Origin of the sequence: Yersinia sp. 2545 StPb PI (assembly GCF_052217125.1) — a bacterium.
GTDB lineage: Bacteria > Pseudomonadota > Gammaproteobacteria > Enterobacterales > Enterobacteriaceae > Yersinia > Yersinia enterocolitica_E.
The window spans coordinates 3,914,752-3,972,422 of record NZ_JAZGPY010000001.1 but is presented as its reverse complement, the minus strand read 5'-3'; the positions used below and the strand labels follow the sequence as shown (position 1 = coordinate 3,972,422).

The window sequence follows — 57,671 nt, the reverse complement described above, 5'->3', positions numbered from 1 at the left end:
CGTGGGTGCGTGAGCAAGTGCCTGCTCGGGTGGTGGCTTTAACCGGCTCATCCGGTAAAACCTCGGTAAAAGAAATGGTTGCCGCCATTTTGCGTCAATGCGGAAATGTGCTGTATACCGCCGGTAACTTCAATAACGATATTGGGGTGCCACTGACTTTACTGCGTTTGACGCCTGAACATGATTTTGCCGTGATTGAGTTGGGTGCTAATCATGTGGGCGAAATCGCCTACACCACGGATTTAAGCCGCCCTGAAAGTGCTTTGGTTAATAATTTAGCGGCCGCTCATCTGGAAGGTTTTGGTTCACTGGCAGGGGTGGCGAAGGCCAAAGGTGAAATTTTTGCCGGGTTGCCTGCTAACGGGACGGCAATTATTAATGCTGACAGCAATGACTGGCCGCATTGGCAGGAAATGCTGCACAACAAGCGCGTTTGGTATTTTTCACCTCGCGGCGCAGAAGATATCGATTTCTATGCCAGTGATGTGCGTATTACACCACAGGCGACACATTTTACCCTGCATTCGCCATTTGGCACTATAGCCATCGAATTACCACTGCCGGGGCGGCACAATATTGCTAACGCCTTGGCTGCAACGGCGTTAGCAATGTCGGTTGGCGCTGATTTAGCTGCCGTCCGCCAAGGGCTGGCACAATTACAAGCTGTACCGGGCCGTTTATTCCCGATTCAATTATCGGCAGGTAAATTGCTGCTCGATGACTCCTACAACGCCAACGTCGGTTCTATGACTGCCGCGGCCCAAGTGTTGGCAGATATGCCCGGCTACCGTGTGTTGGTGGTGGGGGATATGGCCGAATTGGGTGATACCGCCGTGGATTGTCATCGCCAGGTGGGTGAGGCTGCCAGACAGGCGGGTGTTGATAAAGTGCTGAGTGTTGGCTCATTGAGTCAGACGCTGAGTGATGCGAGCGGTAACGGCGAACATTTTCAGGATAAGAACACATTGGCAGCCCGTGTGAGTGAATTGCTGCTCGAACATCCGGTTATCACCGTTTTAATTAAAGGTTCACGTAGCGCCGCCATGGAAAATGTCGTGCGTGCGTTACAGGAGAATGCATCATGTTAGTTTGGTTGGCTGAATACTTAGTAAAATTTTACTCGGGCTTTAACGTCTTTTCCTATTTGACGTTCCGAGCCATTGTCAGTCTGTTGACGGCACTGTTTATTTCTTTGTGGATGGGGCCGCACCTGATTGCTTATTTGCAGAAATTGCAGATTGGTCAGGTAGTCCGTAACGATGGGCCAGAGTCACATTTCAGTAAACGCGGCACGCCAACCATGGGCGGCCTGATGATTTTGTTCTCTATCACCATTTCGGTGCTGATGTGGGCTTACCCTTCCAATCCATATGTCTGGTGTGTGCTATTCATTCTTGTGGGTTATGGCATCGTCGGTTTTATCGATGATTACCGCAAAGTGGTGCGTAAGAACACCAAAGGTTTGATCGCCCGCTGGAAGTATTTCTGGCAGTCAGTGATTGCACTGGCGGCAGCATTCGCCATGTACAGCATCGGTAAAGACACTGCGGCTACCGAGCTGGTGGTGCCATTTTTCAAAGACGTCATGCCGCAACTGGGTTTGATGTATATCTTGCTGGCTTACTTTGTGATTGTCGGTACCAGTAACGCGGTGAACCTGACTGACGGATTGGATGGTTTAGCTATCATGCCGACCGTGTTTGTCGCCGGTGGTTTTGCCTTGGTTGCCTGGGCGACCGGTAACGTGAACTTCGCCGCATACCTGCACATTCCTTATCTGCGCCATGCCGGTGAACTGGTGATTGTCTGTACCGCGATTGTCGGTGCCGGGTTGGGCTTCTTATGGTTTAACACCTATCCGGCACAGGTCTTTATGGGGGATGTCGGCTCGTTGGCCTTGGGCGGTGCGTTAGGCACCATCGCGGTGTTACTGCGCCAAGAGTTCTTATTGGTGATTATGGGCGGGGTATTCGTGGTTGAAACGCTGTCGGTGATCCTACAGGTAGGTTCCTTTAAGTTGCGTGGGCAGCGTATTTTCCGCATGGCCCCGATTCATCATCACTACGAACTTAAAGGCTGGCCAGAACCACGGGTTATCGTGCGTTTCTGGATTATCTCGCTGATGCTGGTGCTGATTGGCCTAGCGACGCTGAAGGTGCGGTAATTATGGCTGATTATCAGGGTAAAAAAGTAGTCATTATCGGGCTGGGGCTAACCGGCCTTTCCTGCGTTGATTTCTTTATGGCGCGCGGGGTTACGCCGCGTGTGATGGATACCCGTATTAATCCGCCAGGCCTGGATAAATTGCCTGAAAGCGTTGAGCGCCATGTCGGTGACCTTCATCAGCAGTGGTTATTAGATGCAGATTTGATTGTGGCCAGCCCAGGTATTGCGCTGGCACATCCTGCCTTGAGTGATGCCGCTGAGGCAGGGGTCGAGATTGTCGGCGATATCGAGCTGTTCTGCCGTGAGAATCAGGCGCCAGTAGTAGCGATTACCGGCTCTAACGGTAAAAGTACCGTGACCACGCTGGTGGGCGAGATGGCTAAAGCGGCGGGCTGGCAGGTTGGCGTCGGTGGCAATATCGGTGTTCCGGCTCTTACGTTATTGAAACAAGAAAACCAACTGGTAGTACTAGAGCTGTCGAGCTTCCAGTTGGAAACTACCTCAAGCTTGCATGCCAGTGCGGCCACCATCTTGAACGTAACAGAAGATCATACTGACCGTTATCCGTTCGGTTTGCAGCAATATCGCGCAGCTAAACTGCGAGTTTATGAAAACGCTAAAGTCTGTGTGGTGAATGCCGATGACGCGCTTACCATGCCGGTGCGTGGCGCTGATAGCCGCTGTATTAGCTTTGGTGTGGATGTGGGTGACTACCATCTGAATAAGCAGCAGGGAGAAATCTGGCTGCGGGTTCGGGGTGAAAAAGTCTTGAATACCCGCGAAATGAAATTGACCGGTCGCCATAACTATACCAATGCGTTGGCAGCACTGGCGCTGGCTGATGCTGTGGGGATTCCCCGCTCGTCAAGTTTGAAAGCATTGACCACCTTTACCGGTTTATCACACCGCTTCCAACTGGTGTTTGAGCACAATGGCGTGCGTTGGATTAATGACTCTAAAGCCACCAATGTTGGCAGTACGGAAGCAGCGTTGGATGGCTTGCAGGTTGACGGTACCTTGCATTTATTGTTGGGCGGCGACGGTAAATCCGCTGATTTCTCTGGGTTGACGCGTTTTCTACAAGGCGACCATATCAAAATTTACTGCTTTGGCCGTGATGGTGAGCAACTGGCTGAATTGCGCCCTGAGGTCTCTCAGCTTACCGAGACGATGGAACAGGCCATGGTACTGCTGGCGCAGAGACTGGCTCCGGGGGATATGGTGTTGCTGTCTCCTGCTTGCGCCAGTTTGGACCAATTCCGCAGTTTTGAACAACGTGGTGATGAGTTTGCTCGCCTGGCAGAGGAGTTGGGCTGATGCGCATGCCGGGGCTGGGGCTGTTTAATACCGTAAAACATTTTGTGATGGGATCGCGCGAAAGCGACACCACCAGCATGGTGCTTTACGACAGAACCTTGCTGTGGCTGACATTCGGTTTGGCGATTATCGGTTTTGTGATGGTGACATCGGCATCAATGCCGATTGGTCAGCGTCTGGCTAGTGATCCCTTCTTATTTGCCAAACGTGATGCTCTCTATCTGGCACTGGCATTGGGTTTGTCGCTAGTGACATTACGTATCCCGATGGAGGTTTGGCAGCGCTATAGCAATATTATGTTGCTGATTTCGATAGTAATGTTGCTGGTAGTGTTGGTGGTGGGTAGCTCGGTAAACGGGGCATCACGCTGGATTTCATTGGGGCCGCTGCGTATTCAGCCAGCGGAATTATCCAAGCTGTCACTGTTTTGTTATCTGGCCAGCTATCTGGTGCGTAAGGTTGAAGAGGTTCGCAGTAATTTCTGGGGCTTCTGTAAACCGATGGGGGTCATGGTTATTCTGGCGGTGTTACTGCTGGCACAGCCTGATCTAGGCACGGTGGTGGTGCTGTTTATTACCACGCTGGCGATGCTGTTTCTGGCTGGCGCGAAAATGTGGCAGTTTTTGGCGATTATTGGCTCTGGTGTGTTTGCGGTTTGTCTGCTGATTGTTGCTGAACCCTACCGTATGCGCCGTGTGACATCCTTCTGGAATCCATGGGCGGATCCGTTCGGTAGTGGTTATCAGTTAACCCAGTCGCTGATGGCTTTTGGCCGTGGTGAATTCTGGGGGCAAGGCTTAGGTAACTCAGTGCAGAAACTGGAGTATTTACCGGAAGCGCATACCGACTTTATTTTCTCGATTTTAGGCGAGGAACTGGGGTATTTCGGTGTGGTTCTGGCACTGTTAATGGTATTCTTCGTCGCTTTTCGTGCTATGTCCATCGGCCGTCGCGCGTTGGAGATAGATCAGCGATTTTCTGGCTTTTTGGCTTGCTCAATCGGCGTCTGGTTCAGTTTTCAGGCACTGGTTAACGTTGGGGCTGCTGCCGGAATGTTGCCGACTAAAGGGTTGACCTTACCACTGATCAGTTACGGTGGTTCGAGCTTGATTATTATGTCAACGGCAATTGTGCTGTTGCTACGCATTGATTTTGAAACACGCCTGGCAAAAGCCCAGGCGTTTGTAAGGAGTGCCCGATGAGTGGCAAGACCAAGCGTTTAATGGTGATGGCTGGTGGCACCGGGGGGCATGTCTTCCCCGGATTGGCCGTGGCACATCATCTGATGGCGCAAGGCTGGCAGGTGCGTTGGCTCGGCACCGCAGACCGAATGGAAGCGTCATTGGTACCCCAAAATGGCATTGAGATTGATTTCATCCAGATTTCTGGTCTACGCGGCAAGGGGCTAATGGCGCAACTGATGGCACCAGTGCGGATTTATCGTGCGGTGCGTCAGGCCAAGAAAATCATGCGTGACTACCAGCCGGACGTGGTGCTAGGCATGGGCGGTTATGTTTCCGGTCCCGGTGGTTTGGCGGCATGGCTGTGCGGTATTCCAGTGGTGTTGCATGAGCAAAATGGCATTGCCGGTTTGACTAATCGCTGGCTAGCCAGAATTGCCAAAAAGGTGTTACAGGCCTTCCCCGGCGCATTCCCAAATGCTGATGTGGTGGGTAATCCGGTTCGTACCGATGTTCTTGCGCTGCCATTGCCGGCGCAACGTTTGGTCGGCCGTGAAGGCCCGGTTCGTGTGTTGGTTATCGGTGGTAGCCAAGGCGCGCGGGTGCTAAATCAGACAATGCCGCAGGTTGCCGCACAGTTGGGTGAGAAAGTCACGCTGTGGCATCAGGTAGGTAAAGGCGCATTGCCAGAGGTATTACAGGCATACCAGCAAGTCGGGCAGGGCGATGATAAGCATAAAATTACTGAGTTTATCGACGATATGGCAGCCGCTTATAGTTGGGCCGATGTGGTGGTGTGCCGTTCAGGTGCGCTGACGGTCAGTGAAATTGCCGCCGCAGGTTTACCGGCGATTTTTGTGCCGTTTCAGCATAAAGACCGGCAGCAATATTGGAATGCACTGCCGCTGGAAAAGGCCGGTGCGGCCAAGATTATCGAGCAGCCGCAATTTAGCGCCGAGGCGGTCAGCAGCTTATTGGAACAGTGGGATCGAGCAACCTTACTGACTATGGCTGAACAGGCAAGGTCCGTGGCTATCCCGGACGCTACTGAGCGCGTAGCTGCTGAAGTGGTCGCGGCCAGTAAGTAATAGTAAAAATAGATAATGAACAGCAGGTAGTTAGGTTAATGCGGGCTGTGAATATGCAACAGACAAAAAAGTGAAGAGAAACGTGAATACACAACAACTGGCGAAACTCCGAACTATCGTGCCCGAGATGCGTCGCGTCCGGCACATTCACTTTGTTGGCATCGGTGGTGCCGGCATGGGTGGTATCGCTGAAGTGTTGGCTAACGAAGGTTATCAGATTAGCGGTTCAGATTTGGCACCTAACCCGGTCACTCAGCATTTGGCCTCTTTGGGCGCACAAATCTATTTCCATCACCGTCCTGAAAACGTTCTGGACGCCAGTGTGGTCGTGGTTTCAACTGCAATCTCTGCGGATAATCCAGAGATAGTTGCGGCTCGCGAGGCGCGTATTCCGGTGATCCGCCGCGCAGAAATGCTGGCAGAGTTGATGCGTTTCCGTCATGGCATTGCGGTTGCAGGCACTCACGGCAAAACCACCACCACGGCGATGGTTTCCAGTATCTATGCTGAAGCCGGTCTGGATCCAACCTTTGTTAACGGCGGGTTGGTGAAAGCGGCAGGGACCCATGCTCGTCTTGGGTCCAGCCGTTACCTGATAGCAGAAGCCGATGAAAGTGATGCGTCATTTTTGCATCTGCAACCGATGGTGGCGATTGTCACCAATATCGAAGCCGACCATATGGATACTTATCAGGGTGACTTTGAGAACTTAAAACAGACGTTTATTAACTTTTTGCATAACTTGCCATTCTATGGCCGTGCGGTGATGTGTATTGACGATCCCGTGGTGCGCGAGTTGCTACCGCGAGTAGGCCGCCACATTACCACCTACGGTTTCAGTGATGATGCCGATGTGCAGATCGCCAGCTACCGGCAGGAAGGCCCACAGGGGCACTTCACGCTCAAACGCTTGGATAAGCCATTGATGACGGTTACCTTGAATGCACCGGGTCGTCATAATGCGCTGAATGCAGCGGCGGCGGTGGCTGTGGCGACAGAAGAAGGTATTGAAGACGAAGATATTCTGCGCGCGTTGGCAGGGTTCCAGGGGACTGGTCGCCGCTTTGATTTCCTCGGCAACTTCCCGCTGGCACCGGTCAATGGCAAAGAAGGCAGTGCGATGCTGGTTGATGACTACGGCCATCATCCAACTGAAGTGGATGCCACTATTAAAGCTGCGCGCGCGGGTTGGCCGGATAAGCGCATCGTGATGGTTTTCCAGCCGCACCGTTATACCCGTACCCGTGACCTGTACGACGACTTCGCCAATGTGTTATCGCAGGTTGATGTGCTACTGATGTTGGATGTGTACGCTGCCGGTGAACCGCCGATCCCTGGGGCTGATAGCCGCTCGTTGTGCCGCACCATCCGTAATCGTGGCAAGTTAGACCCAATTTTGGTTTCAGACAGTGAAACCGTGCCTGAAATTTTGGCGCAAGTGCTGAACGGCGATGACCTGATTCTGATTCAGGGCGCAGGTAACATTGGTAAAATTGCCCGTAAATTGGCTGAGCTTAAATTGCAGCCACAGATAAAAGATGAGGAACATCATGGCTGAGAAAGTCGCGGTACTGCTGGGTGGTACCTCCGCTGAACGTGAAGTGTCATTGCTATCAGGTCAGGCGGTATTAGCGGGCTTGAGAGAAGCAGGTATCGATGCCCATGGTATTGATACCCGAGACTTCCCAGTGACTCAGCTTAAAGAACAGGGCTTCGATAAGGTCTTTATCGCTTTACATGGCCGTGGTGGTGAAGATGGCACCTTGCAAGGGGTACTGGAATTCCTGCAACTGCCTTATACCGGCAGTGGCGTGATGGCGTCAGCCCTGACGATGGACAAATTACGCACCAAATTGGTGTGGCAGGCTTCAGGTCTGCCGATTTCGCCTTATGTCGCGTTGAATCATCAACAGTTTGAAACACTTTCGTCAGAGGAATTAGCGGCGGGTGTCGCTAAGCTTGGCCTGCCATTAATTGTTAAGCCAAGCCACGAAGGCTCCAGTGTTGGCATGAGTAAGGTTGATCACGTCGATCAATTGCAGAGTGCCTTGGTTGAAGCTTTCCGTCACGACAGTGATGTGCTGATAGAGCAATGGTTGAGTGGCCCGGAATACACCGTCGCGATCCTCGGTGATGATGTTTTACCATCAATCCGTATTCAGGCCCCCGGCGTGTTCTATGATTATGAAGCCAAGTATCTGTCTGACGAAACACAATATTTTTGCCCAAGCGGTTTGAGCAATGAGTTGGAGCAACAATTGGCGACGCTGGCATTGCAGGCTTATCAGGCGCTGGGTTGCAGCGGTTGGGGCCGGGTAGATGTCATGCAAGACAGTGACGGCAGTTTTTACCTGCTTGAAGTGAACACTTCACCGGGTATGACTAGCCACAGTTTAGTGCCGATGGCAGCCCGCCAGTCAGGGTTGAGTTTCTCCCAACTGGTCGCTCGAATTTTGATGTTGGCTGACTGATATGTCGCAAGCTGCCCTGAATGCGCGTGAACGTGCGGCTGAAAACAGCGTGGCCCGACGCAGTAACGGAGGCCAACTAGCAGGTCTGATTTTCCTGCTAATGGTTCTGGGTACCATGCTCTGGGGTGGGTGGGTCGTAGTGGGGTGGATGAAAGATGCCAGCCGACTGCCACTGTCAAAACTGGTGGTGACCGGTGAGCGCCATTACACCACCAATGATGATATTCGCCAGGCAATTCTGGCATTAGGCGCACCGGGTACCTTTATGACGCAGGATGTGAACATCATCCAGCAGCAGATTGAAAGGTTGCCTTGGATTCAGCAGGCCAGTGTGCGTAAACAGTGGCCGGATGAGCTGAAAATCCATCTGGTGGAGTATGTGCCTTTTGCTCGCTGGAATGATTTGCATATGGTTGATGAGCAAGGGCGGTCATTTAGTGTGCCGTCCGAGCGGGTCGGCACACAGAAATTGCCATTACTGTATGGTCCGGAAGGCAGTGAACAGGATGTCCTGGAAGGCTACCGGGCAATAAATAAGGTGTTAGCGGCCAATAAATATCAGCTAAAGATGGTGGCGATGAGCGCCAGGCATTCTTGGCAGTTGGCCTTAGATAATGATGTTCGGCTGGAGCTGGGACGGGATGACCGGATGGGGCGTTTGCAACGTTTCATCGAGTTATATCCGATGTTGCAACAGCAGCCAGATAAACGAGTCAGTTATGTTGATTTGCGATATGAGACAGGGGCTGCAATAGGTTGGGCTCCGGTATTTATCGGCAGTCAGGGTGGTGAGCCACCAATAAATGGCCAGCAGAACAGTAATCCGCAACAGAATCAGGCACAGGCAAAACAACAATGATCAAGTCGACGGACAGAAAACTGGTAGTAGGTCTTGAGATCGGCACGGCAAAGGTCTCCGCATTGGTAGGGGAAGTTCTGCCCGATGGCATGGTCAATATTATTGGGGTCGGCAGTTGCCCATCCCGTGGCATGGATAAGGGTGGAGTTAATGATCTTGAATCGGTAGTGAAATGCGTGCAGCGCGCTATCGATCAGGCGGAGTTAATGGCGGATTGCCAAATTTCATCTGTTTATTTGGCTTTATCGGGTAAACATATCAGTTGTCAGAATGAAATAGGGATGGTTCCTATTTCAGAAGAAGAAGTAACTCAGGAAGATGTAGAGAACGTAGTGCATACCGCGAAGTCGGTGCGTGTGCGTGATGAGCATCGTATCCTGCACGTTATTCCACAGGAATATGCCATCGATTATCAGGAAGGCATCAAAAACCCTGTTGGTCTGTCTGGCGTGCGGATGCAGGCTAAAGTGCACCTGATTACCTGCCATAACGATATGGCGAAGAATATTGTTAAAGCGGTGGAGCGTTGTGGTCTGAAAGTGGACCAACTGATTTTCGCCGGTTTGGCAGCAAGTTATGCAGTATTGACTGAAGATGAGCGTGAGCTGGGGGTCTGTGTCGTTGATATCGGCGGTGGCACCATGGATATGGCGGTTTATACCGGTGGCGCGTTACGGCACACCAAAGTTATCCCTTACGCCGGGAATGTGGTCACCAGCGACATAGCTTATGCTTTTGGTACGCCGCCTACAGATGCGGAAGCGATTAAAGTTCGGCACGGCTGTGCGCTCGGGTCGATAGTCAGCAAGGACGAAAGTGTAGAAGTGCCAAGTGTTGGCGGACGCCCTCCCCGTAGTCTGCAAAGACAGACACTCGCTGAGGTTATAGAACCACGCTACACCGAGTTGCTGAATTTAGTTAATGACGAGATTTTACAATTGCAGGAGCAGTTGCGTCAGCAAGGCGTGAAGCATCATCTGGCAGCCGGTATCGTGCTGACTGGCGGTGCTGCACAAATTGATGGGCTGGCTGAATGCGCACAACGGGTGTTCCATGCCCAGGTTCGTATCGGTCAACCGCTCAATATCACCGGGCTGACGGATTATGCACAGGAACCTTATTACTCCACTGCTGTTGGGTTATTGCATTACGGTAAAGAATCTCATCTCAGTGGTGAGTCAGAAGTAGAAAAACGTGCCTCAGTGGGCAATTGGTTTAAACGTATCAATAGCTGGCTGAGAAAAGAGTTTTAATGTTTCAACAAAGAGATCATGCTGAACATATTTTTTGATCTCGAAGCGACAGGCACAAAACGGAGAGAAACTATGTTTGAACCTATGGAACTAACCAATGACGCGGTGATTAAAGTCATCGGCGTCGGTGGTGGCGGTGGTAATGCCGTCGAACACATGGTGCGCGAGCGCATCGAAGGTGTTGAATTCTTCGCCGTTAATACAGACGCTCAGGCGCTACGTAAGACGGCTGTTGGCCAAACCATCCAAATTGGTAGCGGTATTACCAAAGGGTTGGGTGCTGGCGCGAACCCAGAAGTGGGTCGTAATTCAGCCGAAGAAGACCGTGAAGCTCTGCGTGCAGCTCTTGAAGGCGCGGACATGGTCTTTATCGCCGCAGGTATGGGTGGTGGTACCGGTACTGGTGCTGCTCCTGTTGTTGCCGAAGTGGCAAAAGAACTGGGTATTCTGACAGTCGCCGTGGTTACCAAGCCTTTCAACTTCGAAGGCAAGAAACGCATGGCATTTGCTGAGCAGGGTATTGCTGAGTTGTCCAAGCATGTGGACTCACTGATCACTATCCCGAATGACAAATTATTGAAAGTTCTGGGGCGTGGCATCTCTTTACTGGATGCATTCGGTGCAGCGAACGACGTATTAAAAGGTGCTGTTCAGGGGATCGCCGAATTGATTACCCGCCCAGGCCTGATGAACGTTGACTTTGCCGACGTGCGCACAGTGATGTCCGAAATGGGTTATGCCATGATGGGCTCCGGTGTGGCTTGTGGTGAAGATCGTGCAGAAGAAGCAGCAGAAATGGCTATCTCCAGCCCGTTGTTGGAAGATATCGACCTGTCTGGTGCTCGTGGTGTGTTGGTTAACATCACTGCTGGTTTCGATTTACGTTTGGATGAGTTCGAAACTGTGGGTAATACTATCCGTGCATTCGCGTCCGACAATGCCACCGTTGTTATCGGTACATCGTTAGACCCGGAAATGAACGACGAACTGCGCGTAACTGTTGTTGCGACCGGTATCGGCATGGATAAACGCCCAGAAATTACGCTGGTTACCAACAAGCAGACTCAGCCTGTGATGGACCATCGTTACCAGCAGCATGGCATGTCACCTTTACCTCAGGAAGTTAAACCTGCGGCTAAAGTGGTCAATGACCCGACTGCTCAAACCAATAAAGAGCCCGATTATTTGGATATCCCGGCATTTTTGCGTAAGCAAGCCGATTAATTTTCGAATATTTGGAATCTCCGCTCTTTGTGCTAAACTGTCCCACCGATCTTGTTATAAGCTTGGTCGGTAGGATGGATAACATTGCGAGATAAAACGATGATCAAACAAAGGACTTTAAAACGTATTGTTCAGGCGACTGGCGTCGGTTTGCACACCGGTAAGAAAGTCACGCTGACAATGCGACCCGCGCCGGCTAATACCGGGGTCATCTATCGTCGCACTGACTTGAATCCACCGGTTGATTTTCCGGCAGATGCAAAATCCGTGCGTGATACCATGCTCTGTACTTGCCTGGTCAATGAGCATGACGTGCGTATTTCTACTGTTGAGCATCTCAACGCTGCTTTGGCAGGGTTAGGGATTGATAACATTATTATTGAAGTTAACGCTCCCGAAGTGCCGATTATGGACGGTAGTGCCAGTCCATTCGTGTACTTGCTGCTGGATGCCGGTATCGAAGAGTTAAACTCTGCGAAGAAATTCCTGCGTCTGAAAGAGACTGTGCGGGTTGAAGACGGTGATAAATGGGCTGAATTGTCTCCATTCAATGGATTCCGTTTAGATTTTACCATTGATTTTAATCACCCGGCGATTGACTCAAGTACTCAGCGTTACCGTCTGGATTTCTCGGCCGATTCATTCGTCCGTCAAATTAGTCGTGCGCGTACTTTTGGTTTCATGCGTGATATCGAATATTTACAGTCCCGTGGTTTGTGCCTGGGCGGTAGTTTCGATTGTGCCATTGTGGTAGATGATTACCGCGTGCTTAATGAAGATGGCTTACGCTTTGAAGATGAGTTTGTTCGTCACAAAATGCTGGACGCGATTGGCGACCTGTTTATGTGTGGCCACAATATTATTGGCGCATTTACTGCGTTCAAATCGGGTCACGCCTTAAATAACAAGTTGTTGCAGGCTGTTTTAGCTAAGCAAGAAGCTTGGGAATTTGTGACGTTCCAAGACGAAGCCGAAATGCCACTGGCATTTAAAGCTCCGTCTACAGTATTAGCTTACTAAGTACTTTTGTACCCAAACTCATTGGCATTACAGCCAGCTAACATCGCTGTAAGTTCAAGTGTGAAGGGAAAAGCTACTTATCACTTTTGGTTGCGTTGGCACTCTCTCCGGCCAACGCAGCCAATCGTTCCAATATTATCCTAAGTTTTTCAGGGCTACGGCTCGCTAATCCTCTTAATTCCTTAGCACTTTCCAGACTTAAATGACGTAATGGCGGCGATTTTTCAGGATCTTGCGCCGATTTTGCCACATCTTGCGTAATGTTATGGCCCTTGGCCATTAACGACGGATTAATCCTGATGTCGATTGAAGACAATGATGGTAGAATTTGTGCTCGTAGTGCAGAGAGCAGAGCGGGTTGTTCATAACGTAAGCGCATTAACCAGCTAGCGTTCGCAGTCTCTAGCACTAAAACACTCTGTCGATAGTTAGCGACACGGCACCACGGCTGCATTTGTGAAGGGAGCAATCCTTTTACCGCACGGTTAAGTTTTAACAGTGCAGTAGCGCGTTGTTGTACGTTATGTAGCGGTCCGTTTTCTGCTGCAATGGCATCATCGAACAGAACATCTAATAATTGTGGGCGGTTTTCACGCATTGACAAGGCTCCGGCGGATTTTAAACTTGTGATCGGTATTCTAAATCGTTGGCGACAATTTGGTAGACGTTATTTCTGGCCGCATCTCTTGTTAGGGATGGTAGCGGCGAGTCTTGGCGTGCCATCAAACCTGTCTGGCGTTCCAGATCAAACTGCAATACCGAATACATCATCAAGCCAAAGCCGTCAGAATTACGGTGTGACAAACTTTAACAGTTTGGCATTGTTGCATGATATGCATCGCCGTCCTTCATTCAGCGTAGACTACTGGCAACAGCATGCACTGCGCACGGTTATTCGTCACCTCTCATTTGCGTTGGCACCTCAGGTCGCTTATGCGCGGGTGCAAGAAGTTACAGCAGTCGAGCAAGCTCAGCCATCACAAATTCAGCAGCTTGCACTGTTGGATACCCTCAATGCGCTGTTGACACATGAGTTTAAGCCACCGGCTATCATTCGTTACACCGAGCAAGTTAAGCGGCCTGTTCTTTCGTTACACAAACCTGGACTCTGGCTTGCACAAGTGCAAGGCATCCGTGCCGGGCCTCCTATCCTATACCTTAAATAATTCGAGTTGCAGGAAGGCGGCAAGCGAGAGACAAATAGGTCCGGAACCGATTTGAACAGCATTTATGCTAGCCCGTAGGGTGAACCTCATTAATCTCGATGAGCTTACATAAGTAAGTGATTCGGGTGATTGAATGTAGCCAACGCACATGCAGCTTGAAGTATGACGGGTATAAGCTAATTATTCTCTTGGTTTACCTCAATTTTATACAACCTTTGGCCGCCGGTTTGGTGGTCTTGTAAGAGATATTAAGAATCATGCTAATCAAATTATTAACCAAAGTCTTTGGCAGCCGTAACGATCGTACTCTGCGCCGTATGCGCAAAGTGGTTGATCAAATCAGCCGTATGGAACCAGAAATTGAAAAACTGACCGATGCTGAGTTGCGTGCCAAAACAGATGAATTCCGCGAGCGTCTGGCAAAAGGCGCGGTGCTGGAAACCTTGATCCCTGAAGCTTTTGCGGTTGTTCGTGAATCAAGTAAACGAGTGTTTGGTATGCGTCACTTCGACGTGCAGTTGCTCGGCGGTATGGTATTGAATGAGCGTTGCATCGCAGAAATGCGTACCGGTGAAGGTAAAACGCTGACTGCAACGCTGCCAGCTTACCTGAATGCGTTGAGTGGCCGTGGTGTTCACGTGGTTACCGTCAATGACTATTTGGCTCAACGTGACGCCGAAAATAACCGCCCATTGTTCGAGTTCCTCGGTCTAAGCGTCGGTATCAACTTGCCGAATATGACAGCACCAGCCAAGCGTGCCGCTTATGCTGCTGACATCACTTATGGTACTAACAACGAATACGGTTTTGACTATCTGCGCGATAACATGGCTTTCAGCCCGGAAGAGCGTGTGCAGCGTAAATTGCACTATGCGCTGGTGGATGAGGTTGACTCCATCTTGATCGATGAGGCCCGTACCCCGCTGATTATCTCTGGTCCGGCGGAAGACAGTTCCGAGATGTATATTCGGGTTAACAAACTTATTCCAAAACTGATTCGTCAGGAAAAAGAAGACTCGGACACCTTCCAGGGTGAAGGCCACTTCTCGGTCGATGAAAAATCACGTCAGGTTCACTTAACTGAACGTGGCCTGATTCTGATTGAACAAATGTTAGTGGAAGCGGGCATCATGGAAGAAGGCGAGTCGCTGTACTCTCCAACCAACATTATGCTGATGCACCACGTCACGGCCGCGCTGCGCGCCCATGTGCTGTTTGCCCGTGATGTTGACTACATTGTGAAAGATGGTGAAGTTATCATCGTCGACGAACACACTGGCCGTACTATGCAAGGGCGCCGTTGGTCAGATGGCTTGCATCAGGCTGTTGAAGCAAAAGAAGGTGTGGAAATCCAGAACGAAAACCAAACACTGGCTTCCATTACCTTCCAGAACTATTTCCGTCTTTATGAAAAACTGGCCGGGATGACCGGTACGGCGGATACCGAAGCGTTTGAATTTAGCTCAATCTACAAGCTCGATACCATTGTTGTACCCACTAACCGCCCAATGATTCGTAAGGATTTAGCTGATTTGGTCTATATGACTGAACAGGAAAAAATTGGTGCGATTATCGAAGATATCCGTGAGCGTACTGCGAACGGTCAGCCAGTATTGGTTGGTACTATCTCGATTGAGAAATCTGAAGTGGTATCTGCCGAATTGACCAAAGCGGGCATTGAGCACAAAGTTCTGAACGCCAAGTTCCATGCCATGGAAGCAGAGATAGTCTCTCAGGCGGGTCAACCAGGCGCGGTAACTATCGCTACCAACATGGCTGGTCGTGGTACCGATATCGTGTTGGGGGGGAGCTGGCAGAGTGAGATTGCTTTGCTGGAAGATCCGACCGAAGATCAAATTGCCGCCATTAAGGCCGCCTGGCAGATTCGCCATGATGCCGTGCTGGCATCTGGTGGTTTACACATTATTGGTACCGAGCGTCATGAGTCACGCCGTATTGATAACCAGTTACGTGGTCGTGCGGGCCGTCAGGGTGATGCCGGTTCTTCACGCTTCTACTTATCAATGGAAGATGCCTTGATGCGTATTTTTGCCTCTGACCGTGTGTCTGGCATGATGCGTAAATTGGGTATGAAACCGGGCGAAGCCATTGAACATCCATGGGTGACGAAGGCCATTGCTAACGCACAGCGTAAAGTTGAAAGTCGTAACTTCGATATTCGTAAGCAATTGCTTGAATATGATGATGTCGCCAGTGATCAGCGTCGTGCCATCTATAGCCAGCGTAATGAACTGCTGGACGTATCTGATGTTAGCGAAACCATTAACAGCATTCGTGAAGATGTATTCAAAACAGTTATCGACAGCTACATTCCTACCCAGTCACTGGAAGAAATGTGGGATGTTGAAGGCCTTGAACTGCGCCTGAAAAATGATTTCGACTTGGATATGCCAATTGCACAATGGTTGCAAGATGAGCCACAACTGCATGAAGAAACGTTACGTGAGCGTATTCTTCAACAAGCAATTGAGGTGTATCACCGCAAAGAAGAAGTTGTTGGCATCGATATGATGCGTAACTTCGAAAAAGGCGTGATGCTACAAACGCTCGACTCCTTGTGGAAAGAACACTTGGCTGCAATGGATTATCTGCGTCAGGGGATCCATCTACGTGGTTATGCGCAAAAAGATCCTAAACAGGAATATAAGCGTGAATCTTTCGCCATGTTCGCTGCCATGTTGGAATCACTAAAATATGAAGTGATCAGTGTGCTGAGCAAAGTACAAGTGCGGATGCCAGAAGAGGTAGAAGCGCTGGAAGTACAACGTCGTGAAGAAGCCGAGCGTTTGGCGAAACAGCAGCAACTAAGCCATCAGTCTGACAACAGTGCCTTGATGTCAAAGGATGAAGTCAATGTAGCCGCTAGCCTTGAGCGTAAAGTGGGTCGTAATGATCCGTGCCCATGTGGTTCAGGCAAAAAATACAAACAGTGTCACGGCAGCCTACAGTAATACTTAAGGCCATTGGTAATACTGAAAATGAGGGCGGCTTAAAAACCGCCCTTTATTTTGTCGTTCTTTTTAGGACAGATACCAAGAGGCCATATAACTTACTGTTTATGCTCTGATCAGGAGAAAGAGAATTGAAACATTTACAGATAGCGGTAGGGATTATCCGCAACGCCCAGCAGGAGATTTTTATTACTCAGCGCGCTGCTGATTCTCATATGGCAGGTTTTTGGGAGTTTCCCGGTGGTAAGGTTGAGCAGGGTGAAACAGCGGAACTTGCTTTAAAACGTGAGCTGTCAGAAGAAGTAGGGATCGTGGTACAAGAGGCTGTGTTACTCAACGTCTTGGAGCATACTTTTACCGACCGTATCGTGACATTAAGTTTCTATATGGTTGAAGCGTGGGATGGTGAGCCCTTTGGCCGCGAAGGGCAACCCATTCGCTGGGTAAGGCAATCCGAATTGGTTGCCGAGGAGTTTCCGCCAGCGAATGCCGCAATCATTGCATTACTCACCCGATAACTCCGTGTTGCGCTTAATAAAATTGTAATTAATATAATGGGAAGGGAGCAAAATAGGATTGCTCCCCAATGATATGCGCATCAATGCGTTGGGGGTTCTTCCTCACTCCATTCATCACTGTCAGATAACTCGCCATGGCTTGAAATACGCTTTTCTTCGTCAGCCCATTCGCCTAGGTCGATCAGTTGACAGCGTTTGCAGCAGAAAGGGCGATATGGGCTTTGCTCTCCCCAGATAACGATTTTCCCACAGGTAGGGCAGTTAACTTCGATTTCTTCTAAGTCCATATTCTCTCCTTAAAAACCAACTGATTGATTGCCACATCAGCAGCAGGCTAATTCAAACGATAAACGGGCCGGAACGGTACCATTTTCACTGTCGAGCGGTAAAAAGCGAATAGCATACCGTGTTTTATGACCAGAAATTTGTGGGTATAGTTGTGGGTCTAATGGCAAGCGCAGCCGGAGTAGGTCAGCACCTTCGGCATTATCTTGAAAGAATCCATTCAAGCTGATTTGTGCCCGTAACGGACCCGACTGGCGAATTAAATCTAAAATGATGGTCAGAGACTGATTGAGTGGCGCTAAGCTTACCAGCAATTTATCAATATGTTGGTCACGCTGCTCCTGTGGTTGATGTAGCCAGGTATGTAACGTGGGTAAATCAAAGCTACAGTAGCCACCGGGAATACTAAGACGTTGGCGAACGACAGCGATTAAGCGGTCTTCTTTTAATGATTGCCCGATACGTGGCGCGGACATTAATACTGTGGCATGGCTTTTTAGTTTACTGCGCAAGGAGTCCACTCGCGACATATCCACACCGGGTATATCGGCCCATTGCTGTAACTTCTGTTGTTGGCGCTCAAGCTCTTTGAGCAAATCAGTGCGGACTTCGCCGCGATCCAAAACTTCAATCAAATCGCATGCGGCGCGAAAAAATGTTAATGCAGTGGCAATATTATCTAACGAACGTTGGCTTTCTAATTGTTGTAATAAAAATTCTATTCTCAGCCAGGTACGCATTTTTTCATTCAGCGGATGTTCAAAAAGTATTGTTGAGGTGAGGTCACTCATTGGTGTAGATCCTGTTGGGCCGCGGCTGCCAATATTAAATACTGTTGGTGTAATGAAGCAACTTGCGAGGCGATAATGGATGGATCGCCGCTATTGTCAATAATATCATCGGCACAGGCTAGCCGTTGTTGCCGCGAAACCTGTGACGCTAAAATATGTTCTGCCTGTTGGCGGGTAATACCATCTCTTGCCATCGTGCGCGTGAGTTGTATTTCAGGTGCTACATCTACCACTAACACACGATTAGCACGGTGCTGTAAACCATTTTCAAGCAACAAAGGAACAATCCAAAGTGCATATGGTTTATCAATATTCGCTAATTGGTGCTCAGTTTCTTGCTGAATAAGTGGATGCAACAGTGAATTTAACCATGCTTTTTCCTGCGGCTCACTGAAAATTTTTGCGCGTAATGCACTTCGGTTTAATGAACCATCTGCTTGCAAAATAGTTTCGCCATAGCGGGATGCGATAGCTGCCAATGCTGGCATACCCAGTTCAACAACCTGGCGAGCGATAATGTCAGCATCAACAAGGGGCACCCCAAAATCGGCGAATGCATCTGCTACGGTACTTTTGCCGCTGCCAATCCCGCCGGTGAGAGCCACAATATAGGTCATTGCCTAGCCTTGTATACTGTCAGTGAGTGGTCGAATTGTATCTGAAAGCAGGTGGGAAGAGATAGTAAGGTATGCATTCTGTTTGAGCTACGTGGAAAAATAAGTGAAGTGAGCGCGCAGATAAAAGAGTGGTTGCTATTCTCCAAGTAATTTGTGGGATTATAGCGTAAATAAAGGTGGATTCGCAGTCTTGCCGTAGAATTATTCATGCGTATGATAGCTTCACTGGGATGGCGTGATTTACGCCCGATCACTTTTTGCGATCTATCGCCACTAACCAGGAAATAATAAGCCATGCGTATTGAAGAAGGTTTGAAATTAGGTTTTAAAGATGTGTTAATCCGCCCTAAACGTTCCACACTGAAAAGCCGCTCTGAAGTAGAGCTCGAGCGCCAGTTTACCTTCAAACATTCAGGTTGGAATTGGTCTGGTGTACCTATCATCGCTGCTAATATGGATACTGTTGGCACCTTCCGCATGGCTGAAGTTTTGGCATCATTTGATGTGCTTACCGCAGTTCATAAGCACTACACGGTTGAACAATGGGCTGAATTTGTAAAACGGGTTCCTGAATCTGTATTGCGTCATGTCATGGTGTCGACAGGGACTTCCTCTGCCGATTTCGACAAAATGAAGCAAATTCTGGCATTATCACCGGCACTGAAATTCATCTGTATCGATGTAGCTAATGGCTACTCTGAGCATTTTGTTTCCTTCCTGCAAAAAGCTCGCGAAGCCTGCCCGGACAAAGTGATTTGTGCTGGCAATGTGGTGACTGGTGAGATGGTAGAAGAGCTTATCCTTTCTGGTGCAGATATTGTTAAAGTGGGTATTGGTCCAGGTTCTGTTTGTACCACGCGAGTTAAGACCGGTGTTGGTTATCCACAGCTATCTGCTGTGATCGAGTGTGCCGATGCTGCCCACGGTTTGGGTGGACAGATTGTCAGTGATGGCGGCTGCTCTGCACCGGGCGATGTGGCTAAAGCTTTCGGTGGTGGTGCTGATTTCGTGATGCTGGGTGGCATGCTAGCAGGGCACGATGAGTGTGAAGGCCGCGTGGTGGAAGAAAATGGCGAGAAATTCATGCTGTTCTACGGTATGAGTTCAGAGTCTGCTATGAAACGCCACGTAGGCGGAGTCGCTGAATATCGCGCCGCAGAAGGTAAAACAGTTAAACTGCCATTACGCGGTTCCGTTGATAACACGGTGCGCGACATTATGGGTGGCTTGCGTTCTGCTTGTACCTACGTGGGTGCTTCGCATTTAAAAGAACTGACCAAGCGCACCACCTTTATCCGAGTTGCAGAGCAAGAAAACCGCGTTTTTGGCAGTAACTGATTACGGATGGAAACAGGGCGTTATTTAACGCCCTGTTTCGACCTCCCTTTCCCCACGATACTTCGCCCTTAATACCCGTATTACCCAATAACATCCCCTAGTTGAAATATCGGTAAATACATTGCGATCACTAGAACCCCGACGATGCTGCCAATAATCAACATCAACAGTGGTTCCAACATTTGTGTGAGATTATCGGCTAAATCCTGTGTTTTTTGCCGATGCCAACCTGCTAGTTTTTCTAATAACACATCCAACGCGCCAGATTCTTCACCCACCCGAACCATTTGTTGGCATAGCGGCGGGAATAGATGATGTTGTGCAAGAGCGATATGCAGAGGCTCACCTTGGCTGATCTGTTGTTGAATATGTTTTAATGCTTGCTGATAGGTACAGTTATTGATGGAAAGGAGTGCGGCATCCAATCCGGCAGTTAGCGGTAATCCGGCATGTTGAGTGATAGCTAATGTTTGAAAAATTTGGCTAAGGCAACTTCCTCGGATTAATGTGGAGATGAGTGGGAGACGTAATAACAGTGTTTGCTCCCATTGTTGCACGTGCGCCTGACGCCGCCGCGCATAAAGGTATCCTATACATATTGATGTTAATAACACCGCAATATATGGCCCGTAAGTAGTAAGAAATACTGACATCAGCAGCAGCGTGGCAGTCAGTGTGGGTAATGGTGTATCAAATGATTGATAGATTTGTGCAAATTCAGGCAGCACCATGACCAGCATAACGAGGCTAACAACCATCGCGATAACGCAGACAAATATTGGATATTTGAGTGCCTTAATCACTTTCTTTTGTAATTTTTGTTGCCGTTCTTGGTGCTGTACCAACTGAATACAGCACTGTTCAAGGTTACCTGTCAGCTCCCCCATTGCAATCACTGGGGGGTATAATCGGGGGAACGTGTGTGGGTAACTCGCCATCGCTTCAGATAGTGATTGGCCCTGTGAAACCAGTTGGCTTATGTCCTGCAATAAGCAGCGCCACGGTAATGCATCTATCTCTTTCGCTAGCAGTTGCAGGCTATTAACCAAAGGCAGTCCGGCTTGCAGTAGTGTCGCCAATTGGCGAGTAACAGCCACCAGGTGCTCACCTTGCCAATAACTCATTGATAATCGCTTACCACCCTTAACGTTTAATGGTTGTAACCCTTGGCGGAACATTTGTTCATAAACAATATTTCGCTCTGTTGCCAATTGTGCTCCAGTCTGTAACTGTCCTGTAGTATCAATGGCTTTCCAGTAAAATAAACGTTGATGACTCACAGGATTACCTCGAATTCTTTCAGAGTTCCCACAACACGATTAATTTCACTAAGCGTAGTAACACCGCTTTCAACTAATGCCAAACCAGCAGAAAGTAATGTTACTTGTTCTTGCTCTTGTGCAATCTGAGTGAGCTTTGCCGGGCTGACATTGTTGAGCAAAGCTTGCTGGATTGGCGGGGTGACACTTAACATTTCGTAAATACCTGTGCGACCATAATAACCTGCGCAACAGTGTTCACAGCCCACGGCGAGATAATGTTGCAATGGACTCGCCCAAACACCTGCCGGAACCTGAAAAAGAGTGGGAGATGCCTGGCGACAGTGCAGGCAGAGCCTGCGAACCAGTCGTTGGGCGATAACTAACGTCAGGCTCGATGCAATTAAGTGACGTTCTATTCCCATTTGTGTCAGGCGTATTAGGGTTTCAGATGTTGAGTTGGTATGCAGTGTTGAAAGTACCAGATGCCCCGTTAATGCGGCCTTAACCGCTATCTCGGCAGTTTCATTATCGCGAATCTCGCCGAGCATAATCACATCAGGATCCTGGCGTAGCATCGCGCGTAATACGCAAGAGAAATCCAATCCAATTCTATTGTTAGTCTGAGTCTGATTTATGCCATCAACCTGGATCTCTATAGGATCTTCAACACTACAGATGTTTCTTTGCGGTTGATTGAGTTGGTCTAAACTGCAATAGAGCGTCACAGTTTTTCCACTTCCGGTAGGCCCAGTCACCAGAACTAAACCTTGCGGAGCAGATAATGCGCGCGTGAGTTGTTGGTGGGCCATGGTTGTCAGACCCAGACTGGCCAGCGTTGGTTGTTGATGAATATTCAGTATACGCAGCACCACTTTTTCACCGAACTGTACGGGGAGGGTGGCTATTCTTATGGAGTAGCGGGTGCCATTTAACACTAAAGCTAGCTGGCCATCCTGCGGTAACCGTTTTTCCGCGATATTCAATTTAGCCATAACTTTTAGGCAACTGCTGATACGGCTGGTTAATTCAGTTGTTGGAGGTGGGGATTCGTGTAAAACACCATCAATTCTTAAACGAATACGATAATGATGCTGATAAGGTTCAAAATGGATATCTGAGGAACGTTTCTGAATCGCCAATCTGAGTGTTTGCGTTATAAATTGAATAACGGGAATATCACTTTCATTATCCAGCAACGTCTCATCTAAATCCTGTTGTGGCAGAGAAGCTGAGCCTCCTCCTTGTCGTTTCCTCTCTTGTCGCGATACGCCTTGGCTATTTTCGGTAGATTCTACTTCTAGGTTTAGGTGCTCTTTTGCTGATGGCTCAAGGTTTAATAACTGTTCAATCTTAGCCTCAGGCCAGTATTCTACGGTAATTTTACGACCACAGGTAAAACGCAGAGCAGTTAATAATTCGTCATTCACTGGTTTGGATGACGCTATAGCGAGGTTTTTGCCATCGAGTTTTAAGGCTATTGCCCTATAACGACGACAGAGTTTGTGTAATTCAGCGCTGATTCGCTCGGGTTGGTGTGCCATGAATTCAGTCATTGGATTAGGCCTTATCATTGAAACGGAACACGGTCTTACAGCTATCAGCAAGGTTGTTATCTACGGTGGTACATGTTCTGGTCCAGACAATATTTCCACTACTACTAAGTGTGGGGGTCATCGAGAGAGTCAGGTCAGCAAGGGTATGTTGACCCGTAAGTGTAATCACACCTTGATCAATGGTTGTTGCACTGACATAACGCGATGGTTGCCCAGCCGGTACGCCGTTATTGCCCGCATTACAGCTATCGAACTTGGCATGCTCCAGAGCACAAAGTTCTACCGCCATTTTGTAGGGCACGATGGCTTGTAACATATCGGTGAGGGCTGCTTTTTGGATATAGCGCTGATAGGAAGGAATACCAATACCGCTAAGTACAGCAATGATGGCGATGGCAACCATTAATTCAATTAAGGTAAAACCCTGTTGCTTATTCATTTGTCACTCTCCTTGTGTGTGAGAAAACAAGGGAAGGGTGCAACTTTTTAATTGATGGCAACAGGGGCATTACATTGATTTGCGAAGCAGGCTGTCGAATATTTAGGTTGTTACAGTGAAGTCACAGATAACTTCGGCGATGCTCGCAAAAACAGAATTAGAGTCTGCTAATGGCTATCATCGGCCGAAGATAATTTGGTAGGCTTATTTAAATCGCATGGACAGGTCTAAAGCTGTCACGTGTTTTGTTAGTGCACCGACTGAGATGAAATCAATACCGGTTTCGGCATAGCTTCGCAGTGTTTCTAGCGTAACGTTGCCAGAAACTTCCAGTTGAGCACTCTCTTGGGTCTTGGCCAACTCATTACGCATGTGCACAGCATCACGCATCATTGGAATGGTAAAATTATCCAACATAATGATATCGGCACCAGCGGTTAATGCTTGTTGCAATTCATCAAGGGATTCAACTTCAACTTCGACGGGAACATCGGAATGAATCCAAAATGCTTTAGCAACCGCTTCTTTGATAGAGCCAGCAGCAATAATGTGATTTTCCTTGATAAGGAAAGCATCAGATAAGCCGAGTCGATGATTATTACCGCCACCGCAGAGGACGGCATATTTTAAGGCGGTACGCAGCCCTGGCAAGGTTTTCCTGGTATCGAGTAATTGTGTATGCAACCCAGAGAGCTCCGCCACATAACGGCTGACCTCGGTAGCGACACCGGATAAGGTTTGCAAGAAATTAAGTGCGGTGCGTTCACCGGTAAGTAGGATACGGGCAGGGCCAGTCAGATGGCAAAGTGTCTGATTAGCTATCAACTTGTCTCCATCGTTGACTAACCATTCAACTGTCACTTGGGCGCCAAGTTGAATAAACACTTCATTTAGCCAGCGCTGACCACAAAAGATACCAGCTTCGCGCGTAATAATCGTGGCATTAGCCTGTTTATCTGCTGGGAGTAATTGTGCGGTGAGGTCGCGATCTGCATTAACCTCACCACCCAGGTCTTCGCTCAAAGCTTGGGCAACAGTGAAAGGGATATCACATTGAATTCGTTCCAATAGCTCGGCACGGCGGCTGTCGGCATTATAGCTGCGGGTCGGCATATAAAACTCCGAAATGGCGGATAGATAATAGTTCAAACATGCTACTCTGTTGCTGGCTGAAGTGCCATAAAAGAGCCAGTTGAAGTGTACTATTAGGGGGCTTAGATAAACAATGCAGTTAGAAAATGGCTGGATTTTAGGGGTTAAACGGGTCGTTTCTCCCCATTTTGATCAACGGCCAGAATGCGAGGTACCTTCGCTGCTGGTAATTCATAATATCAGTTTGCCCCCTGGTGAATTTGGTGGCCCATATATCGATCAGCTTTTCACTGGCACACTAAATGCCGATGAACATCCTTATTTTGCTGATATTGTTCACTTGCGAGTTTCAGCCCACTGTCTGATTCGTCGTAATGGTGAAATTATTCAATATGTTCCGTTTGATCAACGCGCTTGGCATGCTGGAGTCTCAAGCTTTGGCGGGCGTGAGCGGTGTAACGATTTTTCTATTGGGATCGAGCTGGAAGGAACGGATGTGTTACCGTTTACGCCCGCACAATATCGGAGTTTGAATGAGATAAGTGTGCTGTTATTTGCTCATTATCCGATAACTGTTGATCGGGTGACGGGCCATAGTGACATTGCGCCACAACGTAAAACCGACCCTGGCCCCGCTTTTGATTGGGCTTTGTATCAGCAGAGTTTAGTGAAGTTAACATCGCCATCGTGATGCTGGTGATTCAGTCTTCACCGCAGGTTTGTTGTCGAGCAGCTCAGCTGCTTGTTGCCTGGTTTTATAGTGTGGTTTATACATGCCGGGAGGCATATGCCCTGTTTCCAGGGCTGGTTAAGTGCAAAGGGAGAATAAGAGCTAATGACACTGTTTACGCTGTTGCTGGTGCTAGCATGGGAGCGCTTGTTTAAACTCGGCGAACATTGGCAGTTAGACCACCGCCTTGAAGTCGTATTCACGCGTTTACACCGTTTTTCGTTGGCACAAACTATTTTGCTGACTGCCGTGTGGATGGCCTTGGTATGGCTGATTTTGCAGTTAGTGCAGAATATCTTGTTTGGTTTCCCCCTGTTGTTGATTTGGATTCTGATTTGCCTGCTATGCATTGGTGCCGGGGGGATTCGTAAACACTATCGAGCCTACCTTAAAGCTGCCCGCCAAAATGATGCCCATGCCACCGATAAAATGGCAGAAGAGTTAGCATTAATCCATGGTTTACCCATGGATAGCGGAGAGAAAGCTCGCTTACAATCCCTACAAAATGCCTTGTTGTGGATAAACTTCCGTTACTATTTAGCGCCTATCTTCTGGTTTGTTGTATGTGTTAACTATGGCCCCGTAGCGCTAGCAGGCTATGCGATGTTACGCGGATATCAAACCTGGTTAGCCCGACACCATACACCTTTACAGCGTTCTCAATCTGGTATTGATCGTCTGTTACATTGGCTGGACTGGATACCTGTGCGGTTGGTGGGTGTGGCATATGCCTTGTTGGGGCACGGCGAAAGAGCATTACCAGCTTGGTTTGCCTCATTAGGCGATTTCAGAACTCAGCAGTATCAGGTTCTGACCCAATTAGCGCAGTACTCTTTGGCTCGTGAGCCTCATTTAGACCCAGTACAGACGCCAAGGTCTGCGGTCTCGTTAGCACGAAAAGTGACACTAACGGTGATTGTAGTCGTGGCTTTACTGACCATTTATGGTGCACTAGTTTAGTTTTCTGATTTATGGCACTGGCCGGAGAGTTTGTGCTCGGCCAGTGCGGTCTTAACGAAATATGATTAATTAGCCCGCATACCTCATCCCCATCTCATATCTGATCTTTTCCTTCACTATTAGTTCTGTATTCATGGATATTCTCTCCGTTTTGGATCAAAAACAGTCATTGAAGATGGATAATTGCTGTTCAATCGGGGAGATATCAGAAGTTAATGGTTATAGAGATGCACAAATGTACCATCGCCATCAAAGTCTGAACCAGACGGCAAAAAAGGAAACGTGATAAATTCAATACATAAGTAATATCAAACTGTTCATTATCTGGTTTGTACTGTTGGGACGCACAGCACTATAGGATCAATGGGTTATGGAAGATGGCGAGTCAGTCGAACACGGTTTTGTTAAACAATAAAATAAACGGGTCAGCGCTGTGGCTGACCCATTAGCTATGATGTCGTCAGATTCCCGAGAGAAATCTGCTATCAGGATTTGGCGCGTTGGTTACGATTTTTCAGGATGTAGCCAATAGCCAGTAGCAATACCCAAGCTGGAATCAATAGCACAGAAATCTGGATACCCGGTGTCAGATACATAATGACCAAAATGCCGGTGAGGAACAGCAAGCACAGGTAGTTGCTGAACGGATACCAGAAGGCTTTGAACTGTGGGATCACACCTTGGCGGTTTTTAGCGGCACGGAATTTAAGGTGCGCAAGGCTAATCATCGCCCAGTTGATCACCAGCGCCGATACTACCAGTGCCATCAGTAATTCGAAGGCTCGGCCTGGGATCAGATAGTTAATCAGTACGCAGAAAGCGGTGGCAAATGCAGAGACGGCGATAGCAATAACAGGTACCCCGCGACCATCGACTTTTAGCAGCATTTTCGGGCCGTTGCCTTGTTTGGCTAAACCAAACAACATGCGGCTGTTACAGTAAACACAACTGTTATAGACCGACAATGCTGCTGTCAGTACCACGATATTCAATACAGTTGCGACCACATTGCTGTTCAGTGCATGGAAGATCAGTACAAATGGACTACCGCCTTCGACCACTTTTCCCCACGGGTAGAGTGATAATAAGATTGCCAGAGAACCAATATAGAACAGCAAGATACGGTAGATAACCTGATTGGTTGCTTTGGGGATGCTTTGGGCTGGGTTTTCGGCTTCTGCGGCGGTAATCCCAACTAACTCAAGGCCACCGAAGGAGAACATGATCACCGCCATTGCCATAACCAAGCCCATGACACCGTTAGGGAAGAAGCCGCCTTGTGCCCACAAGTTAGTCACAGTGGCTTCCGGGCCGCCTTGCCCGCTAAGTAGTAACCATCCACCGAACAGAATCATTGCAATGATAGCGACCACTTTAATGATGGCGAACCAAAACTCCATTTCACCATACACTTTGACATTTGCCAGGTTGATGGCATTGATAGCTAAGAAGAATACTGCCGCTGACACCCATGTTGGGATCTCCGGCCACCAATATTGTACATAGATACCTACGGCGGTCAGTTCGGCCATCGCCACTAACACATATAGTACCCAGTAGTTCCAACCAGAAGCGAAACCGGCAAAGTTCCCCCAATATTTGTAAGCAAAGTGGCTAAAAGAACCCGCGACTGGTTCTTCGACTACCATTTCTCCTAACTGGCGCATAATCAGAAACGCGATAAAGCCGCCGATTGCATACCCCAGTAGCACTGAAGGCCCCGCCATTTGAATGGTTTGCGCGATACCAAGGAATAATCCGGTACCAATTGCGCCACCTAAGGCAATAAGCTGTATGTGGCGGTTTTTAAGCCCCCGCTTTAGCTCTGCACCTTCCTGTTGAACACTCATTGTTGCATCCTCTGTCGTTGTCACTTTTAGCGGGCAAACCCGTCATCTTTCAAACTGCAAATATATTGGCTGTACTCGTTACTCAGCCCATCCTTGGAATAATCTCTTACCGCCTTCCCGCAACTTGAAATCTATTGGGTATAAATAGGTGCCGCTTGCTATGCGTAAGGTTTTGATTACATTATTTGTATTATTTTGTTTACGGTGACTTTTCTGGGAATTTTCTCTTTAGGCTACCGTTTAAAAGAGAATAGTGGTAGGCGAGAATTATTGCATCTGCTTTTTATTTTAATCGGTGAAGTTTTAGCCAAAACAGCAAGAAAAATGTTGATGCGTGATCAAGCTGTTGTTTTGAGGAAAAGCAGGAATGTGCTTTTTTGGGTTGAAAAGCCACCAGTAAGCCATTTTTATAATGGTCATACCAGTTTTAAGGCGAGAGACAGAGGGATACAGACTTTTCTTGTTTTTGTTTGAATGTAAATTCAAATTTACAGGATTTATATTCACAAATAAAATCACTTTAACGCTTCAGCTTGCCTAATTACCCGTTTCATAAAAGTTAAAACCCGAGGCTGCCAGGTAATGGTATTACCACTGCTACGTTATCACTTTGCATTGCTTTATCAGTGAAGTTGTTAAAATGTGCTGGGTTTCATGATTTTGGTCAAGGTCCGTATGGACAGCTAGTGAATACTTTGTTACTTTATCGTCACGTTTTTGAAATTGGTATTACCAATTGACTCCGCGCTACTCGCAGAGACGATTCACTCAATACGGCTTACAGCGCGACTTACAACAAATTATGGCCTACAACAAAATACGTCAGCCCAAATTATCAGATGTCATCGAGCAGCAGCTCGAATACCTGATCTTGGAAGGGACGCTGCGTCCGGGGGAGAAATTACTGCCTGAACGCGAGTTGGCGAAGCAATTTGATGTTTCCCGACCTTCTTTGCGAGAAGCAATTCAGCGCTTAGAAGCTAAGGGACTGCTGTTGCGTCGTCAGGGGGGCGGGACTTTCGTGCAAACCAATCTGTGGCAAAGCTTTAGCGATCCGCTGGCAGAGCTACTGGCTGACCATCCAGAATCACAATTCGATCTGTTAGAAACCCGTCATGCTCTCGAAGGTGTTGCTGCCTATTATGCAGCATTGCGCGGCACTGATGAAGATCTGCAACGTATCCGTGAATGCCATACTGTTATTCAGCAAGCGCAGGATAACGGCGATTTAGATGCTGAGGCAGATGCCGTTATGCAGTATCAAGTGGCTGTCACAGAGGCTGCGCATAATGTGGTTTTGCTGCATTTACTGCGTTGCATGGGGCCGATGCTGGAACAAAACGTAAGACAGAACTTTGAATTGCTTTACTCGCGCCGCGAAATGCTGGCAACAGTAAGCAGTCACCGCGCCGGGATTTTTGAGGCGATTGTGGCACGCGAGCCAGAGAAAGCCCGCGAAGCTTCACACCGTCACTTGGCGTTTATCGAGGAAATTCTGTTGGATCTTAGTCGGGAGCACAGTCGCCGTGAGCGATCTTTGCGTCGGCTCCAACAGCGCAAGGACTAGAAACGAATCATTCAGGTTGCGCCTCTGCAAGACCTCAATAACTCGTTTTATACCCCTCGTACTTGAAGCTACAGGGTTGTCAGCTGCGTGAACTCACCCGAATCACTGACTTGGGTCAGCTCATCGAGATTCGTTCTCTGGCAGCGCTGCCGTAACTCCAATTTCGTTGGGTAGTTATTCTCATTTGAGAATTATTAGCGGCAACTATACCCAAAATAATTCGAGTTGTAGGTAGGCGGCAAGGGAATGAATCCTCAGGAGCTTACTTGGGTAAGTGACTGGGGTGAGAGAGTACAGCCAACGCCTCTACAGCTTGAAGTATGACGGGGACAAACTGATGGGCCTATCTTCCGGTGTTTTCACCAGGGCACGTGCTTTAGCCTGGGGTTAAAGCACAGGAAGATAGGCTCCAAATAAACCATTAGAAACAGATAAGGAATACCACCATGTCAGAACGTTTAAATAATGACGTGGATCCGATCGAAACCCGCGACTGGCTACAGGCGATCGAATCGGTCATCCGTGAAGAGGGTGTTGAGCGTGCTCAGTATCTGATTGATCAGGTTTTGGGCGAAGCCCGTAAAGGTGGCGTGAGCGTTGCGGCAGGTTCTGCCAACCGTGATTACATCAACACCATCGCGGTAGAAGACGAACCCGCTTACCCTGGCAACCTGGAGCTTGAGCGTCGTATTCGTAGCGCTATCCGTTGGAATGCTGTGATGACCGTGTTGCGTGCGTCGAAGAAAGATCTGGATTTGGGCGGCCACATGGCATCCTTCCAGTCTTCCGCTACCTTCTACGAGGTTTGCTTCAACCACTTCTTCCGTGCTCGTAACCAAAAAGACGGCGGCGATCTGGTTTACTTCCAGGGCCACATTTCTCCAGGTGTTTACGCGCGTGCTTTCCTTGAAGGCCGCCTGACTCAAGAGCAAATGGATAACTTCCGTCAGGAAGTCGATGGTAAGGGTCTGTCTTCTTACCCGCATCCGAAACTGATGCCTGAATTCTGGCAGTTCCCAACTGTATCGATGGGCCTTGGCCCAATCAGTGCAATCTATCAGGCCAAGTTCCTGAAATACCTCCATCACCGTGGTCTGAAAGACACTGCAGCACAGACCGTGTACGCCTTCTTGGGCGACGGCGAGATGGATGAGCCGGAATCCAAAGGTGCGATCACCATCGCGACCCGTGAAAAACTGGATAACCTGGTCTTCGTTATCAACTGTAACTTGCAGCGCCTGGATGGCCCGGTTACCGGTAACGGCAAGATTATCAATGAGCTGGATGGTATCTTCAATGGTGCTGGCTGGCAGGTTCTGAAAGTGATTTGGGGTAGTCGTTGGGATGAGCTGCTGCGTAAAGATACCAGCGGTAAACTGATCCAATTGATGAACGAAACCCTGGATGGCGACTACCAGACCTTTAAATCCAAAGACGGCGCTTATGTCCGCGAACACTTCTTTGGCCGTTTCCCTGAAACTGCTGCATTAGTGAAAGACATGAGCGACGATGAGATCTGGTCTCTGAACCGTGGCGGTCATGATCCGAAGAAAGTCTTTGCCGCACTGAAGAAAGCACAAGAAACCACCGGTAAACCAACTGTTATCCTGGCCCACACCATTAAAGGTTACGGCATGGGCGAAACAGCAGAAGGTAAAAATATTGCTCACCAAGTGAAGAAAATGAACATGGAAGGGGTTCACCACTTCCGCGATCGTTTCAATGTGCCAGTTGCCGATGCTGATATCGAAAAACTGCCTTACATTACCTTCGAGAAAGATTCCGAAGAGTACAAATATCTGCATGAACGTCGTCAGGCGCTGGAAGGCTATGTGCCAACCCGCATGCCTAAGTTCACCGAGAAGCTGGAAATCCCTGCGTTGTCAGATTTCAGCTCCTTGCTGGAAGAGCAGAACAAAGAGATCTCTACCACTATCGCCTTCGTGCGTGTGCTGAACGTGATGCTGAAGAACAAATCTATCAAAGACAGAATTGTTCCAATCATTGCTGACGAAGCGCGTACTTTTGGTATGGAAGGTCTGTTCCGTCAGATTGGTATTTACAGCCCGAATGGTCAGCAGTACACCCCGCAAGACCGTGAGCAGGTTGCTTACTACAAAGAAGACGAAAAAGGCCAGATCCTGCAAGAAGGGATCAACGAACTGGGTGCTGCCTCTTCATGGCTGGCTGCTGCGACCTCATACAGCACCAATGATCTGCCAATGATCCCGTTCTACATCTACTACTCCATGTTTGGTTTCCAACGTATCGGTGACCTGTGCTGGGCTGCGGGTGACCAACAGGCGCGTGGCTTCCTGATCGGTGGTACTTCAGGTCGTACTACTCTGAATGGCGAAGGTCTGCAACATGAAGATGGTCATAGCCACATTCAGTCACTGACTATCCCGAACTGTATCTCTTACGATCCGGCCTATGCTTATGAAGTTGCTGTCATCATGCATGACGGTCTGGAGCGTATGTACGGTGAAGCGCAGGAAAACGTCTATTACTACCTGACCACGCTGAACGAAAACTACCACATGCCAGCAATGCCACAGGGCGCAGAAGAAGGTATCCGTAAAGGTATCTACAAACTGGAAACTGTTGCAGGTAGCAAAGGCAAAGTGCAGTTGATGAGTTCAGGTGCAATCCTGCGTCACGTTCGCGAAGCGGCTCAGATTCTGGCTAACGACTACGGTGTTGGTTCTGATGTGTACAGCGTAACATCCTTCACTGAACTGGCCCGTGATGGTCAGGATTGTGAGCGTTGGAACATGCTGCACCCAACAGAAACGCCACGTGTTCCTTATGTGGCTCAAGTCATGAATGACGCACCAGCAGTTGCTTCAACTGACTACATGAAGCTGTTCGCTGAACAAATTCGTAACTTCATTCCTGCCAGCGAGTTCCGCGTTCTGGGTACAGATGGTTTCGGCCGCTCTGACAGCCGTGAGAACCTGCGTCACCACTTCGAAGTTGATGCTTCTTACGTTGTGGTTGCAGCTCTGGGTGAATTGGCTAAACGCGGTGACATCGACGCCAGCGTAGTTGCACAAGCAATTACCAAGTTTGGTATCGACGCCGATAAAGTTAACCCGCGTCTGGCATAAGAGGTAAAGAACAAATGGCTATTGAAATTAACGTACCAGACATCGGTGCAGATGAAGTGGAAGTCACCGAAATTATGGTGAAAGTAGGCGATACCGTTGAAGCGGAACAGTCGCTTATCACCGTTGAAGGTGATAAAGCTTCCATGGAAGTCCCATCACCGCAGGCGGGTGTAGTTAAAGAAATCAAAATTGCAGTTGGCGATACTGTCGCGACCGGCAAACTGATGATGATCTTCGAAGCAACAGGTGCCGCTGCGGCGCCTGCAACAGCCGAAGAAAAGCCAGCAGCCCCTGCTCAGGCAGCGGCTGCTGTGGCCAGCGCGGCGAAAGACGTTGCGGTGCCGGATATCGGTTCTGACGAAGTTGAAGTCACCGAGATTATGGTCAAAGTGGGCGACACTGTTGCGGCTGAACAATCGCTGATCACTGTAGAGGGCGATAAAGCCTCTATGGAAGTGCCAGCGCCATTCGCCGGTACCGTTAAAGAGATCAAAATCAGCACTGGCGATAAAGTCAGCACTGGTTCTCTTATCATGGTATTTGAAGTAGCAGGTGCTGCGGCAACTGAGTCAGCACCGGCAGCAGCACCGGCGGCGGCAACAGCCTCTGCGGTTAAAAATGTCGACGTGCCAGACATCGGCGACGATGAAGTTGAAGTGACTGAAGTGATGGTTAAAGTCGGGGATAAAGTTGCCGCTGAACAATCACTGATCACCGTTGAAGGCGATAAGGCTTCAATGGAAGTGCCAGCACCATTTGCCGGTACCGTTAAAGAAATCAAAATCAACACTGGCGACAAAGTTAAAACCGGCTCGCTGATTATGGTGTTCGAAGTGGAAGGCGCAGCCCCTGCTGCCGCGCCTGCCCAGCAAGCGGCTCCTGCTGCTGCACCGGCTAAAGCGGCCAGCGCTCCTGGCGCGAAAGCTGAGAGCAAAGGCGAGTTCGCTGAGAATGACGCTTACGTGCATGCCACGCCGGTTATCCGCCGTTTAGCGCGTGAATTTGGCGTAAACCTGGCGAAAGTGAAAGGTACCGGCCGTAAAGGTCGTATCCTGCGCGAAGACGTTCAGGCCTACGTGAAAGATGCGGTCAAACGTGCTGAAACAGCACCAACTGCTGCCACTGGCGGCGGTCTGCCGGGCATGCTGCCTTGGCCGAAAGTTGATTTCAGCAAGTTCGGTGAGATTGAAGAAGTTGAATTAGGCCGTATCCAGAAAATCTCTGGTGCGAACCTGAGCCGTAACTGGGTCATGATCCCACATGTGACTCACTTCGACAAAACCGATATCACCGATCTGGAAGCGTTCCGTAAGCTGCAGAACGACGAAGCTGCCAAGCGTAAGCTGGACGTGAAGTTCACCCCAGTGGTGTTCATCATGAAAGCTGTTGCTGCTGCTCTCGAGCAGATGCCACGTTTCAACAGCTCACTGTCCGAAGACGGTCAGAAGCTGACACTGAAAAAGTACATCAACATCGGTGTCGCGGTAGATACGCTAAATGGTCTGGTCGTTCCGGTATTCAAGGATGTGAACAAGAAAAGCATCACTGAACTGTCCCGTGAACTGATGGCTATCTCCAAGAAAGCTCGTGATGGTAAGCTGACCGCTGGCGAAATGCAGGGCGGTTGCTTCACCATCTCCAGCCTGGGCGGTATCGGGACAACTCACTTCGCGCCGATTGTTAACGCGCCGGAAGTGGCTATTCTGGGTGTATCCAAGTCTGCGATAGAGCCAGTCTGGAACGGTAAAGAGTTCCAGCCGCGTCTGATGATGCCGATGTCGCTCTCCTTCGACCACCGTGTGATTGACGGTGCTGATGGTGCGCGCTTTATCACCATCATCAACAACATGCTGGCCGACATTCGTCGTCTGGTGATGTAATCGTCAAGGCCGGCTTAGCGCCGGCCTTGTTATACCTTTCGTTCTTGAAGTCGCAGGGGTGTTAACGCGCCTACAGTTTGAAAGATGAAGGGTATTTCGCCGGACAAACAATTAAGAGGTCATGATGAGTACTGAAATTAAAACTCAGGTCGTGGTACTTGGGGCAGGTCCAGCAGGGTACTCTGCTGCTTTTCGTTGCGCGGATTTAGGTTTGGAAACCATTCTGGTTGAGCGTTACTCTACTTTGGGTGGTGTTTGCCTGAATGTGGGTTGTATCCCTTCCAAGGCATTGTTGCACGTTGCCAAAGTTATCGAAGAAGCTAAGGCGCTGGCTGAACACGGTATCGTTTTTGGTGAGCCTAAAACTGACATTGATAAAGTCCGTGTCTGGAAAGAGAAAGTTATCAATCAGTTGACCGGTGGTTTGGCAGGTATGGCTAAAGGCCGTAAAGTCAAAGTGGTTAATGGTTTTGGTAAATTTACTGGCGCGAATACCTTAGTGGTTGAAGGCGAAAATGGCCCAACTACCATTACCTTCGATAACGCGATTATCGCGGCCGGTTCTCGCCCAATCCAACTGCCATTTATTCCTCATGAAGACCCACGTGTTTGGGACTCAACTGATGCACTGGCACTGAAAACCGTACCTGAACGTCTGCTGGTTATGGGCGGTGGCATCATCGGTCTGGAAATGGGTACGGTTTACCATGCGCTGGGCTCGAAAATTGATGTGGTAGAAATGGCTGACCAGGTTATTCCGGCTGCTGATAAAGACGTGGTGAAAGTTTTCACCAAGCGCATCAGCAAGCAGTTCAACCTGATGCTGGAAACCAAAGTGACGGCGGTAGAAGCCAAAGAAGACGGTATCTATGTCACGATGGAAGGCAAAAAAGCGCCAGCAGAACCACAGCGCTATGATGCCGTTCTGGTGGCTATTGGCCGTGTACCTAACGGCAAATTGCTGGATGCCGGTCAGGCTGGTGTAGAAGTTGATGAGCGTGGCTTTATCCACGTTGATAAACAACTGCGTACCAACGTGCCGCATATCTTTGCTATCGGTGACATCGTGGGTCAGCCAATGCTGGCACATAAAGGTGTGCACGAAGGTCATGTTGCTGCTGAAGTTATCTCCGGCCTGAAACATTACTTCGATCCGAAAGTCATTCCATCTATTGCGTACACTGAACCTGAAGTCGCATGGGTGGGTCTGACTGAGAAAGAAGCGAAAGAAAAAGGCATCAGCTTTGAGACCTCCACCTTCCCGTGGGCGGCATCGGGCCGTGCTATCGCTTCAGATTGCGCAGACGGTATGACTAAACTTATCTTCGACAAAGAAACTCACCGTATCATCGGTGGTGCCATTGTTGGGACTAACGGTGGTGAACTGTTAGGTGAAATCGGTCTGGCGATAGAGATGGGTTGTGATGCGGAAGATATCGCGTTGACCATCCATGCTCACCCTACCTTGCATGAATCTGTCGGTCTGGCTGCGGAAATCTACGAAGGTAGCATTACCGACTTGCCTAATCCGAAAGCGAAAAAGAAATAATTTTCGCTAATACAGCAAGATAATGAAGCGGTTCCTTAACAGGGGCCGTTTTTTTGTTTAAAGGTTTTTATCACTCAGGTATTTTTTATCGATCAAAAATCGATCCCGCCCGTAGTTGACTGGGCGAGATATGAAAGGTCCGCCGCAGTGCGGTGGCAAAGTTGGCTGGGCTGGTATAACCAGCAATGGCGGCGGCTTGATCGATACTGACTCCTTCTTTCTGTAATGCCAGCATAGCCCGCTTTAAACGACAATGGCGCAGATATTCAAATACCGTAATGTGGTAACTTTCACGAAAACGTCGCTGCAAGGTACTCTGGCTCATATTCACCAGACCGGCTAATTCACTCATCGATAGGTGGTCAGCCTCACCACTTTCCAGCCAGTCACGTACCTGCTGAACTCGGTTCAATCCACGTAATGAGATTTTATTTTGCTGTTGAGCTTGCTGCTCCAGTGAACTGAACGCTTCAATGATCAGCCCAATACATTGTGTTTCCCATTGCAACCGCTCCAGCGGCGTTGAAAAGGGTGGGGCGCTCGCTATTTTCTGAGCAATGGCTTGCGAGTGAACTGATGGGCGCCATAAATGAATCGCCAGATGCTGTTGGGTAAAGTTATACAACGTATCCCATGCACCGGCTTGTGGCAGCAAATCGCCATACAGCCATTCACGGTCAAAAGTCAGTGTTAATGTGCGCTCGTGACTGTTGTTTTTACCGTGGCGAGTAAACAGGGTGCTTTCAGTTAATGAGACCAGCGAGGCATCGCCTTTTTCCTGCAAATGCAACTGTTGACCGCCGAATGAGATATGCGCGCTGCCACTAACCACAATAGCCAGTTTCAGTGCTGGATTAAGCCGGTTTTGTGTCTTGATATCACAGAGGTTGGTGACATTCGCGGTATGTAAAATCAGATGTGGGTTCAGACGCAATACTTGAAAGTCGCCAAACAATACTGGGTCAGTGGACAATGATTTCACGCTGCTCAGTTGATAATCACTGGCAACCAGATTCGATTGTTGCACAATTTGTTCACGATAAATCGGTTTGGATGAGGGAGAGACATTGCGTAATTTGTTTTGCTTCACCGTCGACATGACGAACTCTCCACTGACATTATGACAACATTGACGTTCTGACAAACAGATTTGCTGTTTGCACAAACCTTTTCCCTATATGCAAATGTAACAATTAACGCGATGAATTGATAATGGAAATAATTATCAATCTTGTTCGCCTTTATCGCCCAACGAATAGATTGCCAGAGATTTTACTCTGCGGATATTTGCTGTGGGCTTTTTTGCATCAGGGGAAAGTGTAATGAAAGTAAAATGGCAACGGCGTTCTCTGACGACATTGATCGGTATTTGCATATCGACTCCGCTCTGGGCACAAACTCAAGCGACAAATCAAGCTGAGTCCACAGCAGCGACACAGACGATAGCGCAAACAACCGCCACCACATCGCAGCAAGAGCCTGCTGTGGCCGGTGGGTCGGCAACCACCGGAGATACGCTGGTGGTGACCGCTCAACAGCAAGTTCGTCAGGCGCTGGGGGCATCCACTATCACCGCAGAAGATATCCGCAAACGGCCACCCGCGAATGACCTGTCCGAAATTATCCGCACCATGCCGGGTGTTAATCTTTCCGGTAACTCTGCCAGTGGTCAGCGTGGCAATAATCGCCAAATTGATATTCGTGGCATGGGACCTGAAAATACGCTGATTATGATTGATGGCATACCGGTCTCCAGCCGTAATGCGGTGCGTTATGGCTGGCGTGGTGAACGTGATACCCGTGGTGATACCAACTGGGTTCCCGCGAATATGGTTGAGAAAATAGAAGTTTTACGCGGGCCGTCAGCGGCACGCTATGGCAACGGTGCAGCCGGTGGTGTAGTGAATATCATCACCAAACAGCCGGACAAAGAACTACATGGTAGCTGGAACGCCTACATGAACCTGCCGCAGCACAGTGAGGAAGGCGCGACTCGTCGTACCGATTTCAGTCTGTTGGGGCCGCTAAGTGATACCGTCAGTTTCCGCTTGTATGGCGGATACAATAAAACCGATGCTGATGATTGGGATATTAACCAAGGCCATGAATCTGCCCGTACCGGTAACCAGGCCGGTACACTGCCTGCTGGCCGTGAAGGGGTACGAAATAAAGATATCAACGGGTTACTGCGTTGGGAATTTGCCCAAGGCCAATCTCTGGAGTTCGAGGCAGGTTATAGCCGCCAGGGAAATATTTATGCCGGTGATACACAAAACACAAACAGCAATGCCATAGTTCGCAGCTTATACGGTGCGGAAACTAACGTGATGTACCGCGATAATTTCTCGCTAACACACCGTGGCTTTTGGGATAACGGCGTCAGTACAACCTCCTATTTTCAGTATGAAGATACGCGCAACTCACGAATTAATGAGGGGCTGGCGGGCGGTACAGAAGGCATATTCTCAAATAAATATTTCAGTACTATCAAGCTGGACAACTATCTGGCCCACTCCGAGGTTAACCTGCCATTTGAATTGGGCGTTAATCAGGTGCTGACCGTGGGGGCGGAATGGAATGACCAGAAAATGAACGATCCAAGCTCTAATACCCAAACGACGAGTGAGGGTGGCAGTGTCAGCGGCTTGACAGGGACTGGGCGTAATACTCGTAGCTCGGCGCAGATAGCCTCGGTATTTGTTGAGGATAATATCGAGTTGACGGATACCACCATGCTCACCCCAGCACTGCGCTTTGATCATCACAGCACCGCGGGAAGTAACTGGAGTCCGGGCCTGAATCTGTCACAGGAACTGGGTGATTACTTCACCATGAAAATGGGTATTGCCCGTTCTTATAAAGCGCCAAATCTCTATCAAACCAACCCTAACTATCTGTTATATAGCCGTGGTCAAGGTTGCTATGGCGGTGGCGGCAGTTGCTACCTGATGGGTAATGATTCTCTGTCTGCTGAAACCAGCGTAAACAAAGAGATCGGGTTCGAGTTCCACGATGACGGCATTATTGCCGGTATCACTTACTTCCGTAATGATTATCGTAATAAGATCGAGCCGGGTTTGGTCTCCCTCGGGACTGCCAGTGGTGGTACCGGTGCTTATGCTAATTCCGATATCTTCAAGTGGAGTAACGTGCCGAAAGCGTTGGTGGAAGGGTTGGAAGGTAATCTGACCGTGCCCTTCACTGAGACAGTACAGTGGAGCAGCAATCTGACCTACATGCTGGAGTCGAAGAACAAAAGCACCGGCGATTACTTATCGATCACGCCGGAGTTTACTTTGAATAGTTCACTGAACTGGCAGGCAACTGATGATTTGTCACTGCTATCCACGGTGACCTGGTATGGGCGTCAGAAGCCGAAAAAATATGACTATCAAGGTCTGCCGGTTACGGGTACGGCACGCAATGAAGTCAGCCCATATGCCATCTTTGGTCTCAGTGCTAGCTATACAGTGACAAAAAATGTCAGTGTCACCACTGGGATTGAAAACCTGTTCGACAAACGCCAGTTCCGTGCCGGGAATGCTCAGAGCGTAGCCGGTATCGCGGGTGCAGGGGCAGCGACTTACAATGAGCCGGGCCGGACCTATTTTGTTAGCTTGAATACCCAATTCTAAATGCCCTTCATACTTGGGGCATAGAGTCTTTTATCAAAGCAGAAACAGTGGTTATCGACTGTTTCTGCTTCATTTATCGCCACAATATCTTCCCTTCGTTATTTATCACCCTAAAAGTCATATCAATAGCACGAGATTCTCATAGAGAGATGGTATCCATTCATTTACTGTGGTTATCATACAGCGGTGTTTTTGCGGATATTGCCCTACGGTGAGAGGCTAACTGAGAGCCATTATCAATACTTCAGGTGATTACACTGCGCTCAACGATTCAGCAAAAATTTAATGTTGCTTTTATGTGAACGAATTAACACTGAGTTCAAATACTGGTATGCTGGCTGGGCAAACTGGGCATCTTACTTACACCTACTGCATCAGTGATGATGGCTGGTGGCTACTGATAGCCTGGAAATATACCCAATAGATTTCAAGGTGCAGGAAGGCGGCCAACGAGAGAGTCCCGATGAGCTTACATAAGTAAGTGATTCGGGTGAGCGAGAGCAGCCAACACATCTGCGGTTTGAAAGATGATGGGTATAAATGACAATAAAAGCGAGGAGAGAGTCGTGCTAGAAGAATACCGTAAGCACGTAGCCGAGCGTGCTGCTGAGGGTATCGTCCCCAAGCCATTAGATGCATCACAAATGGCCGCGCTGGTTGAATCATTAAAAAATCCGCCGGCGGGCGAAGAAGAATTTTTGTTAGATCTGCTGATCAACCGTGTTCCACCCGGTGTTGATGAAGCAGCCTACGTTAAAGCCGGTTTCCTGGCGGCGATTGCCAAGGGTGAAGCCAACTCCCCTCTGATTAACGCTGAAAAAGCGATTGAACTGCTTGGCACTATGCAGGGCGGTTATAACATTCATCCGCTGATTGATGCGTTAGATAACGAAAAGCTGGCACCGATTGCGGGCAAAGCGTTATCTCACACCTTGCTGATGTTTGATAACTTCTACGATGTGGAAGAAAAAGCCAAAGCGGGTAACCCACACGCCAAGAAGGTGATGCAATCCTGGGCTGATGCCGAATGGTATCTCTCCCGACCGCCTTTGGCCGAAAAAATCACGGTCACCGTATTCAAAGTAACCGGTGAAACCAATACCGATGATTTGTCCCCGGCGCAAGATGCCTGGTCGCGCCCTGATATTCCACTACATGCCTTGGCGATGCTGAAAAATGCCCGTGAAGGCATTCACCCAGATCAACCGGGTAGCGTTGGCCCGATCAAACAGATCGAAGAACTGAACAAAATCGGTTTCCCGCTGGCCTACGTCGGTGATGTGGTCGGTACCGGTTCTTCCCGTAAATCCGCCACTAACTCGGTGCTGTGGTTTATGGGCGACGACATCCCTTACGTGCCGAACAAGCGCGGCGGCGGTGTGGTGCTGGGCAGCAAAATTGCCCCGATCTTCTTTAACACGATGGAAGATGCCGGTGCTTTGCCAATCGAAGTGGATGTTGCCAATCTAAACATGGGCGACGTGATTGATATCTTCCCGTATCTCGGCGAAGTACGCCGCCATGATACTGGTGAGATACTCGCGACCTTCGAGCTGAAAACTGACGTGTTGCTGGACGAAGTCCGTGCTGGTGGGCGTATTCCACTGATTGTTGGCCGTGGCTTGACCACTAAAGCTCGTGAGTCGCTGGGTCTGCCAGTCAGCGAAGTATTCCGTGTGGCGAAGCCGGTTGCCAAAAGCAATAAAGGCTTCTCGCTGGCACAGAAAATGGTTGGCCGCGCATGTGGTGTTGAAGGTGTGCGCCCAGGCGAATACTGCGAACCTAAGATGACCTCGGTCGGTTCACAAGACACCACCGGCCCGATGACCCGTGATGAACTGAAAGACCTGGCCTGTCTGGGCTTCTCCGCTGATTTGGTGATGCAGTCATTCTGTCATACTGCCGCTTATCCTAAGCCCGTTGATGTGACCACTCACCATACTTTGCCTGATTTCATTATGAACCGTGGTGGCGTATCGCTGCGTCCTGGTGATGGCATCATCCACTCGTGGTTGAACCGCATGCTGTTGCCAGATACGGTTGGTACCGGTGGTGATTCCCATACTCGTTTCCCGATTGGGATCTCCTTCCCGGCAGGTTCTGGTTTGGTGGCCTTTGCGGCTGCAACAGGTGTAATGCCTTTGGACATGCCTGAATCGGTGCTGGTGCGTTTTAAAGGTAAAATGCAGCCGGGTATCACTCTGCGTGATCTGGTGCATGCAATTCCTTACTACGCGATTCAGGAAGGCCTGCTGACGGTTGAGAAGCAAGGCAAGAAGAACATCTTCTCTGGCCGAATTCTGGAAATTGAAGGCCTGCCAGAGCTGAAAGTCGAACAGGCATTCGAGTTGGCCGATGCTTCCGCTGAACGTTCTGCTGCTGGTTGTACCATTAAATTGGATAAAGCGCCGATCACTGAATACCTGCAATCCAATATCGTCTTGTTGAAGTGGATGATTGCGGAAGGCTACGGCGACCGCCGTACGCTGGAGCGACGGGTTAATGGTATGGAAAGCTGGCTGGCGAATCCAAATCTACTGGAAGGCGATGCCGATGCGGAATATGCAGCGGTAATCGAAATCGATCTGGCTGATATCACACAACCTATTCTGTGTGCGCCAAACGATCCAGATGATGCTCGCTTGTTGTCTGATGTGGCTAACAGCAAGATCGATGAAGTGTTTATCGGTTCTTGCATGACCAACATTGGCCACTTCCGTGCGGCGGGTAAGTTGCTGGATCAACATAAAGGCCAATTGCCAACACGTTTGTGGGTTGCACCGCCGACCAAAATGGATGCCGCACAGTTGACTGAAGAGGGCTACTACAGCGTCTTTGGTAAGAGTGGTGCCCGTATTGAGATTCCGGGCTGTTCACTGTGTATGGGTAACCAGGCTCGTGTGGCTGATGGTGCGACAGTGGTTTCTACGTCAACCCGTAACTTCCCGAATCGCTTGGGGAATGGGGCAAATGTCTATCTGGCGTCGGCTGAACTGGCGGCGATTGCATCACTGCTGGGGCGTCTGCCAACGCCTGAGGAATATCAAACTTATATGGCTCAGGTTGATAAGACCGCAGAGGATACTTATCGCTACCTGAACTTCGATCAGTTGAGCCAATATACGGACAAAGCTGACGGTGTTATCTTCCAAACCGCAGTCTAAACAGCTATACCCTTTGTCTTTGGAGTTACAGGGCTGTTAGCTTGCCGCCTATCTGTAACACCAATTACTTTGGGTATGATGTATAATACGTATCTGACGGGAGGCCTATGGCCTCCCGTTTCTATTTTAAACAAACCGTCTGGTAGTGAAATCTTAGTGGTATTTACCGGCTTTGCGAGCTTGCGCCAAGTGGGTGGGCTAAATACGGTTACAATAATTATAAGAGCATCAGGAGGGCATGCTATGGACTATGAATTCTTGCGTGATTTAACAGGGCAAGTGCTGGTCAGATTCTCCATGGGACATGAAGTGATCGGCCATTGGCTCAATGAAGAGATTAAGGGCGACCTGGCGAAACTCGATCAAATTGAAGCTGCCGCTATGGAAGTGAAAGGCAGTGAGCGCCAGTGGCAGTTGACCGGCCATGAATATACCTTGTGGCTGGATGGGGAAGAAGTGATGGTGCGTGCCAATCAACTGGATCTAGACGGCGATGAGATGGAAGAGGGCATGAATTACTATGATGAAGAAAGCCTCTGTCTGTGCGGGTTAGAGGACTTTCTGCTGGTATTGAAAGGCTATCGTAACTTCATTACTTCTAAATAAAATATTTACTCAAAGAACTTGGAGTTGCTGCCAACCTGCGGCTTCAAGTCCGAAGGGGATTGCGGCTGGCAGACCAGCACAGCAGAGAACCTACCACCACCATCGCCACTCCAGGCCAGAAAGCGGCTGAGGGCAGGGTATTGAGCCACAAGCTGGCAATCAATATCGATAGCAGTGGTGTGAAGTAGGATAGAGCAGCCACTAATGTGGCATTGCCCTTTTTCATGGCAATATCCCAACACAGATAGGCCAGCGCAGTGTTGGCTCCCATAAGTAACAGTTCAAATGTTGCCCGTGTGGTGAAATGCAACTTGCCGGGGGTCAGCATAAAGAACATGACCCACAAACACAGGGCGCAGGCGAGTAAAAACAGCGGCAACGCCCCTGGTCCACGGCTGTACAAACGGACCAGATTGGAATAAGCCGCCCAGGTAAACGCCGCGATGAGTGCCAGGCTGTAGGCCAGAGGGTTACTGCGAACATTGGTGCTCAATACGTTGATATCTAGTCCGTTTCCACCGCTGACTACCCAGATTACACCGAATAGAGCAAGTGCAACTCCCAGCCATAACCACCAACGGGCACGCAGCTTAAGTAATGGAACCGCTAACAGCAAGGTTAAACTCGGCCACAGGTAATTGATCAAGCCAATTTCCAGTGTCTGCTGACGGTCATTAGCCATACCAATAGCCAAAGCGAACGCCACCATATACACCACAAATAGTAAACCACAACCGTACAGATAAGCTGGATGCTGTCCACGTAACGTAGGTTTACCCGCCACCAACCACACCAAAACTCCACTCAGGCTGTAAATTGCCGCTCCGGCCCCAAACGGACCCAAGGTTTCAGATAGTCCGCGCGTTAAAGCGACACTCATGCTCCAAAGCAGGATTGCAATAATGCCATATAGGGTGGGGAGGCGGTTCATTCGCGGGGTCATTCCTTGAGTTGGAGGTATTAACCGGGCAAAAAGAGTTATGCCCGATTAATCGGTTTCTTGTCTGACTTATTACTGATTAATAACATATAAATACAGTGGTATTACCGGCAACGTATCACATTTCTGGCACATTGCGGCCATAGTAGATTTCCTGCATCTCTTTATATAACAGGCGAGTAATACGTTCTCTTTCTGCGGCACTCAGCTCTTCCGGCTTGGCGTTAAACAGATAATGCTTCAAATCGAAGTCTTTCAACATCATCTTGGTATGAAAGATGTTTTCTTGATAAACATTCACATCCATCATGTGATACAGCGACTTCATATCGTCAGACATGAAATTCTGAATCGAGTTGATCTTATGATCGATAAAATGCTTTATCCCATTGATATCACGGGTAAAACCTCGCACGCGATAATCCATCGTAACAATGTCGGACTCCAACTGATGGATAAGGTAATTCAGGGCTTTCAGCGGTGAAATCACTCCGCAGGTAGAGACTTCGATATCTGCGCGGAAAGTGCATAACCCCGCTTCAGGGTGGCTTTCTGGGTAGGTATGAACGCAGATATGGCTCTTGTCCAAATGGGCAACCACTGCATTTGGCAGCGGGCCGGGGTGCTCAGAGGTATCAACATCGCGCGGATCGACCGGTTCTTCGCTGACCAGAATGGTAACACTCGCCCCCTGAGGGTCGTAATCCTGACGTGCGACATTCAATATATTTGCGCCAATGATCGAGCAGGTTTCGCTCAAGATCTCGGTCAGGCGGTTGGCGTTGTACTGTTCGTCAATGTAGGCGATATAGCCATCGCGGTCGTCTGCGGTCTCGGCATAACAAATATCGTAAATACAAAAACTCAGGCTTTTGGTCAGGTTGTTGAAGCCGTGTAGTTTAAGCTTGGACAATTTAGTTCACCTCCTTATTTGGCTGTTAAGGCATCCAGCAGATACTGCGGCAAGGCAAAGCTGCCGACATGAATGGCTGGGTTATAGTAGCGGCAGTTTAGGCCTGCTTCAGCAAAACGCTGTTGTAGCGTGGCAAGATCCAACTGACGCAGCGAGGGGTTCTGAGTCGCCCACGCGAAGGTCATAATACCGCCATAATAGGTCGGAATTGCGGCCTGATAAAAACTGACATCACTGAAATAGTGGTTAAGCTTATTGTGGCTGCCGACGGCTTCATCCTGTTGTAGGAAGCATACGCCGTTTTGCGCCACAAAAATGCCGCCTTGGTTCAGGCTACGGGCACATCCCTCGTAGAAAACTGAGGTAAACAGGCTTTCTCCTGGGCCGATGGGATCGGTACAGTCGGAGATGATGACATCGAATTTTTCAGTGCTCTGGTTAACGAAATTAACACCATCATCAATAACTAATGTGAAACGAGGATCGTCATAGGCACCCGCACTGTGATTCGGCAGATATTGGCGGCAGAACTCCACGACACCGGCGTCAATTTCCACCATGGTAATCTGTTCGATATTTTTATGGCGGCTGACTTCACGCAGCATGGCACCATCACCACCACCGATGATAAGTACCTTCTTCACCTGACCGTGGGCCAGTAACGGCACATGAGTCATCATTTCGTGATAGATAAACTCATCGCGCTCGGTCGTCTGAACCACGCCATCCAGTGCCATGACACGGCCCAGCACGGGATTTTCAAAAATCACCAGATCCTGATGCTCGGTTTTCTCGTGGTACAGCACATTTTCTACTGAAAAATACTGACCGAAGTTGGCATGCAATGTTTCATACCATAGTTCTTTCTGTGACATGTTCGGGGCTTCTCCTTCGCAGTAACAGCCATGAAAAATGGGGGCAACATCATAGCCAACTCTGGATGAGGTTGCACGGTGGAATTTCAGACTGAAAGGATAAAGGCGGGATTGTTAGTTCGCGTAAGCCAATAAACTCAACGAGTCACGGGCCAGAGACTTGCATTTGGTAGGAACTGGAATAGCAATACCACGCAGGTCGCGATAACTCTCTTCGCCCAACGCTTTCATATTAAAGCTATTATAGTTACGCAGGTCCCAGCGATTTTGCTGAGCAAAATAGACGATAGCCCGTTTGATTTCGTTATTGGGTAATTCGTTATAACCACAATCATTTTTCAGATAGACAAATACCGCAGTCAGATCCGCAAGATCTTCTGCTTCGGATTCACTTAATGCAGAACTGGCAGATGAAAATCCGCACAGAGTAAGCAGCAGCATAACTAACGTTGTTCTTTTCATAGCGGAAACAGGCTTGTTCATTGTTAACAGACGTTATCACACTGTGATGGTTCAGAGTAAATTTTATTATACCCTTCGTAGTTGAAGCCGCAGGGTTGTTAGCGATGCAGGTGACTCTCCCGCACCATGCGCCTTGCCAGGCGAGGTTACTGCAAGCAGATTTATCACCAGAATCACTTACCTGATTTGGATTGATTCACCAAGTGATTGATTACGTCTTGACCTTCCTGTAAGGGGAGGGTTTAAGCTCACAGACTGCTGTTTTTGTGTCTTGCAGGCACTCACTCATTATCAAGATGGAGACGACCATGCATCGCCGTGATTTTATTAAGTTAACGGCAGCTCTTGGAGCCGCCACTTCACTGCCGTTATGGAGCCGCGCGGCCTTGGCCGCAGATTTCTCACCACTGCCTATTCCACCTCTGCTCCAGCCCGATGCCAATAGCAAAATTAATTTGAATATCCAGACCGGTACTGTGGCCTGGCTACCCTCCGCAGCAACGCAGACCTGGGGTTATAATGGCAATCTACTGGGGCCTGCCATCCGTTTGCAACGAGGCAAACCGGTCACTATTGATATCACTAATTCCCTACCAGAAGCGACCACGGTGCACTGGCACGGACTGGAAATCCCCGGCGAAGTGGACGGTGGTCCACAGGCACTGATTCAACCCGGCACAACCCGGCAGGTTGTTTTTAGTGTCGATCAACCGGCGGCTACCTGCTGGTTCCATCCCCACACTCATGGGAAAACTGGCCAGCAAGTGGCCATGGGCTTAGGCGGATTGGTCCTGATCGATGACAGTGAGAGCGAGAAACTTCCTCTGCCAAAGCTGTGGGGTGTAGATGATATTCCGGTTATTTTGCAGGATAAATTACTGGGTAAAGATGGGCAGATTGATTATCAGTTAGATGTGATAACGGCGGCTGTTGGTTGGTTTGGCGATCGGATGTTTACCAATGGAGCACACTATCCGCAGCAAATCACCCCACGCGGTTGGGTGCGGCTAAGGCTGCTCAATGGCTGTAATGCCCGCTCCCTTAATTTGGCACTCAGCGATGGCCGCCCGATGTATGTGATTGCCAGCGACGGTGGCTTACTGGCCGAACCGGTAGCCGTGCGTGAGTTGCCAATACTGATGGGTGAACGTTTTGAGGTGCTGGTGGATACCGCTGATGGTAAGCCGCTTGATCTGGTTACTTTGCCAGTGAAACAGATGGGTATGACCCTGGCCCCGTTCGATAAGCCATTACCGGTATTGCGCATTCAGCCATCACTGGCCGCCGGTAGCAAGGTGCTCCCGGATTCGCTGGTTGTGGTACCGGCATTAGCCGATGCCACTGGCCTGCAAGAGCGCTGGTTCCAACTGATGATGGATCCGAAATTGGATATGTTAGGGATGCAAGCGCTGATGAGCCGTTATGGTATGCAAGCAATGGCTGGCATGAACATGGGTAACGGTGCCATGAATGGCATGGATCACAGCAATATGGCCGGTATGGAGAGTGGCAATATGAAAGGCATGGCGAGTGGCGCGATGAAAGGCACGGCAGCTTTTGATTTCAGCCATGCCAATATGATTAACGGCAAACCGTTCTCGATGACTGAACCGGCGTTTGACGCGAAGCTCGGGAAATTCGAGAAGTGGACCGTTTCTGGTGAAGGCGACATGATGTTACATCCTTTCCATGTCCACGGGACACAGTTCCGTATTTTGACAGAAAACGGCAAACCACCGGCAGAGCATCGCCGTGGCTGGAAAGATATTGTACGAGTGGAAGGTGCGCGCAGTGAAATATTAGTGCGTTTTAGTCACCTCGCACCAGCCAGTATGCCTTATATGGCCCACTGCCATCTGTTGGAACATGAAGATACTGGCATGATGTTGGGTTTTACCGTCAGCGCTTAGGGGGTATCAACAGGTTATGTGTGCGGCGGGTGAGTCCGTCGCAACATCGCTTAGGCTATGGTAAACTCAGCGGCTTTCTTGTGGCAAGTAACGTAAAAAAGCGACGTAAATACTTATGAAACACACTGTAGAAGTCATGATTTCCGAGCAGGAAGTCAAAGCCCGAATTGCCGAATTAGGCCGCCAAATCTCCGAACACTACCGCGACAGCGGCAGTGAAATGGTGCTGGTCGGGTTGCTCCGTGGCTCATTTATGTTTATGGCTGACTTATGCCGTGCCATTGATGTTTCCCATGAAGTCGATTTTATGACGGCCTCCAGCTACGGCAATGGCATGAGTACCACGCGAGATGTGAAAATCCTGAAAGATTTAGATGAAGATATCCGTGGTAAGGATGTGCTGATTGTTGAAGATATAATCGACTCCGGTAATACATTAAGTAAAGTGCGTGAAATTCTGCAATTGCGTGGGCCAAAATCATTGGCTATCTGCACGTTGCTGGATAAACCAGAGCGTCGCGAAGTTCAGGTGCCGGTTGAGTGGGTCGGCTTCGCTATTCCTGATGAATTCGTGGTGGGTTACGGTATCGATTATGCTCAAAGATATAGACATCTTCCTTATGTAGGAAAGGTTGTCATGTTTGACGAGTGATCAGGAACGGCTACTGTGCGTCGCCATTTTGAGATTACGCAGTACTTAGAATCCTCACGTACTACGTGTACGCTCCGGTTGTTGCGTGCTGGGCGCACTCAAACTGACTTAGCTCGCTACGCCTTATTTGCCGCTGGTCACTGCACGTCAATATTTTGAGTTCGAGTGTCTTTAGCAGCATTTAGGGATGGGAGAGGGTGTGCTTGAACACCCTCCCTGGCGACTGTTCAGTCTTTTCTATTAGGTTGCAGTAACTTTGCCATCGCTTCACGGTAAAGGACTTCAAGGCTACTGAGGCTGGTGGCCGAGACTTTCAAATCAGTCAGTTTGCCATCTTCAATACCATAGACCCAGCCGTGAATCATGGCTTTCTGCCCACGCTTCCAGGCGGACCGGACAATAGTCGAATGACCCAGGTTATAGACTTGTTCTACGACATTGATTTTACATAACATATCGCTGCGTTCTTCTTGTGGTAGCTCACCCAGCAGTGAGCTGTGCTTATACCAAAGATCACGAATATGCAGTAACCAGTTATCGATAAGGCCCATCTCTTCACCTTTGATCGCCGCTTCGACACCGCCACAACCAAGGTGACCACAGATAATGATGTGTTCGACCTGCAAAACATCGATGGCGTATTGCACCACGGACAAGCAGTTGAGATCCGTATGGATAACCAGATTGGCTACATTGCGGTGAACGAATAATTCACCCGCTTTTAGACCCGTTAGTTGCTCTGCGGGGACGCGGCTGTCTGAACAGCCAATCCACAGAAAACGGGGTTTCTGGGCTTGCGCCAGGTGTTCAAAAAAATCGGGGTCATCTTTACTGATAGAGTTTGACCACATGTCATTGTTCGCGAGGAGCTTCTCTATTTCTTTCATTAATGTAAATAGCCTGTAATGAACGGATTGCGATAAGATAATATACGGCAAGGATGACGATTTTGAAATCGGAACAGTGACCCTGTTGATCGCGCAATTTTCGTCTGCGTAACATCTTCTCGGTATCGACCCATGATCCCTTCTGCTCCCCGTAACTTGCCCTGACAGGCGAGCTAAGCAAGGCATGGGTATGCTGTTATCGCTGAGAAACTCATAGAATAAGGTTCTTTTTTACTTATGACATATGCACTGGAAATAACGCAACTAACCAAAACCTATGCAGGTGGCGTTCAGGCACTACGTGGCATTGATCTGCGCGTAGAGGCAGGTGATTTTTATGCCCTGCTTGGGCCGAATGGTGCGGGTAAATCGACCACCATTGGTATTATCAGTTCATTAGTGAACAAAACGTCCGGTAAGGTACAAGTTTTTGGTTACGATATTGATAACGATATCGTGAATGCCAAACGCCAACTTGGGTTAGTACCACAGGAGTTTAACTTCAACCCATTCGAGACGGTGTTGCAGATTGTGATTACCCAAGCGGGGTATTACGGCGTCACGCGGCGTGAGGCGTTACAACGTGCCGAGAAATACCTCACTCAGTTGGATTTGTGGAGCAAACGCAATGAGCGCGCTATCCGGCTGTCGGGCGGGATGAAGCGCCGTTTGATGATTGCGCGTGCGCTGATGCATGAGCCGAAGTTGCTAATCCTTGATGAACCTACCGCTGGGGTGGATATCGAGTTACGCCGCTCGATGTGGGGGTTCCTGAAAGAGCTGAATGCGCAGGGGACCACCATTATTCTGACTACTCACTATCTGGAAGAAGCAGAAATGCTGTGCCGTAACATTGGTATTATCCAGAATGGTGAACTGGTGGAAAATACCACCATGAAGCAGTTGCTTGGCAAACTTGAGTCAGAAACCTTTATTTTTGATTTGGGTATTAAAAGCCCGCTACCTAAGCTGGAAGGTTATGGCTATCGTCTGACGGACACCTCAACGCTGGAGGTTGATGTTAAGCGTGAGCAAGGTCTGAATGGTTTATTCAGTCAATTGAACGCTCAGGGAATTCAGGTACAAAGTATGCGCAACAAGGCTAACCGTCTGGAAGAGCTATTTGTCACCTTGGTTAATGGTAACGGGGGAGAGAAAGCATGACCCGCCTATATTGGGTAGCATTACAGAGTATTTGGATCAAAGAAATCACGCGTTTTGCTCGTATCTGGATTCAAACACTGGTACCACCGGTGATTACTATGTCGCTCTATTTCGTTATTTTCGGCAACCTGATTGGTGCCCGAATTGGTGATATGGGCGGTTTTAATTATATGCAATTTATCGTTCCCGGCTTGATTATGATGGCGGTTATCACCAACTCATATGCCAACGTCGCTGCATCGTTCTTTGGTGCTAAATTCCAGCGCAGTATTGAAGAGTTGCTGGTAGCACCGGTACCCACACATATTGTGATTATCGGTTATGTCGGTGGTGGGGTCGCCCGTGGGATCTGTGTCGGTATTCTGGTAACGATTATCTCACTGTTCTTCGTACCGTTGCATGTCCACTCTTGGTCAATGATTGCACTGACATTGATGCTGACGGCCATTCTGTTTTCCCTCGGTGGGTTACTGAATGCGGTATTTGCCAAAACGTTCGATGATATCAGCCTGGTGCCTACTTTTGTGCTGACCCCCTTGACGTATCTGGGCGGGGTCTTTTACTCGCTATCATTACTGCCCCCTTTTTGGCAGGCGGTATCGAAACTAAATCCCATTGTGTACATGATAAGCGGGTTTCGTTATGGCTTCCTTGGGATTTCTGATGTGCCATTGGTATTGACCATTGGTGTTTTGGTGGTATTCATCGCGGTGTTTTATGCGTGGGCTTGGTATTTGATAGAGCGTGGTCGTGGGCTACGCACCTAATACCCTTCGGCCTTGACGTTACAGCGGTGTTGGCTACGTTCACTTACCCGAATCACTTACTACTGTAAGCTCATCGGGATGCGCTGACTTGCCGCCTTGCTGTAACGCCAATGACTTTGGGTATTCTTTTCGGCCTTGACGTTACAGCGGTGTTGGCTACGTTCACTTACCCGAATCACTTACTGCTGTAAGCTCATCGGGATGCGCTGACTTGCCGCCTTGCTGTAACGCCAATGATTTTGGCTATTAGCAGAGATTGATCGTGAATTATTAGTTAGTTAATTGTTGTTAATACTGGAATTTAAACGTAATAAATAATGTCCCCATCTAATATCGTCTTTCTCAACTTCTGGCGTCTCGTGCTATGCTGGCGCACCAGATTTTCCCCTTTTCAATTCAGCGCCAAATGCGCATAAGTAGAACGATAATGTGGCATAAAAACAGAATAGCTATTGGGATGCTACTCGGTCTTGTCATGTCGGTAATGATACCGGCAACCCATGCAGATCTCTTACCTGATGAAGCAACACTTACGCCTAAATATATGGTTGCACAGCGTGATAGCGAAATATATTCACTGGTTGGTGAGAAGGTCATTCCTGTCGGTGAGATTAAAGAAGATCAACTTATTCAGGTTTTACCCGCCGCGGCAGAATACTATGAATTTAAATTTGGTAATGGCATCGGCTTTATTGATAAGGACGATTTAGAAGATATCAACAAAGCACGAAAAACCAACGATATCTTGGGTGATTTGAATAAACCCCTGCCCAATCAAAATATATTGATCAAGCGCGAAACTCCTGTCTATCTGGCGGCGGATGTGCGCAGTGAGCAGTTTGCTACGCTGGTAGATAACTTGCGTTATCCTATCGTGGGTAAATTGAAAGACCGGTTAGGGAATACCTGGTATCAGGTCAATATTGGTGATCGCTTAGGCTATGTCAGTAGCGTCGATGCTGAAATCGATAACGGCATCCCGATCCTGACCTATCACCATATGTTGAAGAATGAGGAGAATAAACGTTTCCTCAATACATCAACCACCACCTCTGATGCGGCATTCAGTAACCAGATGACCTATCTCAAGCAGACAGGTTACGACACGATTTCGCTCTATCAGCTTGAAGGTTATCTCAATAACAAGATTAATCTGCCCGCAAAAGTTGTAGTACTGACCTTTGACGATGGTCTTAAATCGGTCCACCGCTACGCATATCCTATATTGAAAGAAAATGGCTTCCGGGCTACGGCGTTTATTATTTCATCACGAATTAAGCGCCATCCACAAAAATGGAACCCTGATTCATTACAGTTTATGAGTATCTCTGAATTGAAAGAGATTCAGGATGTATTTGATGTTCAGTCTCATACTCATTTTTTACACCGGACTGATAATAAACGTAACCCTATCTTATTGAGCCGTTCTTATCACAATATTGTTTTTGATTTTGAACACTCACGACGAGCGTTATCTCAATTTAATCCGCACGTGATCTTTCTGTCATATCCCTTTGGTGGCTTTAACCAAACCGCTATCGATGCGGCTAAAAATGCCGGTTTCCATTTGGCGGTAACGACGATGCAGGGCAAGGTTAAACCCGGTGATAATCCGTATACCCTCAAACGGCTTTATATTCTGCGTACTGATTCAATACCGACTATGGCAGAGCGTATTGCCAATGAACCTGGCCAGCCGGTTGCCCCTGCACCTGCGGTGATGGAGTCGGATTAACAACTCGATGGTATGAAGAGGATATGAAAGATGGTGCTCTGGTAAGGCACCATTTTTTATCTTGAAAGACCAAGAATACAGGTGAGCAAACGTGGCTAACCTGAGCCTTCAGTAAGAAGGATATTACCCAAAGTAATTGGAGTCGCAGGTAGGCCAGCAAGTAAACGCATCCCGAGGAGCTGACTGAAGTCAGTGATTCGGGTAAGTGAACGTAGCTAACACCCCTGCGGCTTCAAGTACAAAGGGTAATTAAGCGACTTGAACCGGTACCGCTTTAGCTTTGCGTTGTAGTTGATTCTGACCTTCAAAATACGCCACTTTAGGGTGGTGCAATCGGGCATCAGCATCAGACATCTGTACGTAGGAACAGATGATCAGCTTATCACCGACACAAGCACAACGCGCCGCGGCACCATTCACCGAGATAATCCGTGAACCGCGTTCGGCGGCGATAGCATAAGTGGAAAAACGCTGACCATTATCAACGTTATAAATATCAATGGCTTCGTATTCCAAAATCCCAGCGGCTTCCAGAAAATCCTGATCGATAGCGCAGGAACCTTCATAGTGCAAATCAGCTTGAGTGACTTTGACCCGATGCAGTTTGCCTTGCAACATAGTGCGTATCATAACTCTTACCTTTGACCCCGGTTATTACCCAGAATAAGTCTGGCATCCTATCCCATCATCGATTGATTTAGGGAGAAGCATCCAGTTTTGCTGATTTTATACCGCTTGTCTATGGCTCAGCGATTGAGTGATAAAAACAGGAGACTAAAACGGGTCTGCGGCTAGCGGAACAGGGACTTGCTATCAAGCCCCCGATCCCATCGGTCTATCGGTTGCTTGTGCAGACTTTGGTCGCAGATATAGGCATACTGGGTCGCCACTAGGGGTGGAGATTGTGTATTTATTGGTGTTAATGTTCATTCTTATATTTAATATAAATTCGTCATTTTTATCAGTAATAGTGAAATGTTGCTCTTGGTTATTAGACCCCTTAGGCTGAGAAAATCTCTCTTCATATCCTGGTGCTGCTAACTGTTTTAATTGATTAAATGCTTTTGCTATGTTGCCGCGAATTTCCTCCGGGTTCATTGCATCGGTATTATTCAGAGGATGGTACAGTTGATAGAGACAATCCAATGCTTCAGCATGATGGGTACAACAGAAAAAGTCCTTTATTATCTCCCATAAACTCATCGATGGTGGTAGTGTTTTTTCCGCTATATTTGCGATGACTGAGTGACTAATCTCAGTGGAAAACAGATGATTTCCAACCCTAATTCCCATCTTCAACCCCCTTTTATTTATGCGATGTATTACATACAAAAGGCAGAGAAAATGCTTTCGGGTTAACACCTTGTTTGGTGAAGAATAAGAGGAGCAGGGAAGGGGGATGTGCGGTGAAAACCGGGCTCGGCCGCTATTCACCGCAGTCAGGGGTTAACTACGCAAATCAACCTGTTGGTTATCAATCAGGCGTGCTTTACCCAGCCAGGCGGCCAGCAGGATAACGGCTTGTTGACTGTCGATGGTCAATGGTTGCAAAGTGTGGGCATCGCGGATAAACAGTTCATCCGGGGTAAAACCGGCATGGCGTAATTGCTCTGCGGTGTCAGCCAGCAAATCATCAATCTGCCTTTCACCCAAGATCAGTTTCTCGGCCAGAGCTTGCATTATCTTATTGAGCTGCGGGGCGATTTTTCGCTCTTCAGCCGTCAGATAGCCATTGCGGGAACTCAGTGCCAGACCATCTTTCGCCCGCACAATCGGCACCCCGACAACATTGATGTCATAGCCCATATCCGCCACCATTTTACGGATCAGTGCCAGTTGCTGATAATCTTTTTCACCAAAACAGGCAACATCTGGTTGCACCAGATTGAACAGTTTGCTGACGATAGTGGATACACCACGGAAATGACCAGGGCGACTGGCACCTTCTAAAATAGTAGACAGGGCAGGGACGTCGACATAGGTCTGGCTTTCCAGACCGGCTGGATAGACATCGACTGCCGCAGGGGCGAATACCAGATCCACACCGTGACGGGTCAACTTCTCGCAATCTTCCTGCAAAGTGCGTGGGTAGCGAGCTAAATCATCCGGGCGTTCAAATTGCAGCGGATTGACAAAAATACTCACGACCACCACATCGGCACGGGTTTTGGCATCTTCCACTAATGTCATATGCCCTTCATGCAGGTTACCCATGGTTGGTACCAGTGCAACTCGCTTTCCTTCCTGACGCCAACGGCGAATTTGCTGACGCAATAGCGGCAGGGTTTCAATAATCAGCATTCTTCTCTCCGATACCGGTCATCTTTCAAATTGCAGGTGTGTTGGCTGCGGTGATTACTCGACCCATTCATGGGCCTCGCCTCTGCTTGCCGCCTTCCTGCATCTTGAAATCTATTGGGTATAAATAGGATGTAATAGCAGCGTATTATCCGCAAAATTTACTGGAATGTATGTTCTTCCGCCGGATATAGGCCACTTTCAACTTCCTGAATATACAGCTTAATGGCGGCGCGAATATCACCGGCACTTTGTGCCAGGAAATTCTTACTGAATTTAGGGGTATGACCGCCAGTAATGCCCAGCGCATCGTGCATAACCAGTATCTGCCCGTCAGTGACATTACCAGCACCAATACCAATCACCGGAATAGCCAGCTCTTCGCTAACCCGTTTTGCCAGTTCTACTGGCACGCATTCCAGTACCAATAATTGCGCCCCCGCGAGTTCAAGTGCCAGTGCATCTTTCAGTAGCTGATTTGCTGCTACTTCTTCGCGGCCTTGTACTTTGTAGCCACCGAAGATATTAACTGACTGCGGGGTTAATCCCAGATGCCCGCATACCGGAACGGCACGTTCAGCGAGCATGCGCACGGTATCACATAACCAGCTACCGCCTTCCAGTTTGACCATATTGGCCCCGGCGCGCATCAACTCTGCGGCATTAGTAAATGTTTGCTCTGGTGTGGCATAACTCATGAAGGGCATATCTGCCAATAATAGGCAATGAGGCGCACCTCGGCGCACCGCACGGGTGTGATAAGCCACATCCGCGGTGGTTACTGGCAGAGTCGAGTCGAAGCCTTGTAACGTCATACCGAGCGAATCACCCACCAGCAGTACCTCAATACCTTGCTCGACAAACAACTGGGCAAAACTGGCATCATAGGCTGTCAGTGTGGCGAACTTACGCTTTTCTTGTTTCCATTGACGCAAGTGGCTCATGGTGGTGGCTTTCATCACTCTTTTCTCCTGAGACAAGGGGTTAAGATGGTGGGGATATCAGATAGGGATGCTATATGTTGAATTAGGCAAGTATGAGTTACCAAGGCACCAGACCGTTTTTATCCACCCATTTAAGGCGTTCTGATAATGCTTCGCCATCGGGGAAAATCAGGTCAGGTGCGATATCAGCCAGCGGATAGAGCATAAACTCGCGCTCTTTCAAACCATAGTGCGGCACAGTCAGGCGATCGGTTGTTATCACCTGTGAGCCATACAGCATGATATCCAGGTCCAGCGTTCGTGGCCCCCAGCGTTGTTCTTTCCTTACCCGGCCCTGATTGCGTTCAATGGCTTGAGTGTGGTCCAGCAGTTGCTCGGGTGGTAGTGAGGTATCTAACGCTACCACGGCATTAAGAAAATCTGGCTGATCTTGTGGGCCTAACGGTTTGGTGCGATAAAAT

Annotated in this window: 49 protein-coding genes (2 of these 49 only partly in view); 29 read left to right on the top strand and 20 right to left on the bottom strand. The window is 48.8% G+C overall.

The window, feature by feature from the left end:
- From murF to lpxC, 11 genes are all read left to right on the top strand, one after another.
- Positions 1–1,088: the 3' portion of a UDP-N-acetylmuramoyl-tripeptide--D-alanyl-D-alanine ligase gene (gene murF, locus V1955_RS18530; RefSeq protein WP_442821258.1), read on the top strand. It extends 277 nt beyond the left edge of the window; 1,088 of the gene's 1,365 nt are visible here — the last part of the coding sequence; its start codon lies off the left edge, out of view; the stop codon is at positions 1,086–1,088.
- Positions 1,082–2,164 carry a phospho-N-acetylmuramoyl-pentapeptide-transferase gene (mraY, locus tag V1955_RS18525; RefSeq protein ID WP_032905459.1) on the top strand — a complete coding sequence of 361 codons (1,083 nt, stop codon included), beginning with the start codon at positions 1,082–1,084 and terminating at the stop codon, positions 2,162–2,164. Before murF ends, mraY begins: the two co-directional genes overlap by 7 nt.
- 2 nt (positions 2,165–2,166) lie before the next feature.
- Positions 2,167–3,483, top strand: coding sequence for a UDP-N-acetylmuramoyl-L-alanine--D-glutamate ligase (gene murD / locus V1955_RS18520; protein WP_083160527.1), 1,317 nt, complete (start codon positions 2,167–2,169; stop codon positions 3,481–3,483).
- Entirely contained in the window at positions 3,483–4,685 is a 1,203-nt protein-coding gene (gene ftsW / locus V1955_RS18515; protein WP_083160525.1) for a cell division protein FtsW, read from the top strand. The genes murD and ftsW overlap by 1 nt, the downstream gene beginning before the upstream one ends.
- Positions 4,682–5,752: an undecaprenyldiphospho-muramoylpentapeptide beta-N-acetylglucosaminyltransferase gene (murG, locus tag V1955_RS18510; protein WP_083160523.1), complete on the top strand. Its 1,071-nt coding sequence runs from the start codon at positions 4,682–4,684 to the stop codon at positions 5,750–5,752. The genes ftsW and murG overlap by 4 nt, the downstream gene beginning before the upstream one ends.
- A gap of 82 nt (positions 5,753–5,834) precedes the next feature.
- Positions 5,835–7,310 carry a UDP-N-acetylmuramate--L-alanine ligase gene (murC, locus tag V1955_RS18505; RefSeq protein ID WP_083160521.1) on the top strand — a complete coding sequence of 492 codons (1,476 nt, stop codon included), beginning with the start codon at positions 5,835–5,837 and terminating at the stop codon, positions 7,308–7,310.
- Entirely contained in the window at positions 7,303–8,223 is a 921-nt protein-coding gene (locus tag V1955_RS18500; RefSeq protein ID WP_083160519.1) for a D-alanine--D-alanine ligase, read from the top strand. Before murC ends, V1955_RS18500 begins: the two co-directional genes overlap by 8 nt.
- Position 8,224: 1 nt before the next feature.
- Positions 8,225–9,082 carry a cell division protein FtsQ gene (gene ftsQ, locus V1955_RS18495; protein ID WP_083160517.1) on the top strand — a complete coding sequence of 286 codons (858 nt, stop codon included), beginning with the start codon at positions 8,225–8,227 and terminating at the stop codon, positions 9,080–9,082.
- Positions 9,079–10,335: a cell division protein FtsA gene (ftsA, locus tag V1955_RS18490; RefSeq protein WP_002210431.1), complete on the top strand. Its 1,257-nt coding sequence runs from the start codon at positions 9,079–9,081 to the stop codon at positions 10,333–10,335. Before ftsQ ends, ftsA begins: the two co-directional genes overlap by 4 nt.
- A gap of 72 nt (positions 10,336–10,407) precedes the next feature.
- Positions 10,408–11,559 (top strand): cell division protein FtsZ, encoded by a 1,152-nt coding sequence (gene ftsZ / locus V1955_RS18485; RefSeq protein ID WP_004389003.1) that lies wholly within the window; start codon positions 10,408–10,410, stop codon positions 11,557–11,559.
- Positions 11,560–11,658: 99 nt separating this feature from the next.
- Positions 11,659–12,579 carry a UDP-3-O-acyl-N-acetylglucosamine deacetylase gene (lpxC, locus tag V1955_RS18480; RefSeq protein WP_005181431.1) on the top strand — a complete coding sequence of 307 codons (921 nt, stop codon included), beginning with the start codon at positions 11,659–11,661 and terminating at the stop codon, positions 12,577–12,579.
- A 73-nt stretch (positions 12,580–12,652) separates the two neighbouring features.
- On the opposite strand, the gene V1955_RS18475 is transcribed toward lpxC, so the two are convergent.
- Positions 12,653–13,177 (bottom strand): DUF721 domain-containing protein, encoded by a 525-nt coding sequence (locus tag V1955_RS18475; protein ID WP_193784725.1) that lies wholly within the window; start codon positions 13,175–13,177, stop codon positions 12,653–12,655.
- Between the two features lie 28 nt (positions 13,178–13,205).
- Here V1955_RS18475 and secM point away from each other — a divergent pair, with 28 nt between their 5' ends.
- The 3 genes from secM to mutT all read left to right on the top strand — a co-directional run bounded on the left by secM (position 13,206) and on the right by mutT (position 17,235).
- Positions 13,206–13,745, top strand: a complete 540-nt coding sequence (gene secM, locus V1955_RS18470) for a secA translation cis-regulator SecM (RefSeq protein WP_083160513.1) — start codon at positions 13,206–13,208, stop codon at positions 13,743–13,745.
- A gap of 257 nt (positions 13,746–14,002) precedes the next feature.
- On the top strand, positions 14,003–16,717 hold the full coding sequence (gene secA, locus V1955_RS18465) for a preprotein translocase subunit SecA (protein ID WP_083160511.1): 2,715 nt from the start codon (positions 14,003–14,005) through the stop codon (positions 16,715–16,717).
- 131 nt (positions 16,718–16,848) lie between these two features.
- Entirely contained in the window at positions 16,849–17,235 is a 387-nt protein-coding gene (gene mutT / locus V1955_RS18460) for an 8-oxo-dGTP diphosphatase MutT (protein ID WP_050132916.1), read from the top strand.
- 80 nt (positions 17,236–17,315) lie between these two features.
- Here the strand turns inward: mutT and yacG are convergent, their stop codons facing one another.
- Genes yacG through coaE form a run of 3 tightly spaced genes read right to left on the bottom strand, consistent with a single transcriptional unit; the run spans position 17,316 to position 18,928 of the window.
- On the bottom strand, positions 17,316–17,522 hold the full coding sequence (yacG, locus tag V1955_RS18455) for a DNA gyrase inhibitor YacG (protein WP_050086102.1): 207 nt from the start codon (positions 17,520–17,522) through the stop codon (positions 17,316–17,318).
- 36 nt (positions 17,523–17,558) lie between these two features.
- Complete coding sequence (gene zapD / locus V1955_RS18450; RefSeq protein ID WP_083160506.1) at positions 17,559–18,311, bottom strand: cell division protein ZapD; 753 nt, start codon at positions 18,309–18,311, stop codon at positions 17,559–17,561.
- A complete protein-coding gene (coaE, locus tag V1955_RS18445) occupies positions 18,308–18,928 on the bottom strand; it encodes a dephospho-CoA kinase (RefSeq protein ID WP_083160504.1) in 621 nt (206 codons plus the stop codon). Before coaE ends, zapD begins: the two co-directional genes overlap by 4 nt.
- 294 nt (positions 18,929–19,222) lie before the next feature.
- Between coaE and V1955_RS18440 the strand changes: the two genes are divergently transcribed.
- Positions 19,223–20,266 (top strand): GMP reductase, encoded by a 1,044-nt coding sequence (locus V1955_RS18440; protein WP_083160502.1) that lies wholly within the window; start codon positions 19,223–19,225, stop codon positions 20,264–20,266.
- 80 nt (positions 20,267–20,346) lie between these two features.
- On the opposite strand, the gene hofC is transcribed toward V1955_RS18440, so the two are convergent.
- The 4 genes from hofC to nadC form a co-directional block, all read right to left on the bottom strand.
- On the bottom strand, positions 20,347–21,546 hold the full coding sequence (gene hofC, locus V1955_RS18435; RefSeq protein WP_083160500.1) for a protein transport protein HofC: 1,200 nt from the start codon (positions 21,544–21,546) through the stop codon (positions 20,347–20,349).
- The gene (gspE, locus tag V1955_RS18430) at positions 21,543–23,081 is read right to left on the bottom strand and encodes a type II secretion system protein GspE (RefSeq protein ID WP_372568677.1); all 1,539 of its coding nucleotides are present in this window, start codon (positions 23,079–23,081) and stop codon (positions 21,543–21,545) included. Before gspE ends, hofC begins: the two co-directional genes overlap by 4 nt.
- 4 nt (positions 23,082–23,085) lie before the next feature.
- A complete protein-coding gene (gene ppdD / locus V1955_RS18425) occupies positions 23,086–23,520 on the bottom strand; it encodes a prepilin peptidase-dependent pilin (RefSeq protein WP_083160498.1) in 435 nt (144 codons plus the stop codon).
- 204 nt (positions 23,521–23,724) lie between these two features.
- Positions 23,725–24,633: a carboxylating nicotinate-nucleotide diphosphorylase gene (nadC, locus tag V1955_RS18420; RefSeq protein ID WP_083160496.1), complete on the bottom strand. Its 909-nt coding sequence runs from the start codon at positions 24,631–24,633 to the stop codon at positions 23,725–23,727.
- 112 nt (positions 24,634–24,745) lie between these two features.
- On the opposite strand from nadC, the gene ampD reads away from it, so the two are divergent.
- Both ampD and ampE read left to right on the top strand, forming a co-directional pair.
- Positions 24,746–25,303 carry a 1,6-anhydro-N-acetylmuramyl-L-alanine amidase AmpD gene (ampD, locus tag V1955_RS18415; protein WP_083160494.1) on the top strand — a complete coding sequence of 186 codons (558 nt, stop codon included), beginning with the start codon at positions 24,746–24,748 and terminating at the stop codon, positions 25,301–25,303.
- A 144-nt stretch (positions 25,304–25,447) separates the two neighbouring features.
- Positions 25,448–26,302: a beta-lactamase regulator AmpE gene (ampE, locus tag V1955_RS18410; RefSeq protein ID WP_083160492.1), complete on the top strand. Its 855-nt coding sequence runs from the start codon at positions 25,448–25,450 to the stop codon at positions 26,300–26,302.
- A 485-nt stretch (positions 26,303–26,787) separates the two neighbouring features.
- Here the strand turns inward: ampE and V1955_RS18405 are convergent, their stop codons facing one another.
- Positions 26,788–28,152 (bottom strand): amino acid permease, encoded by a 1,365-nt coding sequence (locus tag V1955_RS18405; protein WP_083160490.1) that lies wholly within the window; start codon positions 28,150–28,152, stop codon positions 26,788–26,790.
- A gap of 802 nt (positions 28,153–28,954) precedes the next feature.
- Here V1955_RS18405 and pdhR point away from each other — a divergent pair.
- The 4 genes from pdhR (at position 28,955) to lpdA (ending at position 36,258) form a co-directional block, all read left to right on the top strand.
- Positions 28,955–29,719, top strand: coding sequence for a pyruvate dehydrogenase complex transcriptional repressor PdhR (gene pdhR, locus V1955_RS18400; RefSeq protein ID WP_049613280.1), 765 nt, complete (start codon positions 28,955–28,957; stop codon positions 29,717–29,719).
- A 446-nt stretch (positions 29,720–30,165) separates the two neighbouring features.
- On the top strand, positions 30,166–32,829 hold the full coding sequence (gene aceE, locus V1955_RS18395) for a pyruvate dehydrogenase (acetyl-transferring), homodimeric type (protein ID WP_083160488.1): 2,664 nt from the start codon (positions 30,166–30,168) through the stop codon (positions 32,827–32,829).
- A gap of 14 nt (positions 32,830–32,843) precedes the next feature.
- Positions 32,844–34,709 (top strand): pyruvate dehydrogenase complex dihydrolipoyllysine-residue acetyltransferase, encoded by a 1,866-nt coding sequence (gene aceF / locus V1955_RS18390; RefSeq protein WP_442821257.1) that lies wholly within the window; start codon positions 32,844–32,846, stop codon positions 34,707–34,709.
- 124 nt (positions 34,710–34,833) lie between these two features.
- Positions 34,834–36,258 (top strand): dihydrolipoyl dehydrogenase, encoded by a 1,425-nt coding sequence (gene lpdA / locus V1955_RS18385; protein ID WP_050086092.1) that lies wholly within the window; start codon positions 34,834–34,836, stop codon positions 36,256–36,258.
- A gap of 85 nt (positions 36,259–36,343) precedes the next feature.
- Here the strand turns inward: lpdA and V1955_RS18380 are convergent, their stop codons facing one another.
- The gene (locus V1955_RS18380; protein ID WP_083160484.1) at positions 36,344–37,357 is read right to left on the bottom strand and encodes a helix-turn-helix domain-containing protein; all 1,014 of its coding nucleotides are present in this window, start codon (positions 37,355–37,357) and stop codon (positions 36,344–36,346) included.
- Positions 37,358–37,580: 223 nt separating this feature from the next.
- Between V1955_RS18380 and V1955_RS18375 the strand changes: the two genes are divergently transcribed.
- The 3 genes from V1955_RS18375 to yacL all read left to right on the top strand — a co-directional run bounded on the left by V1955_RS18375 (position 37,581) and on the right by yacL (position 43,663).
- Positions 37,581–39,893, top strand: a complete 2,313-nt coding sequence (locus V1955_RS18375) for a TonB-dependent siderophore receptor (protein ID WP_442821256.1) — start codon at positions 37,581–37,583, stop codon at positions 39,891–39,893.
- A gap of 566 nt (positions 39,894–40,459) precedes the next feature.
- Complete coding sequence (gene acnB / locus V1955_RS18370) at positions 40,460–43,057, top strand: bifunctional aconitate hydratase 2/2-methylisocitrate dehydratase (RefSeq protein WP_372568684.1); 2,598 nt, start codon at positions 40,460–40,462, stop codon at positions 43,055–43,057.
- Positions 43,058–43,300: 243 nt separating this feature from the next.
- Positions 43,301–43,663: a protein YacL gene (gene yacL / locus V1955_RS18365; protein ID WP_083160480.1), complete on the top strand. Its 363-nt coding sequence runs from the start codon at positions 43,301–43,303 to the stop codon at positions 43,661–43,663.
- A gap of 43 nt (positions 43,664–43,706) precedes the next feature.
- Here yacL and yddG read toward each other — a convergent pair whose 3' ends face one another.
- The 4 genes from yddG to V1955_RS18345 all read right to left on the bottom strand — a co-directional run bounded on the left by yddG (position 43,707) and on the right by V1955_RS18345 (position 46,853).
- Positions 43,707–44,594, bottom strand: coding sequence for an aromatic amino acid DMT transporter YddG (yddG, locus tag V1955_RS18360; protein ID WP_083160478.1), 888 nt, complete (start codon positions 44,592–44,594; stop codon positions 43,707–43,709).
- 127 nt (positions 44,595–44,721) lie between these two features.
- On the bottom strand, positions 44,722–45,516 hold the full coding sequence (gene speD / locus V1955_RS18355) for an adenosylmethionine decarboxylase (protein WP_083160476.1): 795 nt from the start codon (positions 45,514–45,516) through the stop codon (positions 44,722–44,724).
- Positions 45,517–45,530: 14 nt separating this feature from the next.
- Complete coding sequence (speE, locus tag V1955_RS18350; RefSeq protein WP_083160474.1) at positions 45,531–46,391, bottom strand: polyamine aminopropyltransferase; 861 nt, start codon at positions 46,389–46,391, stop codon at positions 45,531–45,533.
- A 114-nt stretch (positions 46,392–46,505) separates the two neighbouring features.
- Positions 46,506–46,853 (bottom strand): YacC family pilotin-like protein, encoded by a 348-nt coding sequence (locus V1955_RS18345; RefSeq protein WP_016266377.1) that lies wholly within the window; start codon positions 46,851–46,853, stop codon positions 46,506–46,508.
- A 308-nt stretch (positions 46,854–47,161) separates the two neighbouring features.
- Between V1955_RS18345 and cueO the strand changes: the two genes are divergently transcribed.
- Both cueO and hpt read left to right on the top strand, forming a co-directional pair.
- Positions 47,162–48,763 (top strand): multicopper oxidase CueO, encoded by a 1,602-nt coding sequence (cueO, locus tag V1955_RS18340; protein WP_372568685.1) that lies wholly within the window; start codon positions 47,162–47,164, stop codon positions 48,761–48,763.
- A 115-nt stretch (positions 48,764–48,878) separates the two neighbouring features.
- On the top strand, positions 48,879–49,415 hold the full coding sequence (hpt, locus tag V1955_RS18335) for a hypoxanthine phosphoribosyltransferase (RefSeq protein ID WP_083160470.1): 537 nt from the start codon (positions 48,879–48,881) through the stop codon (positions 49,413–49,415).
- 227 nt (positions 49,416–49,642) lie between these two features.
- On the opposite strand, the gene can is transcribed toward hpt, so the two are convergent.
- A complete protein-coding gene (gene can / locus V1955_RS18330; protein ID WP_050086084.1) occupies positions 49,643–50,302 on the bottom strand; it encodes a carbonate dehydratase in 660 nt (219 codons plus the stop codon).
- 237 nt (positions 50,303–50,539) lie between these two features.
- Between can and V1955_RS18325 the strand changes: the two genes are divergently transcribed.
- The 3 genes from V1955_RS18325 (at position 50,540) to V1955_RS18315 (ending at position 53,968) form a co-directional block, all read left to right on the top strand.
- Entirely contained in the window at positions 50,540–51,466 is a 927-nt protein-coding gene (locus V1955_RS18325) for an ABC transporter ATP-binding protein (RefSeq protein WP_083160468.1), read from the top strand.
- Entirely contained in the window at positions 51,463–52,233 is a 771-nt protein-coding gene (locus V1955_RS18320; RefSeq protein ID WP_083160466.1) for an ABC transporter permease, read from the top strand. Before V1955_RS18325 ends, V1955_RS18320 begins: the two co-directional genes overlap by 4 nt.
- A 427-nt stretch (positions 52,234–52,660) precedes the next feature.
- Positions 52,661–53,968, top strand: a complete 1,308-nt coding sequence (locus V1955_RS18315) for a polysaccharide deacetylase family protein (protein WP_442821255.1) — start codon at positions 52,661–52,663, stop codon at positions 53,966–53,968.
- Between the two features lie 249 nt (positions 53,969–54,217).
- On the opposite strand, the gene panD is transcribed toward V1955_RS18315, so the two are convergent.
- The 5 genes from panD to folK all read right to left on the bottom strand — a co-directional run.
- Positions 54,218–54,598 (bottom strand): aspartate 1-decarboxylase, encoded by a 381-nt coding sequence (panD, locus tag V1955_RS18310; protein ID WP_032905470.1) that lies wholly within the window; start codon positions 54,596–54,598, stop codon positions 54,218–54,220.
- A gap of 183 nt (positions 54,599–54,781) precedes the next feature.
- A complete protein-coding gene (locus V1955_RS18305; RefSeq protein WP_083160464.1) occupies positions 54,782–55,261 on the bottom strand; it encodes a hypothetical protein in 480 nt (159 codons plus the stop codon).
- Positions 55,262–55,414: 153 nt separating this feature from the next.
- Entirely contained in the window at positions 55,415–56,269 is an 855-nt protein-coding gene (gene panC / locus V1955_RS18300; protein WP_372568687.1) for a pantoate--beta-alanine ligase, read from the bottom strand.
- A 158-nt stretch (positions 56,270–56,427) separates the two neighbouring features.
- A complete protein-coding gene (gene panB, locus V1955_RS18295) occupies positions 56,428–57,225 on the bottom strand; it encodes a 3-methyl-2-oxobutanoate hydroxymethyltransferase (protein WP_083160460.1) in 798 nt (265 codons plus the stop codon).
- An 82-nt stretch (positions 57,226–57,307) separates the two neighbouring features.
- A protein-coding gene (folK, locus tag V1955_RS18290) for a 2-amino-4-hydroxy-6-hydroxymethyldihydropteridine diphosphokinase (RefSeq protein WP_083160458.1) crosses the window boundary here: on the bottom strand, positions 57,308–57,671 show its 3' portion. The gene runs 116 nt beyond the window's last position; the window shows 364 of its 480 coding nt (coding positions 117–480); its start codon lies beyond the right edge, outside the window; the stop codon is at positions 57,308–57,310.

What these genes read in the sequence shown, in the direction of transcription:
- aceF (WP_442821257.1), top strand. Translation starts at nt 32,844, where the DNA reads ATGGCTATTGAAATTAACGTACCAGACATCGGTGCAGATGAAGTGGAA.
- ftsQ (WP_083160517.1), top strand. Translation starts at nt 8,225, where the DNA reads ATGTCGCAAGCTGCCCTGAATGCGCGTGAACGTGCGGCTGAAAACAGC.
- aceE (WP_083160488.1), top strand. Translation starts at nt 30,166, where the DNA reads ATGTCAGAACGTTTAAATAATGACGTGGATCCGATCGAAACCCGCGAC.
- V1955_RS18380 (WP_083160484.1), bottom strand. Translation starts at nt 37,357, where the DNA reads ATGTCGACGGTGAAGCAAAACAAATTACGCAATGTCTCTCCCTCATCC.
- V1955_RS18440 (WP_083160502.1), top strand. Translation starts at nt 19,223, where the DNA reads ATGCGTATTGAAGAAGGTTTGAAATTAGGTTTTAAAGATGTGTTAATC.
- V1955_RS18305 (WP_083160464.1), bottom strand. Translation starts at nt 55,261, where the DNA reads ATGGGAATTAGGGTTGGAAATCATCTGTTTTCCACTGAGATTAGTCAC.
- V1955_RS18345 (WP_016266377.1), bottom strand. Translation starts at nt 46,853, where the DNA reads ATGAAAAGAACAACGTTAGTTATGCTGCTGCTTACTCTGTGCGGATTT.
- panB (WP_083160460.1), bottom strand. Translation starts at nt 57,225, where the DNA reads ATGAAAGCCACCACCATGAGCCACTTGCGTCAATGGAAACAAGAAAAG.
- murG (WP_083160523.1), top strand. Translation starts at nt 4,682, where the DNA reads ATGAGTGGCAAGACCAAGCGTTTAATGGTGATGGCTGGTGGCACCGGG.
- V1955_RS18405 (WP_083160490.1), bottom strand. Translation starts at nt 28,152, where the DNA reads ATGAGTGTTCAACAGGAAGGTGCAGAGCTAAAGCGGGGGCTTAAAAAC.
- lpxC (WP_005181431.1), top strand. Translation starts at nt 11,659, where the DNA reads ATGATCAAACAAAGGACTTTAAAACGTATTGTTCAGGCGACTGGCGTC.
- yacG (WP_050086102.1), bottom strand. Translation starts at nt 17,522, where the DNA reads ATGGACTTAGAAGAAATCGAAGTTAACTGCCCTACCTGTGGGAAAATC.
- V1955_RS18500 (WP_083160519.1), top strand. Translation starts at nt 7,303, where the DNA reads ATGGCTGAGAAAGTCGCGGTACTGCTGGGTGGTACCTCCGCTGAACGT.
- yacL (WP_083160480.1), top strand. Translation starts at nt 43,301, where the DNA reads ATGGACTATGAATTCTTGCGTGATTTAACAGGGCAAGTGCTGGTCAGA.
- V1955_RS18475 (WP_193784725.1), bottom strand. Translation starts at nt 13,177, where the DNA reads ATGCGTGAAAACCGCCCACAATTATTAGATGTTCTGTTCGATGATGCC.
- coaE (WP_083160504.1), bottom strand. Translation starts at nt 18,928, where the DNA reads ATGACCTATATTGTGGCTCTCACCGGCGGGATTGGCAGCGGCAAAAGT.
- yddG (WP_083160478.1), bottom strand. Translation starts at nt 44,594, where the DNA reads ATGAACCGCCTCCCCACCCTATATGGCATTATTGCAATCCTGCTTTGG.
- ftsZ (WP_004389003.1), top strand. Translation starts at nt 10,408, where the DNA reads ATGTTTGAACCTATGGAACTAACCAATGACGCGGTGATTAAAGTCATC.
- ftsW (WP_083160525.1), top strand. Translation starts at nt 3,483, where the DNA reads ATGCGCATGCCGGGGCTGGGGCTGTTTAATACCGTAAAACATTTTGTG.
- nadC (WP_083160496.1), bottom strand. Translation starts at nt 24,633, where the DNA reads ATGCCGACCCGCAGCTATAATGCCGACAGCCGCCGTGCCGAGCTATTG.
- hpt (WP_083160470.1), top strand. Translation starts at nt 48,879, where the DNA reads ATGAAACACACTGTAGAAGTCATGATTTCCGAGCAGGAAGTCAAAGCC.
- panD (WP_032905470.1), bottom strand. Translation starts at nt 54,598, where the DNA reads ATGATACGCACTATGTTGCAAGGCAAACTGCATCGGGTCAAAGTCACT.
- ampE (WP_083160492.1), top strand. Translation starts at nt 25,448, where the DNA reads ATGACACTGTTTACGCTGTTGCTGGTGCTAGCATGGGAGCGCTTGTTT.
- panC (WP_372568687.1), bottom strand. Translation starts at nt 56,269, where the DNA reads ATGCTGATTATTGAAACCCTGCCGCTATTGCGTCAGCAAATTCGCCGT.
- pdhR (WP_049613280.1), top strand. Translation starts at nt 28,955, where the DNA reads ATGGCCTACAACAAAATACGTCAGCCCAAATTATCAGATGTCATCGAG.
- V1955_RS18325 (WP_083160468.1), top strand. Translation starts at nt 50,540, where the DNA reads ATGACATATGCACTGGAAATAACGCAACTAACCAAAACCTATGCAGGT.
- gspE (WP_372568677.1), bottom strand. Translation starts at nt 23,081, where the DNA reads ATGACTGAATTCATGGCACACCAACCCGAGCGAATCAGCGCTGAATTA.
- ftsA (WP_002210431.1), top strand. Translation starts at nt 9,079, where the DNA reads ATGATCAAGTCGACGGACAGAAAACTGGTAGTAGGTCTTGAGATCGGC.
- secA (WP_083160511.1), top strand. Translation starts at nt 14,003, where the DNA reads ATGCTAATCAAATTATTAACCAAAGTCTTTGGCAGCCGTAACGATCGT.
- cueO (WP_372568685.1), top strand. Translation starts at nt 47,162, where the DNA reads ATGCATCGCCGTGATTTTATTAAGTTAACGGCAGCTCTTGGAGCCGCC.
- V1955_RS18320 (WP_083160466.1), top strand. Translation starts at nt 51,463, where the DNA reads ATGACCCGCCTATATTGGGTAGCATTACAGAGTATTTGGATCAAAGAA.
- zapD (WP_083160506.1), bottom strand. Translation starts at nt 18,311, where the DNA reads ATGAGTGACCTCACCTCAACAATACTTTTTGAACATCCGCTGAATGAA.
- ppdD (WP_083160498.1), bottom strand. Translation starts at nt 23,520, where the DNA reads ATGAATAAGCAACAGGGTTTTACCTTAATTGAATTAATGGTTGCCATC.
- speE (WP_083160474.1), bottom strand. Translation starts at nt 46,391, where the DNA reads ATGTCACAGAAAGAACTATGGTATGAAACATTGCATGCCAACTTCGGT.
- mraY (WP_032905459.1), top strand. Translation starts at nt 1,082, where the DNA reads ATGTTAGTTTGGTTGGCTGAATACTTAGTAAAATTTTACTCGGGCTTT.
- V1955_RS18375 (WP_442821256.1), top strand. Translation starts at nt 37,581, where the DNA reads ATGAAAGTAAAATGGCAACGGCGTTCTCTGACGACATTGATCGGTATT.
- murD (WP_083160527.1), top strand. Translation starts at nt 2,167, where the DNA reads ATGGCTGATTATCAGGGTAAAAAAGTAGTCATTATCGGGCTGGGGCTA.
- ampD (WP_083160494.1), top strand. Translation starts at nt 24,746, where the DNA reads ATGCAGTTAGAAAATGGCTGGATTTTAGGGGTTAAACGGGTCGTTTCT.
- can (WP_050086084.1), bottom strand. Translation starts at nt 50,302, where the DNA reads ATGAAAGAAATAGAGAAGCTCCTCGCGAACAATGACATGTGGTCAAAC.
- lpdA (WP_050086092.1), top strand. Translation starts at nt 34,834, where the DNA reads ATGAGTACTGAAATTAAAACTCAGGTCGTGGTACTTGGGGCAGGTCCA.
- V1955_RS18315 (WP_442821255.1), top strand. Translation starts at nt 52,661, where the DNA reads ATGTGGCATAAAAACAGAATAGCTATTGGGATGCTACTCGGTCTTGTC.